Annotated in this window: 44 protein-coding genes (1 of these 44 only partly in view); 28 read left to right on the plus strand and 16 right to left on the minus strand. The window is 72.6% G+C overall.

The genetic code is table 11. From position 1 onward, the window contains the following. Window positions 1-27: 27 nt before the first annotated feature. Entirely contained in the window at window positions 28-3,984 is a 3,957-nt protein-coding gene (locus B1H50_RS01180) for a DNA-directed RNA polymerase subunit beta' (protein WP_080461956.1), read from the minus strand. Window positions 3,985-4,003: 19 nt separating this feature from the next. Continuing rightward, complete coding sequence (gene rpoB, locus B1H50_RS01185) at window positions 4,004-7,525, minus strand: DNA-directed RNA polymerase subunit beta (protein ID WP_080461957.1); 3,522 nt, start codon at window positions 7,523-7,525, stop codon at window positions 4,004-4,006. Between the two features lie 413 nt (window positions 7,526-7,938). On the opposite strand from rpoB, the gene aroA reads away from it, so the two are divergent. From aroA to B1H50_RS01200, 3 genes are all read left to right on the plus strand, one after another. Further along, window positions 7,939-9,390: a 3-phosphoshikimate 1-carboxyvinyltransferase gene (gene aroA / locus B1H50_RS01190; protein ID WP_080461958.1), complete on the plus strand. Its 1,452-nt coding sequence runs from the start codon at window positions 7,939-7,941 to the stop codon at window positions 9,388-9,390. After that, on the plus strand, window positions 9,390-10,517 hold the full coding sequence (gene rsgA, locus B1H50_RS01195) for a ribosome small subunit-dependent GTPase A (RefSeq protein WP_080462074.1): 1,128 nt from the start codon (window positions 9,390-9,392) through the stop codon (window positions 10,515-10,517). Before aroA ends, rsgA begins: the two co-directional genes overlap by 1 nt. Before the next feature lie 197 nt (window positions 10,518-10,714). Then, window positions 10,715-11,467 carry a helix-turn-helix transcriptional regulator gene (locus tag B1H50_RS01200; protein ID WP_080461959.1) on the plus strand — a complete coding sequence of 251 codons (753 nt, stop codon included), beginning with the start codon at window positions 10,715-10,717 and terminating at the stop codon, window positions 11,465-11,467. 86 nt (window positions 11,468-11,553) lie between these two features. On the opposite strand, the gene B1H50_RS01205 is transcribed toward B1H50_RS01200, so the two are convergent. Genes B1H50_RS01205 through B1H50_RS01215 form a run of 3 tightly spaced genes read right to left on the minus strand, consistent with a single transcriptional unit; the run spans window position 11,554 to window position 15,654 of the window. Then, window positions 11,554-13,029 carry a multicopper oxidase domain-containing protein gene (locus tag B1H50_RS01205; protein WP_080461960.1) on the minus strand — a complete coding sequence of 492 codons (1,476 nt, stop codon included), beginning with the start codon at window positions 13,027-13,029 and terminating at the stop codon, window positions 11,554-11,556. Beyond that, window positions 13,013-14,488 carry a hypothetical protein gene (locus B1H50_RS01210; RefSeq protein ID WP_229657877.1) on the minus strand — a complete coding sequence of 492 codons (1,476 nt, stop codon included), beginning with the start codon at window positions 14,486-14,488 and terminating at the stop codon, window positions 13,013-13,015. The genes B1H50_RS01205 and B1H50_RS01210 overlap by 17 nt, the downstream gene beginning before the upstream one ends. After that, window positions 14,485-15,654 carry a hypothetical protein gene (locus B1H50_RS01215; protein ID WP_373284810.1) on the minus strand — a complete coding sequence of 390 codons (1,170 nt, stop codon included), beginning with the start codon at window positions 15,652-15,654 and terminating at the stop codon, window positions 14,485-14,487. Before B1H50_RS01215 ends, B1H50_RS01210 begins: the two co-directional genes overlap by 4 nt. A gap of 150 nt (window positions 15,655-15,804) precedes the next feature. Between B1H50_RS01215 and B1H50_RS01220 the strand changes: the two genes are divergently transcribed. The 3 genes from B1H50_RS01220 (at window position 15,805) to B1H50_RS01230 (ending at window position 17,748) form a co-directional block, all read left to right on the plus strand. Next, window positions 15,805-16,107, plus strand: a complete 303-nt coding sequence (locus tag B1H50_RS01220) for a DUF2249 domain-containing protein (RefSeq protein WP_080461961.1) — start codon at window positions 15,805-15,807, stop codon at window positions 16,105-16,107. Window positions 16,108-16,198: 91 nt separating this feature from the next. After that, complete coding sequence (gene moaA / locus B1H50_RS01225; protein WP_080461962.1) at window positions 16,199-17,422, plus strand: GTP 3',8-cyclase MoaA; 1,224 nt, start codon at window positions 16,199-16,201, stop codon at window positions 17,420-17,422. A gap of 56 nt (window positions 17,423-17,478) precedes the next feature. Further along, window positions 17,479-17,748 carry a MoaD/ThiS family protein gene (locus B1H50_RS01230; RefSeq protein ID WP_080461963.1) on the plus strand — a complete coding sequence of 90 codons (270 nt, stop codon included), beginning with the start codon at window positions 17,479-17,481 and terminating at the stop codon, window positions 17,746-17,748. Between the two features lie 48 nt (window positions 17,749-17,796). Here the strand turns inward: B1H50_RS01230 and B1H50_RS01235 are convergent, their stop codons facing one another. Then, window positions 17,797-18,279, minus strand: coding sequence for a molybdenum cofactor biosynthesis protein MoaE (locus B1H50_RS01235; protein WP_080461964.1), 483 nt, complete (start codon window positions 18,277-18,279; stop codon window positions 17,797-17,799). Window positions 18,280-18,356: 77 nt separating this feature from the next. Between B1H50_RS01235 and B1H50_RS01240 the strand changes: the two genes are divergently transcribed. The 3 genes from B1H50_RS01240 to mobA are packed head-to-tail and all read left to right on the plus strand — an operon-like array spanning window position 18,357 to window position 20,845. Continuing rightward, window positions 18,357-19,700 carry a molybdopterin molybdotransferase MoeA gene (locus B1H50_RS01240; RefSeq protein ID WP_080461965.1) on the plus strand — a complete coding sequence of 448 codons (1,344 nt, stop codon included), beginning with the start codon at window positions 18,357-18,359 and terminating at the stop codon, window positions 19,698-19,700. A 36-nt stretch (window positions 19,701-19,736) separates the two neighbouring features. Next, window positions 19,737-20,225 carry a cyclic pyranopterin monophosphate synthase MoaC gene (gene moaC, locus B1H50_RS01245; RefSeq protein ID WP_080461966.1) on the plus strand — a complete coding sequence of 163 codons (489 nt, stop codon included), beginning with the start codon at window positions 19,737-19,739 and terminating at the stop codon, window positions 20,223-20,225. Further along, entirely contained in the window at window positions 20,222-20,845 is a 624-nt protein-coding gene (gene mobA / locus B1H50_RS01250; protein WP_080461967.1) for a molybdenum cofactor guanylyltransferase, read from the plus strand. Before moaC ends, mobA begins: the two co-directional genes overlap by 4 nt. Window positions 20,846-20,895: 50 nt before the next feature. Here the strand turns inward: mobA and B1H50_RS01255 are convergent, their stop codons facing one another. Beyond that, window positions 20,896-21,489: a MogA/MoaB family molybdenum cofactor biosynthesis protein gene (locus B1H50_RS01255; RefSeq protein ID WP_080461968.1), complete on the minus strand. Its 594-nt coding sequence runs from the start codon at window positions 21,487-21,489 to the stop codon at window positions 20,896-20,898. A 296-nt stretch (window positions 21,490-21,785) separates the two neighbouring features. On the opposite strand from B1H50_RS01255, the gene B1H50_RS01260 reads away from it, so the two are divergent. From B1H50_RS01260 to B1H50_RS01290, 7 genes are all read left to right on the plus strand, one after another. Continuing rightward, window positions 21,786-23,111 (plus strand): MFS transporter, encoded by a 1,326-nt coding sequence (locus B1H50_RS01260; RefSeq protein ID WP_080461969.1) that lies wholly within the window; start codon window positions 21,786-21,788, stop codon window positions 23,109-23,111. A gap of 157 nt (window positions 23,112-23,268) precedes the next feature. After that, entirely contained in the window at window positions 23,269-27,009 is a 3,741-nt protein-coding gene (locus tag B1H50_RS01265) for a nitrate reductase subunit alpha (protein ID WP_080462077.1), read from the plus strand. After that, complete coding sequence (gene narH / locus B1H50_RS01270) at window positions 27,009-28,694, plus strand: nitrate reductase subunit beta (RefSeq protein WP_080461970.1); 1,686 nt, start codon at window positions 27,009-27,011, stop codon at window positions 28,692-28,694. The genes B1H50_RS01265 and narH overlap by 1 nt, the downstream gene beginning before the upstream one ends. Then, window positions 28,691-29,470 carry a nitrate reductase molybdenum cofactor assembly chaperone gene (gene narJ, locus B1H50_RS01275; protein ID WP_080461971.1) on the plus strand — a complete coding sequence of 260 codons (780 nt, stop codon included), beginning with the start codon at window positions 28,691-28,693 and terminating at the stop codon, window positions 29,468-29,470. The genes narH and narJ overlap by 4 nt, the downstream gene beginning before the upstream one ends. A 2-nt stretch (window positions 29,471-29,472) precedes the next feature. Beyond that, complete coding sequence (gene narI / locus B1H50_RS01280) at window positions 29,473-30,264, plus strand: respiratory nitrate reductase subunit gamma (RefSeq protein ID WP_080461972.1); 792 nt, start codon at window positions 29,473-29,475, stop codon at window positions 30,262-30,264. Window positions 30,265-30,280: 16 nt separating this feature from the next. Continuing rightward, window positions 30,281-31,108: a molybdate ABC transporter substrate-binding protein gene (gene modA, locus B1H50_RS01285; protein ID WP_080461973.1), complete on the plus strand. Its 828-nt coding sequence runs from the start codon at window positions 30,281-30,283 to the stop codon at window positions 31,106-31,108. Next, on the plus strand, window positions 31,105-33,132 hold the full coding sequence (locus B1H50_RS01290; protein WP_080461974.1) for an ATP-binding cassette domain-containing protein: 2,028 nt from the start codon (window positions 31,105-31,107) through the stop codon (window positions 33,130-33,132). Before modA ends, B1H50_RS01290 begins: the two co-directional genes overlap by 4 nt. Before the next feature lie 165 nt (window positions 33,133-33,297). On the opposite strand, the gene B1H50_RS01295 is transcribed toward B1H50_RS01290, so the two are convergent. Both B1H50_RS01295 and B1H50_RS01300 read right to left on the minus strand, forming a co-directional pair. Beyond that, window positions 33,298-34,395 carry a FecCD family ABC transporter permease gene (locus B1H50_RS01295; RefSeq protein ID WP_080461975.1) on the minus strand — a complete coding sequence of 366 codons (1,098 nt, stop codon included), beginning with the start codon at window positions 34,393-34,395 and terminating at the stop codon, window positions 33,298-33,300. Beyond that, window positions 34,392-35,441, minus strand: a complete 1,050-nt coding sequence (locus B1H50_RS01300) for a FecCD family ABC transporter permease (protein ID WP_080461976.1) — start codon at window positions 35,439-35,441, stop codon at window positions 34,392-34,394. The genes B1H50_RS01295 and B1H50_RS01300 overlap by 4 nt, the downstream gene beginning before the upstream one ends. Before the next feature lie 22 nt (window positions 35,442-35,463). On the opposite strand from B1H50_RS01300, the gene B1H50_RS01305 reads away from it, so the two are divergent. The 3 genes from B1H50_RS01305 (at window position 35,464) to B1H50_RS01315 (ending at window position 38,535) form a co-directional block, all read left to right on the plus strand. Next, the gene (locus B1H50_RS01305) at window positions 35,464-36,522 is read left to right on the plus strand and encodes an ABC transporter substrate-binding protein (protein WP_080461977.1); all 1,059 of its coding nucleotides are present in this window, start codon (window positions 35,464-35,466) and stop codon (window positions 36,520-36,522) included. A gap of 62 nt (window positions 36,523-36,584) precedes the next feature. Next, window positions 36,585-37,364: an ABC transporter ATP-binding protein gene (locus B1H50_RS01310; RefSeq protein ID WP_095532451.1), complete on the plus strand. Its 780-nt coding sequence runs from the start codon at window positions 36,585-36,587 to the stop codon at window positions 37,362-37,364. 109 nt (window positions 37,365-37,473) lie between these two features. After that, window positions 37,474-38,535, plus strand: coding sequence for a zinc-binding dehydrogenase (locus B1H50_RS01315; RefSeq protein WP_080461979.1), 1,062 nt, complete (start codon window positions 37,474-37,476; stop codon window positions 38,533-38,535). Window positions 38,536-38,598: 63 nt separating this feature from the next. Here B1H50_RS01315 and B1H50_RS01320 read toward each other — a convergent pair whose 3' ends face one another. Continuing rightward, window positions 38,599-39,141 (minus strand): NAD(P)H-dependent oxidoreductase, encoded by a 543-nt coding sequence (locus B1H50_RS01320; protein ID WP_080461980.1) that lies wholly within the window; start codon window positions 39,139-39,141, stop codon window positions 38,599-38,601. Window positions 39,142-39,450: 309 nt separating this feature from the next. On the opposite strand from B1H50_RS01320, the gene hisN reads away from it, so the two are divergent. From hisN to B1H50_RS01340, 4 genes are all read left to right on the plus strand, one after another. Continuing rightward, window positions 39,451-40,263, plus strand: coding sequence for a histidinol-phosphatase (hisN, locus tag B1H50_RS01325; RefSeq protein ID WP_080461981.1), 813 nt, complete (start codon window positions 39,451-39,453; stop codon window positions 40,261-40,263). Between the two features lie 166 nt (window positions 40,264-40,429). Further along, window positions 40,430-41,269 (plus strand): undecaprenyl-diphosphate phosphatase, encoded by an 840-nt coding sequence (locus B1H50_RS01330; protein ID WP_080461982.1) that lies wholly within the window; start codon window positions 40,430-40,432, stop codon window positions 41,267-41,269. Between the two features lie 81 nt (window positions 41,270-41,350). Further along, a complete protein-coding gene (locus B1H50_RS01335; protein WP_080461983.1) occupies window positions 41,351-42,706 on the plus strand; it encodes an exonuclease SbcCD subunit D in 1,356 nt (451 codons plus the stop codon). Next, window positions 42,706-46,041, plus strand: coding sequence for an AAA family ATPase (locus B1H50_RS01340; RefSeq protein ID WP_080461984.1), 3,336 nt, complete (start codon window positions 42,706-42,708; stop codon window positions 46,039-46,041). The genes B1H50_RS01335 and B1H50_RS01340 overlap by 1 nt, the downstream gene beginning before the upstream one ends. Before the next feature lie 52 nt (window positions 46,042-46,093). Here B1H50_RS01340 and B1H50_RS01345 read toward each other — a convergent pair whose 3' ends face one another. Genes B1H50_RS01345 through B1H50_RS01355 form a run of 3 tightly spaced genes read right to left on the minus strand, consistent with a single transcriptional unit; the run spans window position 46,094 to window position 48,747 of the window. Then, on the minus strand, window positions 46,094-46,561 hold the full coding sequence (locus tag B1H50_RS01345; protein ID WP_080461985.1) for a DUF6912 family protein: 468 nt from the start codon (window positions 46,559-46,561) through the stop codon (window positions 46,094-46,096). Between the two features lie 4 nt (window positions 46,562-46,565). After that, window positions 46,566-47,975 carry an AAA family ATPase gene (locus B1H50_RS01350; RefSeq protein WP_080461986.1) on the minus strand — a complete coding sequence of 470 codons (1,410 nt, stop codon included), beginning with the start codon at window positions 47,973-47,975 and terminating at the stop codon, window positions 46,566-46,568. Between the two features lies 1 nt (window position 47,976). Beyond that, window positions 47,977-48,747: a hypothetical protein gene (locus B1H50_RS01355; RefSeq protein ID WP_080461987.1), complete on the minus strand. Its 771-nt coding sequence runs from the start codon at window positions 48,745-48,747 to the stop codon at window positions 47,977-47,979. 114 nt (window positions 48,748-48,861) lie between these two features. Here B1H50_RS01355 and B1H50_RS01360 point away from each other — a divergent pair, with 114 nt between their 5' ends. Then, window positions 48,862-49,083 (plus strand): helix-turn-helix domain-containing protein, encoded by a 222-nt coding sequence (locus tag B1H50_RS01360; protein ID WP_080461988.1) that lies wholly within the window; start codon window positions 48,862-48,864, stop codon window positions 49,081-49,083. 6 nt (window positions 49,084-49,089) lie between these two features. Here B1H50_RS01360 and B1H50_RS01365 read toward each other — a convergent pair whose 3' ends face one another. Beyond that, entirely contained in the window at window positions 49,090-49,620 is a 531-nt protein-coding gene (locus B1H50_RS01365) for a Fis family transcriptional regulator (RefSeq protein WP_229657876.1), read from the minus strand. A gap of 148 nt (window positions 49,621-49,768) precedes the next feature. Here B1H50_RS01365 and B1H50_RS01370 point away from each other — a divergent pair, with 148 nt between their 5' ends. Both B1H50_RS01370 and B1H50_RS09855 read left to right on the plus strand, forming a co-directional pair. Next, on the plus strand, window positions 49,769-50,644 hold the full coding sequence (locus B1H50_RS01370; RefSeq protein ID WP_080461990.1) for a LysM peptidoglycan-binding domain-containing protein: 876 nt from the start codon (window positions 49,769-49,771) through the stop codon (window positions 50,642-50,644). 94 nt (window positions 50,645-50,738) lie between these two features. Further along, the gene (locus B1H50_RS09855) at window positions 50,739-51,263 is read left to right on the plus strand and encodes an Rv3235 family protein (protein WP_229657875.1); all 525 of its coding nucleotides are present in this window, start codon (window positions 50,739-50,741) and stop codon (window positions 51,261-51,263) included. An 87-nt stretch (window positions 51,264-51,350) separates the two neighbouring features. Here the strand turns inward: B1H50_RS09855 and secA are convergent, their stop codons facing one another. Beyond that, on the minus strand, window positions 51,351-54,182 hold the full coding sequence (secA, locus tag B1H50_RS01380; protein ID WP_080461991.1) for a preprotein translocase subunit SecA: 2,832 nt from the start codon (window positions 54,180-54,182) through the stop codon (window positions 51,351-51,353). Window positions 54,183-54,469: 287 nt separating this feature from the next. Between secA and B1H50_RS01385 the strand changes: the two genes are divergently transcribed. Both B1H50_RS01385 and hpf read left to right on the plus strand, forming a co-directional pair. After that, window positions 54,470-55,345 (plus strand): ComF family protein, encoded by an 876-nt coding sequence (locus B1H50_RS01385; RefSeq protein ID WP_143231743.1) that lies wholly within the window; start codon window positions 54,470-54,472, stop codon window positions 55,343-55,345. A gap of 260 nt (window positions 55,346-55,605) precedes the next feature. Beyond that, window positions 55,606-56,244: a ribosome hibernation-promoting factor, HPF/YfiA family gene (gene hpf / locus B1H50_RS01390; RefSeq protein ID WP_080461993.1), complete on the plus strand. Its 639-nt coding sequence runs from the start codon at window positions 55,606-55,608 to the stop codon at window positions 56,242-56,244. A gap of 68 nt (window positions 56,245-56,312) precedes the next feature. Here hpf and B1H50_RS01395 read toward each other — a convergent pair whose 3' ends face one another. Then, window positions 56,313-57,671, minus strand: the 3' portion of a protein-coding gene (locus B1H50_RS01395; protein WP_188640679.1) for a GerMN domain-containing protein. Its footprint extends 264 nt past the window's final position; 1,359 of the gene's 1,623 nt are visible here — the last part of the coding sequence; its start codon lies off the right edge, out of view; it ends in the stop codon at window positions 56,313-56,315.

Consider the following 57,671-nt stretch of genomic DNA (forward strand, 5'->3'; position numbering starts at 1 on the left):
AAAGAGCTCTCCGCGCCCTGGGGGCGGTCAGAACTCCACGTCCTGGCTGTTGAAACCCGTGCGGAAATCGTCGGAGAAATCCGCGCGGAAGTCGCCGCCGAAGGAGAAGTCGTCCAGCGCGATACTCTCCCCCACGCCGAACATGTCCTCGGAGAAGCCGGTGCGGGAGAAGACCTCCGCCCTCGTCTCCTCGGTGGGCTCCACCTCGATGTCCGAGTAGCGGGCCAGGCCCGTGCCGGCGGGGATGAGCTTGCCCAGGATGACGTTCTCCTTCAGCCCCACCAGCGGGTCGGACTTGCCGTTCATGGCGGCCTCGGTGAGCACGCGCGTGGTCTCCTGGAAGGAGGCGGCGCTCAGCCAGGAGTCCGTGGCCAGGGAGGCCTTGGTGATGCCCATGAGTTCGGTGCGCCCGGAGGCGGTCTTACCGCCCTCGGCCACGACGCGGCGGTTCTCCGAGCGGTAGGTCATGACGTCCACGAGGTCGCCCTGCAGGAGCGTGGTATCGCCCGGGTCGAGCACGGTCACGCGACGCAGCATCTGGCGCACGATGACCTCGATGTGCTTGGAGTGGATGTCCACGCCCTGGGAGCGGTAGACCTCCTGGACCTCGTCCACGAGGTGGCGCTGGGTGGCGCCGACGCTGCGCAGGCGCAGGATCTTCTTGGGGTCCACCGGGCCCTCGGTGAGAGCCTGGCCGGGCTCGAGGTGCTGGCCGTCGACCACCAGGAGGCGGCGGCGCGAGGAGACGGGGACCACGAGGTCCTCCTCGCCGTCGTCGCGCTTGATGATCAGGCGCTTGCCGTCGGCGTCCTGCTCGATGGCCAGCGTGCCCGCGGCCTCGGCCACGACGGCCTCGCCCTTGGGGGTGCGGGCCTCGAAGAGCTCCTGCACGCGGGGAAGGCCCTGCGTGATGTCCGCGGCGCCGGCGGCGCCACCGGTGTGGAAGGTGCGCATCGTCAGCTGCGTGCCGGGCTCGCCGATGGACTGGGCGGCGATGATGCCCACGGCCTCGCCGATGTCCACGCGCTTGCCGGTGGCCAGGGAGCGGCCGTAGCAGGCAGCGCAGGTGCCGACGGCGGAGTCGCAGGTCAGCACAGAACGGACCGTGACCTCTTCGATGCCGGCCTCGATCGCGGCGTTGGCCTCGGCGGTGCCGATGTCAGCACCGGCGGGAATGATGACATTGCCCTCGGCATCGACGACGTCCCGGGCCGCGGTGGTGCCGATGACCGTGGTGTCGAGGATCTCCGAGACGTCCTTGAAGCGCTCGCCGTCGGCGTCCTTCCAGGTGAAAAGGCGCTTGGCGAGGCCCTTGCGGGTGCCGCAGTCGTCCTCGCGCACGATGACGTCCTGGGACACGTCGACGAGGCGGCGGGTGAGGTAGCCGGAGTCGGCGGTCCGCAGAGCGGTGTCCGCCAGGCCCTTGCGGGCGCCGTGCGTGGCGATGAAGTACTCCAGGACGCTCAGGCCCTCGCGGTAGTTCGACTTGATGGGGCGGTCGATGAGGCGCTGCTTCGGGTCCGCCACCAGGCCGCGCATGCCGGCGAGCTGACGGATCTGGTCCCAGTTGCCTCGCGCCCCGGAGACCACCATCTGGTAGACGGTGTTGCGGTGCGGGAAGTTCTCGCGCATGGCCTCGGCGACCTCGGCCGTGGCCTTGGTCCAGATGTCGATGAGCGAGGAGTAGCGGTCCTCCTCGGTCAGCGCGCCGAGGTCGAACTGCTCCTCGATCTGGGCGGCCTCGGCCTCGTGGCGGGCCAGGATCTCCGCCTTGGCCTGCGGGGAGACGACGTCGGCGAAGGCGACCGTGATGCCGGACCAGGTGGACCAGTAGAAGCCGTTCGACTTGAGCATGTCGAGGGAGGCGGCCACGTCCACGCGCGGGAAGGACTCGGCCAGGGTGTTGACGATATTGCCCAGGGCCTTCTTGTCCACTGTGTAGTTCACGTAGGGGAAGGCCTCGGGCAGCGCCGTGTTGAACAGGGCCCGGCCCAACGAGGTGCGCAGGGTGATCGGGTCGCCCTCGCTCCAGCCCTCGGGGGCCTGCCACCCCTCGGGGGCGACGATCCCCTCGGTGAAGCGGATATCGCAGGTGGCGTTGACATCGAGCTTGCCGAAATCGTGCGCCATGACCGCCTCCGCGAAGGAGGAGAAGGCCGGGACGATCTCCTCGCCGTCGGCGTCCTTGGCGACCTCGACGGCCGGGTCGGGCTCCTGGGTGAGGTAGTAGGTGCCGATGATCATGTCCTGGCTGGGCATGGTCACGGGGCGCCCGTCGGAGGGCTTGAGGATGTTGTTGGACGAGAGCATGAGGATGCGGGCCTCTGCGGAGGCCTCGGCGCCCAGCGGCAGGTGGACCGCCATCTGGTCGCCGTCGAAGTCCGCGTTGAAGGCGCCGCACACGAGGGGGTGCAGCTGGATGGCCTTGCCCTCGATGAGCTGGGGCTCGAAGGCCTGGATGCCCAGGCGGTGGAGGGTGGGGGCGCGGTTGAGCAGCACGGGGTGCTCGCGGATGACCTCGGCCAGGACGTCCCAGACCTTCGGGTTGGCGCGCTCCACCATCCGCTTGGCGGCCTTGACGTTCTGGGCCTCCTTGAGCTCGACGAGCCGCTTCATGACGAAGGGCTTGAACAGCTCCAGGGCCATCTGGCTGGGCAGGCCGCACTGGTGGAGCTTGAGCTGGGGGCCCACCACGATGACGGAGCGGCCCGAGTAGTCCACGCGCTTGCCCAGGAGGTTCTGGCGGAAGCGGCCCTGCTTGCCCTTGAGCATGTCGGACAGGGACTTCAGCGGGCGATTGCCCACGCCGGAGACGGGACGGCCGCGGCGGCCGTTGTCGAAGAGGGCGTCGACGGCATCCTGGAGCATGCGCTTCTCGTTGTTGACGATGATCGTCGGGGCGCCCAAGTCCATGAGCCGCTTGAGGCGGTTGTTGCGGTTGATGACGCGGCGGTAGAGGTCATTGAGGTCCGAGGTGGCGAAGCGGCCACCGTCGAGCTGCACCATGGGGCGCAGGTCCGGCGGGATGACCGGGATGTTGTCCAGGACCATCGACTCCGGCTTGGTGCCGGTCATGCGGAAGGCGTTGATGACCTTGAGGCGCTTGATGGCGCGGGTCTTGCGCTGCCCGGCACCGGAGGCGACCACCTCGGACAGGGCCTCGGCCTCCGCCTCCAGGTCGAAGCCGCGCAGGCGATCCTGAATGGCCTGGGCGCCCATGGCCCCCTTGAAGTAGATGCCGTAGTCCGCCTGCATGTCGCGGTAGAGGACCTCATCGCCCTCGAGGTCCCCGACCTTGAGGCCCACGAAGCGATCCCAGACCTTGTCCATGTGCTCCAGCGTCCGCTGGTTCTTGCGGCGCATGGCGCCCATCTCGCGCTCGGCGGCCTTGCGGAGCTTGTCGCGCTGGGAGGCCTCGGCACCCTCCGCCTCGGCGGCGGCCAAATCCTCTTCCAGGCGGCGCTGGCGGGCCTCGACATCGGCCTCGCCGACCTGCTCGACGTGCTTCTTCTTCACCTCGAACTCGGAGCGCAGGGAGGGCAGGTCGTCGTGGCGGCCCTCCTCATCGACCTCGGTCACCATGTAGGCCGCGAAGTAGATGACCTTCTCCAGGTCCTTGGGGGCGAGGTTGAGCAGGTACCCCAGGCGCGAGGGAACGCCCTTGAAGTACCAGATGTGGGTGACGGGGGCGGCCAGCTTGATGTGGGCCATCCGCTCGCGGCGCACCTTAGAGCGGGTGACCTCCACACCGCAGCGCTCGCAGACGATGCCCTTGTAGCGCACGCGCTTGTACTTGCCGCAGGCGCACTCCCAGTCCCTGGTGGGGCCGAAGATCTGCTCGCCGAACAGGCCGTCCTTCTCCGGCTTGAGCGTGCGGTAGTTGATGGTCTCGGGCTTCTTGACCTCACCGTGCGACCAGGACTTGATGTCCTCCGCGGTGGCCAGTCCGAGCTGGATGCGATCGAAGACGTTGGCGTCGAGCACAGTTCCTACTTCCGATGGGTCAGATCTCGTCGATGGTGGAGGCCATGGCCCCGCCCGGGCGGCGGCCCAGGTCGAAGCCGAGCTCCTCGGAGGCGCGGCGGCCGTCGTCGTCGGCGTCGTCCAGGCCGATGACATTGCCCTCGGCGTCCAGTGCCTCGACGTTCAGGCACAGGGACTGCATCTCCTTCATGAGCACCTTGAAGGACTCGGGGATGCCGGGCTCGGGGATGTCCTCACCCTTGACGATGGCTTCGTAGACCTTGACCCGGCCCACGACGTCGTCGGACTTGACGGTGAGCAGCTCCTGGAGGGCGTGGGCGGCGCCGTACGCCTCCATGGCCCACACCTCCATCTCCCCGAAGCGCTGACCGCCGAACTGGGCCTTACCGCCCAGCGGCTGCTGCGTGATCATCGAGTACGGACCCGTGGAGCGGGCGTGGATCTTGTCATCCACGAGGTGGTGGAGCTTGAGGATGTACATGTAGCCGACCGAGACCGGGTACGGGAAGGCCTCGCCGGAGCGGCCGTCGAAGAGCCGGGCCTTGCCATTGGGGGCGACGAGCTGCTCGCCGTCGGCGCCCGGGATGGTGGAGTCCAGCAGACCCATGAGCTCGTCGTCGCGCACGCCGTCGAAGACCGGTGTGGCCACGGGGGTGCGCGGCCCGGCGGTCACGCCGTTATCCGGCAGGCGCAGGGCCCACTCCTCGCCCGCCTCGCGGGCCGCCGTGGCGTCCCATCCGCGGGAGGCCACCCAGCCCAGGTGGAGCTCGAGGACCTGGCCGATGTTCATGCGGCTGGGCACGCCCAGGGGGTTGAGGATGACATCGACGGGGGTGCCGTCGGCGAGGAAGGGCATGTCCTCCACGGGGAGGATCTTGGAGATGACGCCCTTGTTGCCGTGGCGGCCCGAGAGCTTGTCGCCGACGGTGATCTTGCGGCGCTGGGCGATGTAGACGCGCACCATGCGGTTGACGCCGGCGGGCAGCTCGGCGTCCTCGCTGGCGGCGTCGAACTCGCGCACGCCGGTGACGATGCCGTACTCGCCGTGGGGGACGCGCAGGGAGGTGTCGCGCACCTCGCGGGCCTTCTCACCGAAGATGGCGCGCAGGAGGCGCTCCTCGCTGGTCAGCTCGGTCTCCCCCTTGGGGGTGACCTTGCCGACGAGGATGTCACCGCTGCGGACCTCGGCACCGATGCGGATGATGCCGCGCTCGTCGAGGTTGGCCAGGGTCTCCTCGGAGACGTTGGGGATGTCCCGGGTGATCTCCTCGGCGCCCAGCTTGGTGTCCCGGGCGTCGACCTCGTGCTCCTCGATGTGGATGGAGGTCAGGATGTCCTCGGAGACGACCCGCTGGGACAGGATGATGGCGTCCTCGAAGTTGAGGCCCTCCCAGGTCATGAAGGCCACCAGGAGGTTCTGGCCCAGGGCGAGGTCGCCCTCGGCGGTGGCGGGGCCGTCGGCCAGGACGGTGCCCTCCTCCACGCGCTCGCCCTCGGAGGCCACGACGCGCTGGTTGTAGCAGTTGCCCTGGTTGGAGCGCAGGAACTTGGCGACCTTGTAGACCGTCTCGGTGCCGTCGTCGTTGGCCACGCGCACGAAGTCCGCGCAGACCTCGGTGACGACGCCCGCCTTGGAGGCCACGAGGACATCCCCGGCGTCGACGGCGGTGCGGCGCTCCATGCCCGTGCCCACGAGGGGGGCGTCGGGGCGGATGAGCGGCACGGCCTGGCGCTGCATGTTGGCGCCCATGAGGGCGCGGTTGGCGTCGTCGTGCTCCAGGAAGGGGATGAGCGAGGTGCCCACGGATACCATCTGGCGCGCGGAGATGTCCATGAGGTCCACCTGGTCCGCGGGAACCAGGGCGGGCTCGCCGCCGGTGACGCGGCACAGGACGTGGTCCTCGGCGAAGCGCCCCTCCGCCGTGAGCTCCACATTGGCCTGGGCGATGACGTGGCGGTCCTCGTCGTCGGCGGTCAGGTAGTGGGTCTCGTCGGTGACCAGGCCGTCCTTGACCACTCGGTACGGGGTCTCGATGAAGCCGAAGGGGTTGATGCGGGCGAAGGTCGCCAGTGAGCCGATGAGGCCGATGTTCGGGCCCTCGGGGGACTCGATGGGGCACATGCGCCCGTAGTGCGAGGCGTGGACGTCGCGGACCTCCATGGAGGCGCGCTCGCGGGACAGGCCCCCGGGGCCGAGGGCGGACAGGCGGCGCTTGTGCGTCATGCCGGCCAGGGGGTTGTTCTGGTCCATGAACTGGCTCAGCTGGGAGGTCCCGAAGAACTCCTTGATCGCGGCCGTCACGGGCCGGATATTGATGAGAGTGTTCGGCGTGATGGCCTCGACGTCCTGGGTGGTCATGCGCTCGCGCACCTGGCGCTCCATGCGGCTCATGCCGGTGCGCACCTGCGCCTGGATGAGCTCTCCGACGGCGCGGATGCGGCGGTTGCCGAGGTGGTCGATGTCGTCGTACTCCACCGGCATGTCCACGATCTCGCCACCGCGCAGACCCTCGATCGTCTCGGCGCCGGCGTGCAGGGCGAGCAGGTACTTGATCGCAGCGGTGATGTCCTCGATGCGCAGCACCGAGTCGGTCAGCTCCGCGTCCAGGCCCAGCTTCTTGTTGATCTTGTAGCGGCCGACCTTGGCCAAGTCGTAGCGCTTGGGGTTGAAGTAGAAGTTCTCGATGAGGGTGCGGCCGGCCTCGACGCTCGGCGGCTCGCCGGGGCGGATCTTCTTGTAGATGTCGAGCAGGGCCTCGTCCTGGGTGATGATCTTGCGGTCCTCGTCCAGGGCGACGGTCAACGCGGGGTAGTCGGCGAACTCCTTGCGGATCTCCGCCTCGTCCATGCCCAGGGCGAGCAGGAAGACGGTGATGTCCTGCTTGCGCTTGCGGTCGATGCGCACGGCGACGCGGTCCGACTTGTCGATCTCGAACTCCAGCCAGGCGCCGCGCGAGGGGATGAACTTGACGTTGTAGACGTACTTGTCAGTGGTCTTCTCGGTGGTGCGCTCGAAGTAGACCCCCGGGGAGCGCACGAGCTGGGAGACGACGACGCGCTCGGAGCCGTTGACGATGAAGGTGCCCTTGTCCGTCATGAGGGGGAAGTCGCCCATGAAGACGGTCTGGGACTTGATCTCGCCGGTGGAGAAGTTCTCGAAGTCGGCCACCACGTACAGGGGGGCGGAGTAGGTCAGGTCCTTCTCCTGGCACTCCTCAGCGGTGTACTTGGGTTCCTCGAAGCGGTGATCGTGGAACGACAGCGCCATGGTCTCGCCGAAGTCCTCGATCGGGGAGATCTCGTCGAAGATCTCCTCCAGGCCCGAGGTCTCGGGCAGGGAGCCGGGGCGGGCGGCGTTGGCGGCGTTGACGCGGGCGCGCCACTTCTCGTTGCCGACGAGCCAGTCGAAGGACTCGGTCTGCAGGGCGAGGAGGTTGGGAGCCTGCAAGGGCTCGGGGATCTTCGCGAAGTTGATGCGCCGTGACGCGGTGCGCGCGGCGATGTCAGCGGCAGTGGGTGCAGAGGTGCGCGAGGCAGCCAAGTGGGGATCCTTCCCTCAGTCCGGGGATCACTCTCGCGTCCGACGGCGTGGCCGGCACCGACTCTCCCCCAGAACGACGCTGATCATGGGCTGATCATGGCAGGGCTCGTGGCAGGCCCTGGCCGCGCCGTCCGAGGGGGCCATCGAGGACAGCACGCATACTGGACGCAAAGCGCTAGCGTACACGGCGGGTTTTTCGCCTTCCACATCGAGACAGGACTCGATCTTGCGATTCCCGCCACAGTCGCGCATACTGCCCCACCGCGAAGGGGGATTCCCCACCCGCTGGCGAGGATCGAGGCGGATGGTGGGTGGCTGAGCGGGCGAGTGCGGCATTGGGGGCGGTGACCCGAGCGGCGGGCGGCCCATCCGCCTCACCGACATCCCCATGGAGTCGCCGTAGAGTCTGCCCCGTGCATGACGAGCCGACCAACGCCCCCGCCTGGGCCGCGCCGCGCGCCATGGGGCCGCTCAACGCCGTCGTGGAGCTGCCGGGCTCGAAGTCGCTGACCGCGCGGGCGCTCGTGCTGGCAGCCACCGCGGCCGGGCCCAGCACGCTGGCCGGCGTCCTGCGCGCTCGCGACACCGATCTCATGATCGCCGCCCTGACCACGCTCGGCGCGCGCTTCGAGGAGGACAGCTCCCCCACGCGCCTGCGCGTCACCCCGGCGCCGATCCCGTTCCCCGTCAGCCGGTCCGCGCGCCCGACATCCGAGGCGACCGCCAGCGCCCCCGCGCGCATCGACTGCGGCCTGGCGGGCACCGTCATGCGCTTCATCGCGCCGCTGGCCGCGCTCGCCGACGCCCCCGTCCTCCTCGACGGCGACAAGGCCGCCCGATCCCGCCCGCTCAGACCACTGCTCGACACCGTCTCCGCCCTCGGAGCGCGAGTCGACTACCTGGCCGCGCCCGGCTTCCTTCCCGTCCTCATCACCCCGGGGGCCCCGGACAACGCGGTGGTGGGAGCGGGGACCGGGCCCCGGGACCTCGCCATCGACTCGACCGCCTCCTCCCAGTTCCTCTCCGCGCTCCTGCTCGCCGCCCCCCTGCTGCCCGGCGGCGCGCGGATCACCCCGACGGGGCACGTGCCCTCCCTGCCGCATGCGGCCATGACCGTGGCCTCGCTGCGGGAGCGGGGAGTACGAGTCGAAGAGCCCGCCGCAGGCATTCCCGAGGGCGAGCGCACCTGGGCGGTGGCGCCCGGTCGGCCCGCGGGCGCCAGGATCACCATCGAGCCGGACCTGTCCAACGCCGGTCCCTTCCTCGCCGCCGCTCTCGTGGCGGGCGGGAGCGTGAGCGTGCCCCACTGGCCGGCCCGCACCACCCAGGCCGGCGACGCCTGGCGGAGTCTCCTGCCCCGGCTCGGCGGGACCACCCGGCTCATCCGGGACTCGAACGGCGCCCCCGCCCTCGAGGCCGCCGGCACCGGGGAACTGGCGGGTATCGACGCCGATCTCTCCGCCGTCGGTGAGCTCGCGCCCACCGTCGCGGCCCTGGCCGTCCTCGCCTCCGCCCAGGGCCGCGCCTCACGGCTGAGGGGCATCGCGCACCTGCGCGGGCATGAGACGGACCGACTCACCGCGATCGTCGCCGAGGCCCGCAGGCTCGGCGCCCCGGCCCGCGAGACCGCGGACGGCATCGAGGTCGGCGCCATGACCGCCGGAGCCCGGCTGCGCCCGGCCCTGCTCCACTCCTACGCGGACCACCGCATGGCGACCTTCGCTGCGATCATCGGGCTGGTCGTCCCCGGGGTGCGGCTCGACGACGTCGCCTGCACCTCCAAGACCCTCCCGGGCTTCATCGGGCTGTGGGAGCGGATGCTCGCCGGCGCCCCACCGGCCGCCCCCGGGCGGGAGGCGCGCTGATGGCCCGCCGCGACATCGGCACCGACGACCCCCGCGTCCACGTGCGCCCGGGACGGGGATCACGGCCGCGCACCAAGCAGCGCCCGGCCCATGCCGACGCCGCCGAGGGCATGGTCACCCGCATCGACCGGGGCCATTACCGCATCCGCCTGGCCGACCCCTCCCCCACACTCGACGCCGCGGGCGATATCACCGCTATGAAGGCCCGCGAGCTCGGGCGGGGGAAAATCGTCGTCGGGGACCGAGTGGCCGTCGTCGGGGATCTCAGCGGCCGCGACGGCACCCTCGCCCGTCTGGTGCGCATCGAGGAGCGCCGCACGCTCCTGCGCCGCAGCGCCGACGACGGCGACGCCGTCGGCACCGAGCGTCCCATCGTCGCCAACGCGGACATACTCGTCATCGTCACCGCGGCGGCCGACCCCGAGCCGCGCCCCCGTATGATCGACCGCTACCTCGTGGCGGCCTACGACGCCGGTATGGAGCCCCTTCTCGTCCTGACGAAATCCGATCTCGCCGACGCCTCGGCACTGCTCGCCCTCTACGAGCCCCTCGGCGTGCGCTCCCTACCCACCAGCCTCGATGCGGCCTCGCGCGCCGAGGCCTCCTGCGCCGGAGAGGGCGTGGACGCCGTGCGCGAGGCCATCGAAGGGCGGACCGCCGTGTTCGTCGGCCACTCGGGTGTCGGCAAATCGACTCTCATCAACGCCCTCGTGCCCGGAGCGCACCGCGCCACCGGGCGCGTCAACGAGGTCACCGGCCGGGGCCGGCACACATCCACGAACCTGCAGGCCCTCGAGCTGCCCGGCAGCGGCTGGGTCATCGACACCCCCGGGGTGCGCTCCTTCGGCGTCTCGCATGTCTCCAGCGCCGACGTCCTGCGCGGCTTCCCCGACCTGGCCGCCGTGGCCGAGGACTGCCCCCGCGGCTGCACCCACGAGACCGGCGCCATCGACTGCGCCATCGACGACTGGGCCGCCGGGGAGGCCGACGACGGCCGGGCCCCGACGCATGGGGCGCATCAGTACGGGGCCGGACCGGGGACGCGCCCGGCCAGGGTCGACTCCTTCCGCCGTCTCCTGGTCCCCTCCCGCCTGGCCGGGGACCCCGCCAGGCCGGTGTCGAGATGAGCGCTGAGGCGAGCACGACGATCTCCTCACCCGCCGACGAGCCCTCCCGGCGATCGACGCCCATCCGCCCCTGGCCCCGTACCGAGCCATGACTCGCGAGGCCCGCTCCAAAGCCGAATGATGAAGCCCCGTGACAGCGGCACTTCCGGGACCTTGGAGACTGTGTTCCGACCTGCGGCAAGTCATAGGCTTCCCCCATGCCCGACTCGCCAGCGGCACCAGCCGCTCCTGATCCCACGGCTGAGCTCCTGCCCCGTCCCACTTGGTCGGATCTGTCTGCCCGAGCCGACCTCACCGTGGCGCGCCGCCGGGTCCTCGAGCTCGTCGAGGCCTCCACCGCCCCCCTGACCGCCGCCGAACTGGCCGACCGACTCGAGCTCCACCACAACACGGTCCGCGAGCACCTCGACGCGCTCGTGGAGGCGGGCTTCGTGACGGCCTCGACGCGTCCCACGGGCAGGAGGGGCCGGCCCGCGCTGCTGTACACGGCGGTCTCCCCCGACCCGATGATCGTCATCGACTCCTACCTCACCCTCCTCGATGCCATCGTCGAAACCTTCGGAACCGGTCCGGAGGCCCAGAGCATCGCCCTGCGCGTCGGGCGCCGCTGGGCCGAGATGAGCCCCGCGCCGGCCGGCAACGAGTCCCTGCCGCCGGGCGCCAGCGTCTCGGACCGGCTCGCCGCGCTCCTCCCCGACCTCGCCCTCATGGGCTTCGCCCCGCAGATCGAGGGCGAGAAGGTCGTCCTCAAGGCCTGCCCGCTCGTCACCCGGTCCCGCGCGCCCCACCCGCTGGTCTGCGTGATGCACGAGGGATTCCTCAACGCCGTCGCCCGGCGGCAGGGCCTGCTGCCGGCGCTGCCCGAGGAGGAGCCCGACCACGGGGACCGCCCCCTGCTCGCCGTCTACCCCCTGCTCGACGACGGCTGCCACGCCCGTTTCGAGGACTGATCCCCCGGGGCTCCCCGAGACCGCCCCCGCGCAAGACCCGTGGAGGAGGGACCGGCCGCCCACCGGGAGCCTGCCCGGGCCGTCGTCTAGTCGCTCGTCTTGAGGATCGCCTTGGCGCCCTTATCCATATCCGCGAAGGCGTGCGTCACCACCGCGTAGCTACCGGCCGCCGGCACCACGGCCTCCACGAAGCCGCCCTGCGCCGGCTGGAGGCCGAGTGCCTGCGAGCCGCCCCTCCAGGAGCGGCCGACGCCGTCGGGGCCGCCCAGCTGGTAGGCCCCCTCGAAGAACACCGTGTCGAACTGGAGGCCCACCACGTGGAAGGAGGTGGGCAGGGAGGGGCCCGCGTCCATCACCCAGAAGCGCACCCGCTCCCCCGCCCGGGCCTGGAGAGGCTGGAGGGCGTACTGGAAGGCGACCCCGTTGAAGCACATGAGATCCGGGGTCTTGGCCGACACCTTCGCGGCGTCGGCCTGCCCGCCCTCGGGCCCCAAGTAGATCTCGGATTGGATGAGGACATACTCGCGGTCCACGGCATCGAGCCCGTCGGGATCGATGATGACGACGCCGTGCATACCGGAGGCCAGGTGGACGCTCATAGGCGCCGTCGAGCAGTGGTACAGCCAGATGCCGGCGTGCTCGGCGGTGAAGGAGTAGACGAGCGACTCCCCGGGATTGATGGAGCGCATGACCGCGTCCGGGGAGACGATCCCGGCGTGGAAGTCGATGGAATGGCTCATGGAGCCGTTGTTGACCAGCGTGATCTCGAATGCGTCCCCCACCTTGCCGCGCAGAACGGGGCCGGGGGCCGTGCCGTTGAAGGTCCAGCGGGTCTGGGTGACGCCCGCGCCCACGTAGGCACCGGGCACCTCGGTGACGGTGAAGGTGTGCTGGTGAACGGTCCCTGCGGGCGCGGGAGCGAGGACGGCGTCGAAGGGGGTGAAGCCGTCGGGCAGGGGCGCCTCGAGGTTCGGGGTGGCGCTCGGGCCATCTGACGCCGAGCCGTGCGCGCCGTGGCCGGTGGCCGCCTGGCTCGACTGGGCCGTGCCCGTCGCCTGCCCGTCGGCGGTGATGCGCAGGACCATGCCCTGGGCGCGGTGCCCGGCGATGGAGCACCAGCCCTCGACGGGCCCGGTGATGACACCGGCGTCGACCCGTGCGCTGGCGCCCGCCGCAACGCGCCCGGTGGTGGCGCCGCCGGCCAGGACGAGGTCATGGACCTGGTCGCCGGTGTTCTCCAGAGTGATGACGAGCCGGTTCCCGCCGGCAACGTCGATCGTGTCGGGCACAAAGCGCATTCCCTCGACGGTGACCGTGACCTCGGTGGTGCGTGCGGAACCGGTGGCGCCGCCCTGGGAGGCACCGTCCCACGCGTGGATCGCCGTGCCGACGACGGCGGCCGCGCCAGCGGTGGCCACGCCGAGGAGCGCCCCGCGCCGGTCGAGGGCGCGAGCGGGAAGGGCGCCCGCGGCCTTGGAGGCGCCGGGGACACTCGGCGCACCGGGGGCACTGGTGGCTCCGGGAGCGCTGGGAGCGCTCGGCTTCTCAGGGACATCGGTCATGGTGCTCTCCGGTGGTGGGGGCGCCCGCGGACGCGGGTCGTGAGGGGATGGGATGGGCGCGGCTGGAGCGATGGGGGCCGCGGGCCGGATCACTGGTGCCATGGGGCCGCAGCTCGAGCGCGCATCGCGCCATGCCCACCGGCACAGCGGCCGCGAGCGCGCCCGCCAGCAGGGCCCCGGACAGGCGCATCGGCGTCGTCAGGACGGGGGCGAGGGCGATGAGCAGCCCGGCGTTGGCGGCGGTGACGCGGTAGGAGGCGGCGCGATCGAGGATGGCGTTGGTGGCGCGCGTGGCGGCGGGACCACCGCCGAGCATGACGGGCGTGAGATAGGACAGGGCCCCGATCAGCACCTGGAGGGCGAAGCCCGCGGCCAGGGGGAGGCGCAGGGCGTGGATCGCCTGGCGCACGGCGGCGGCCTGGGAGGCTGCACCGGCGCCTTGCGCACCGTCGGCCAGGGCCTCCACGATCCCACTGCCGAGCAGGACGACGCCGGCGATGAACCAGCAGATAGCGGCCGCAGTGGAGGCAGTGGCGTAGGAGTTCGGGGGCACGCGCCGGGCGGTGCGCAGCGCGGGGCCGAGGACGCTCGCGGCGCCCAGCAGGTAGATCGCCACCCCGAGCGCCCCGAGCGGCGCCCATGTGCCGCTGCCGGCGACGAGCGCGGTCCCCACCACGAGGACCGGCAGTCCCCGGACCGCCCGGCGCGGGGCGTCGGGCTCCATGCGGGTGCGCAGCATCGTGGGCCACAGGACGGTGAGGGTGCCCAGCACCGTGATGCCCACGAAGCCCAGGAGCATCGTCGTCGTATGGGCGATGTAGAGGGCGTCGACCAGGCGCGAGCCGACTGCTCCGACCGCACTGCCGCCTCCGCCGCGCTCCCCCGCCCAGCTGGTGAGCCAGCCGAGGAGGGCGCCCGTGGCCAGGGCGACGAGGGCGACGGCGTAGTGGAGGGCGAGCGCCCCCATCCGAGGCGCGACGGCGCGGCGGCGCTGGACGATGATCGCCGCCACGCCCAGCAGAGCCTGGGCGATGACCACTGCGGCACCGGCCAGGGCGAGCCGGTCCAGGCCCGCGGTGATACCGGTGAGCACGGCGATGGCGCCGAGGCCGTGGGCGACGAGCCGGGCGTCGAGGAGCGCGGCGCCGCCCCAGGCGGGCCGGTGGAGGAGGGTGTCGGCGAAGTGGGCCGACCAGGTGGTGATCGCCGAGCCGATGCCGCCCAGCAGCAGGATGTGCAGGGGCAGCCACGCCCCCCAGGTGGCCAGCGGGCCGGCGAGGACGCCCACCGTCACCGCGACCGCCGCGGCGAGCCAGGCCAGGACGACGCCATTGCGGCGCGTCTGGGCGGCGCGTCGGCCCGCGCGCCTTCCCCCGGCTCCGCCCGCACGCCCGGGGCGGGAGGACGGCCTGCCGGGAGCACGGCCGGAGGGGCCGGGCATGGGGATCGACGGCATCATGGGCGGCTCCCGATCCTGCCCGAGGAGACCGCCCGGGTGACGGCGATGAGCATGAAGGCGAGGATCCCGATGATCCCCACCACGCCGCCGACCTGCCATGGCCCCAGGGCCCCGACCGCGAGCGCGCCCACCCGCAGCGCCAGGCCGCCATGGAGGAGGGCGAACGGCAACCACATGAGGGGGTGGTGGAGCAGTTTCCGGTGGACGACGGCGGGGATGATCGTGGAAGCGTGGGCCAGGATCATGGAGAAGGCGAAGCCCAGGCAGAGGCAGTGGATGATGATCTCGTAGGCGTTGCCCTCCAGGTCCCGGATGGTCCAGACCGCTCCGGCGACCGCGACCCAGAGGTAGCCGGCGAGCATGGAGGCGGCGGAGAAGCGGACGGCGCCGGCGGCCCGGCCCCGGGAGCGGATCGTACGGCGCGCCACGTCGTGGTAGACCATGGTCACGGCCAGCCCGAGCAGCGCGGGGCCGATGATGATCGCGGCCCAGTCCCCGGCGGGGTGGAGGCAGGCTCCCAGCAGGGCGGTGGCGGACAGCGCCGCCACGACCGTCTCGACGACGCCGTCGAGGAAGGCGACGCGGGCGAGCTCGAGACGCTCGCCGACGATCGTGAGCGTGGGGAGGAGGAGCCACAGGGGGACGCAGTCCTCGATGGGGGCGCCTGCGGCCCACAGCAGGATCCCGAGGATGAGGGCGATGGCGCCCAGGGCCTCGACGTCACCGGCCACTGAGGGGGCGCGGCGGTGGACGGCGATGTAGATGGCGCCCAGGGCGAGTGCCCCGGCAAGCATGATCAGGCGGCCGGCAGTCTGCGGCGCGCCGGCTGGGCCAAGGAGCGATCCGAGGGCCAGCCCGGCCGGGGCCAGGAAGGCCCAGGATGTCCTGGCGGCAACGGCCCGCTCCAGGGAGATGACCGTGCCGAGGAAGCCCACGAGCATGAGAGGGCCGTGGAGGGAGGCGAGGGATCCCGGGGCGAGCCCCGCGTCGGTGACCGGCGCGGGGAGGCTGAGCCTGAGGAGGGCGGCGTCGAGGCCGGTGAGCAGACAGGCGCCGGCCATGGCCAGGGCGAGGAGGCGGGGAGCGAGCCCGGGGGTCCGGGCACTCTCCGCCCCGTCCGCCCTCTCGGGGCGGCTCCGCTCGCCCCGGCCCAGGATTTTAATCACAGGTCCTACCGTATTAAAATCGTGAGGAGGCGAGCAATGCCCGCAGCAGCGGTCCTGCTCACCCGGTGGCCGTCAGGCCGCCGATCACAGCCATTCGGCCGCCGCATGGCCCCTCGGGCCCATCGGCCCACGCGTCCCAAGGAGTACCACATGAGCGAGAACCCGAGCCTCCTGCCGATCGAGGAGAAGAAGTCCGGCGGTTGCGAATGCGGTTGCGGATGCGGCGACGAGCGCCTCTCCCTCGACGCCCGCGCGATCCCCCATCGCCTGCGCCACGCCGCCGTCCTGGGAGCGGCGTCGAGCCTGGCGGTCGGCGAGTCCTTCGACCTCCTCGCCCCGCACGTGCCCACCCCGCTGCTGGCCCAGATCGACCAGCTCGACGGCTCCTTCGCCCATGAGCTGCTCGAGGCCGAGGACGGCTACGCGCGCGTCGAGATCCGCCGCACCGCCTGAGCCCCGCGGCACCCCCTCAGGTGGGGGTCGCGGCGGGGCCGTCCCGTCGTGGTCCCCGTACGGGGGGGGGCGCCCCGTATTCTTTGGTTCCATGATCCCTGCCCCTGCTCTCGCCCCGGGCATCGGCACCGGCAGGACGCCCCTGCCGGTGCCACGGCGCCGCGCGCCCGAGGGACCGGGCGCGGTGGGCCCGGAAGCAGACGCCGGAGCCGGCGCAGGACCAGTCGCGGGCGGGCCCGGGGTCGCAGCGATCTCCCGGCCGAGCCCTCCGCCGAGCCGACTGACCGACCGCTACGGGCGCGTAGTGCGGGACCTGCGCCTGTCGATCACCGATCGCTGCAACCTGCGCTGCTCCTACTGCATGCCCGCGCAGGGCCTGGACTGGCTCGCCTCCCCCCTCCTGCTCACGGCCGACGAGATCGGCCGCCTCGCCCGCATCGCCGTCACGCGACTGGGGGTGGAGCGAATCCGCATCACCGGCGGGGAGCCGCTCATGCGCCGGGACCTTGAGGAGATCATCAGCGCCATCGCCGCCCTGCGCACCCCCGACGGCGCGGTCCCGGACATCGGGTTGACCACCAACGGGCTCGGGCTGGACAAGCGCGCCGCAGCCCTGCGCGACGCGGGCCTGGCCCGCGTCAACGTCTCGATCGATGCCCTGGACCGCGAGACCTACGCGGCGCTCACCCGTCGCGACCGGCTCGACGACGCCCTGGCCGGGGCCACCGCCGCGCAGGCCGCGGGCCTGGCGCCCATCAAGATCAACGCCGTCGCCCTGCCGGGCACGTTCGACGCGCAGGCGCCCCGTCTGCTCGCCGAGTGCCTGCGGCGCGGGTGGCAGTTGCGCTTCATCGAGCACATGCCCCTGGGTCCGAGCGCGTCCTGGAGCGCCGACGACGTCGTCGGCGCCGAGCGGATCCTCGCCGTGCTGGCCGATGCGGGATTCGCGCTGGAGGAGGCCGGGCGCCCGGACCGCCGCCCCGCCGCGCTGTGGCGCGTGGCCCCCGGTGAGCACGACGGCGCCGCCCATCCCGCCGGGAGCATGGGCATCATCGCCTCGGTGAGCGCCCCATTCTGCGCCGACTGCGACCGCTCCCGCATCACCGCGGACGGCCGCCTCATGACCTGCCTGTTCTCCACCACCGAGACCGATCTGCGCGCCCCCCTGCGCTCAGGCGCGACAGACGAGGACATCATGCGCCTGTGGGCGGCCGCCGCCTGGCGCAAGCCCCTCGCCCACGGGTCGGACGATCCCGGCGCGCTGCCCTCGGGCTTCGAGAGGCCGGGCCGGACGATGTCCGCCATCGGCGGATGAGGCCCGGACCGCCCGGCGCCCCAGGCGCCCCGCCCCAGCCACACGGAAGGACCACCATGACAGCATCCGCGCACGCCGTGATCGAGCTGCGCTACTTCGCCGCCGCCGCCCAGGCCGCGGGCCGCGCCGAGGAGCGACTGGAGGCCGCGGGCCCACTCACGCTCGCGGGCCTACGCGAGCAGCTGGCGGGGCGCGGCGTCGAGATGGCGAGGATCATCAGCATCTCGACCTTCCTCGTCAACGGCCTGTCCACGCCCGCGGACTCCCTGGCCCCGCTGGCGGACGGCGACCGGGTGGACGTCCTGCCGCCCTTCGCCGGGGGCTGAGCCCGGGCCCGCCCGGCCCTGGCCCCCGCCCGAGGCCGGGCGCGCCAGTCAGGCGCAGTTGCTCCACTCGGTGGTGCCGTCGGAGAAGCGCTGGTTCTTCCACACGGGCAGGCGGCGCTTGACCTCCTCGACGGCGTCGCTCACAGCGGCGAAGGCCTCGGCGCGATGGTCGGCGCTGGCGGCCACCCCCAGCGCGGTGTCCCCGATCGCGAGCTCGCCCGTGCGGTGGGCGATCGCCAGCGCGCGCAGGCCGGGGCGCGCCGCGATATCCGCGGCGATCCGCTCGATGACCTCCCCCGCGCTCGGATGGGCGCAGTAGGCGATGGACTCCACGGAGCGGCCGTCGTCGTGATCGCGGACCATTCCGTCGAAGACGACGACGGCCCCGGCCGCGCGATCGGCGACGGCGCGCGCCAACTCGGCGGCGCTCACGGGGTCCTCGGTCATCTCGGCGCGCACAATCCGCGCGCCCCCCTGGCCCGTGGCACCGGTAGCCTCGTGCGCAGCGCCGTAGTCCGCCTCGCGCGCCATCCCGCCCTCCTCGACTGCATGATGGACGCGCCAGACCCTACACCGCCCGCCCCGCCGAAGTGCCCCGAGGAGGAGCCATGCCCAGCCCCGCGATGATCACGCCCGAGCGCTACGTCGACGAGGCCCTGGCCGCCCTGCGCCCGCTCGGCGCTGTCCCCACACGTCTGGAGGACGCGCATGGGCTGGTCCTGGCCGAGGATGTCACCGCCGCATTGCCGGTACCGCCCTGGACGAACTCGGCGATGGACGGATACGCCCTGCGGGCGGAGGACGCCGTCGGCGCCGCCGAGCGGGCGCCCGTCATCCTGCCGGTGGCGGGCGATATCCCGGCGGGCAGCCCTCCGGCGCCACTGCCCCCGGGGACCGCGATGCGCATCATGACCGGCGCGATGCTGCCCGAGGGCGCCGACGCCGTCGTGAGGGTGGAGGACACCGACCAGTCCCCGGGCCCGCGCCCGCTGCCCCGGGAGGTCGCGATCCATGCCGCCCCTGCCGTCGGCCTCCATGTGAGGAGGGCCGGCGAGGGCTGCGCCGCCGGGGACCCGGTCATGGGCGCGGGGACCCTCCTGGGCGCCACCGCGATCTCCGCGCTCGCCTCGGTGGGCCGCGACGAGGTGCTCGCCCGCCCGCGTCCGCGCGTGGCGATCGTGTCCACCGGCGCCGAGCTCGTCGAGCCGGGGCAGGGGCTCGCACCGGGAACGATCCCGGACTCGAACTCCCTGCTGCTGGCCGGCCTCATCCGCGAGCACGGCGCCGCCCTCGCGGGCGCGCGCCGCAGCGCCGATTCCGCCGAGGACCTGGCCCGAGCCCTCCTCGAGGCGGCCGGGGGCGCGGACCTCGTGGTGACCTCGGGCGGCGTGTCCGCCGGGGCCTTCGACCCGCTCACCATGCTCGCCGCCGGCACCGGGGCGCGGATGCGGCTCAGTCTCTCCAAGGTCGCCATGCAGCCCGGAAAGCCTCAGGGGCACGGCGCCGTCCTCGCCGACGACGGGCGCGAGGTGCCGCTGCTGTGCCTGCCGGGCAACCCGGTCAGCGCGCTCGTGTCCTTCGCTCTCATCGTCGCCCCCGCGCTCGCCCTCCTCGCCGGCCGCCCGGGGGCCCCCGCCACTGCGGCGGCCCCCACCTCCCACGCGAGGGCCGCCGTCGCGTGGACGGGCCCGGTGGGACGGCGCCAGTACGTCCCGGTGCGAGTCGTCGGCGCACCGGACCCTCTGCCCGAGTCGCTGCCGGCGCCCCCCGATGGGACGGGGCCGATCCTGCCCTGGGTGGAGCCCATCCATCGGCTCGGCTCGGGCTCGCATCTCGTGTCCTCGCTCGGCACCGCCGTGGCCCTCGCCGTCGTCGACGAGGACTCCGCCGGGGCGCGGGGAGGCGACGTCGTCGGCCTCATCCCCCTGCCCTCCTCCGCCCGCCCCTGCTGAACCACTGCTGAACTATTGCTGAAAGAGGAGCCCAAGATGGCTGATCCCGCCCCCATCCGACTGACCCACCTCGACTCTTCGGGCGCCGCCCGCATGGTCGATGTCACTGGGAAGGCCCCCACCGCGCGATCGGCCAGCGCCGCGGCCACCGTGCGCTGCTCGCCGGCGATCGTGGAGGCGCTGCGCGCGGGGACCGTCCCCAAGGGCGACGTGCTGGCCGCGGCGCGCATCGCCGGCATCGCCGCCGCCAAGCGCGTCCCCGAGCTGCTGCCGCTGGCGCATGTCATCGGCGTGCACGGGGCGAGCGTGGACCTGAGGATCGTCGACGACGGCGTGGAGATCCGCGCCACCGTGCGCACCGCGGACCGCACCGGGGTGGAGATGGAGGCGCTCACCGCCGCCGCCGTGGCCGGCCTGGCAGTGGTGGACATGGTCAAGGGCGTCGACCGCGACGTCATGCTCACCGACGCCCGCGTCACCGCGAAGTCCGGCGGTCGCAGCGGGGACTGGACCCGCCCGGAATGATGGCCGCGCTCGACGCCGTCATCCTCGCCGGCGGGACCGCCCGCCGCCTGGGCGGGGTCTCGAAGCCGGATGTGCTCCTGGCCGGTCGGCGCCTGCTCGACCACGTCCTGGAGGGGATCGGCGCCCTGCGCGCCGGCGGGGGGATTCCCGCGGGGCGGACCGTCGTCGTCGCCCCCGAGGGGGTGGCGCTGCCCGCGGGGGCGCTGCGGGCCCTGGAGGACCCGCCGCTGGGCGGGCCGGTGGCGGGGATCGCCGCCGGCCTCGATACCCTGGCCGCGGGCGGCGGGACAGCCGCGATCGCGCCGGTGACCGCCGTGCTCACCTGCGACGCTCCCGGGGCCCCGGCCGCCCTGCCCGCGCTCCTGAGGGCGCTTCGGGCAGCGGAGTCCGACGCGGGAGTCGACGGTGCCTGCGCCCGGGCCGGAGATCGCGCGCAGTACCTGCTCGGCGCCTACCGGACCCCCGCACTGCGCGGGGCGGTGGCGCCGGGGGGCCGACCGCTGCGCGATGTCGCCGTGCGCCGGGCGCTGGGGGCGCTGCGCGTGCGGGAGGTGACCGGCACGGCCGACGCCGCCGCGGACCTCGACACCTGGGAGCAGGTGCGCGCCTGGCGGGGATGACCCGGGACCGGAGGTCCCTCCCGGTCCCAGCGGTTCCCGCTGGGACCGGCTCAGTGGTCCCCGCCGCCGAGCTGCTCCAGCACATGCGGGATGAGCGGCCCGACGACGGTGATCGAGTCCTTGACCCCGCCCTTGGAGCCAGGGGCGTTGACGACGAGGGCGCCGTCGGCGCCGCGCGAGGTGACCCCCACGTATCCCCGTGACAGGCCTGCGAGCGGCGTCTTGGTCAGGCCGTGGGAGCGGATCTGGGCCTCGACGCCCTCCAATCGCGCGACCAGGAGCGGGGCGGTGCCCTCGGGGGTCAGGTCCCTGGGGGTGACGCCGGTGCCGCCGGTGGTCAGGATAACGCGGGCGCCGTCGGCGATGGCCTCCTCGATGGCGGCGCGGACCTCCCGGGCGCCGTCGGGGATGAGGCGGACGGCCTCGACGACGACGCCGTGCTCCGCCAGGAGGCGCTGCGCGAGGGGGCCGGACTCGTCCGGGCGCGAGCCGGACGCGCAGCGGTCGGAGACGGTGATGACCGCCCCGCGCACGGTGCCGGTCATGGGGGCGAGGCGCTTCTGAGCGATGGGCTCGTCGGCCGACGCGGGGTCGGGGCGCACAGTGGCGCTGGTGGCGGGAGCTGGGGGCGTCGGAGTGCTCATGGCCCCACGGTAACGGCGCCGGGACCGGTCTCGGTCCCGTTCTCGACCGGTCTCGCGAGGAGGGGCGAGGCGATTAAGTGACTCATACGTGACCTTAAGGGGAGAGGCGCCGCTTCGAAGGGCATGCCCCTTCTGCCGCCCCGCCAGCACCTTTCCCTTTACACCGGGCCGTTCCAGCGTATTTCGGGCATCATGTCCGGGCACCCTTCGCGGGGCCGCTCGCCATGCGCATTCGCCGTGAACGATCACGATGCGCGCCCGGCGACGACGACGCCGTCCACCTCCCAGGAGACATCTTGCCCACGCTCGACACCACCGGCCGAACGCTCACCGGATGGAACCCCGAGGAGCCCGAGAACTGGTCCTCGTCCATCGCCTGGCGCACTCTGGCCATCACCACCTTCTCCCTCATGCTCGGCTTCACGGTCTGGTTCCTGCCGAGCGCCATCGCCCCGCGCCTCAACGAGATCGGCTTCGCGCTGAGCAAGAGCCAGCTCTACTGGCTGACCTCGATGCCCGGCCTGTCCTGCGGCCTACTGCGACTGGTCTACATGTTCCTGCCGGCCACCATCGGCACGCGCAAGATGATCGGCATCTCCTCCCTGCTCTACCTGCTGCCGATGCTCGGCTGGTTCTTCGCCGTCCAGAACCCCTCCACCTCCTACGGGGTCCTCCTCGGCCTGGCCTTCGCCTGCGGCATCGGCGCCGCCACGTTCTCCGGCTACATGCCCTCCACCGGCTTCTTCTTCCCCAAGCGCCTGTCCGGCACCGCCCTGGGCCTCCAGGGAGGTCTGGGCAACATCGGCGCGGGCATCATCCAGCTCGCCGCGCCCTTCCTCATGTCCACCTCCCTGTTCGGCCTGACCTGGGTGGAGCGCCATTCCGAGGGCGCCCCCATAGTCGTCAACGCGACCGTCTTCTTCCTGCCCTGGTCCGTCCTGGCCGCCCTCCTCGCCTTCGCCTGCCTCAAGGATGTGCCGGTCAAGGCGAACATCAAGGAGCAACTGGACATCTTCGGCAATGTCGACACCTGGCTCATGACGATCCTGTACATCATGACCTTCGGCATCTTCTCCGGATTCGCCGCCCAGACGGCCCTCATCATCAACAACAACTACGGCGCCGCCTCCGCCCTGGCCGACGCCGGCCTCACCGGCCTGCCCAAGGGCGCCAGCTACGCCTTCCTGGGCACCTTCATCGGCTCGCTGCTGCGCTTCGCCTGGGGCCCCCTGTGCGACCGCTTCGGCGGAGCCATCTGGACCTTCGTCTCCGCGATCGGCATGGCGGCGACCCTCGGGTTCTGCGGCTGGCAGCTGACCATGATCGACTCCGCCGGGGACTTCAAGGTCTTCATGGCCGGTCTGCTGGGCATGTTCTTCTTCGCGGGCGTCGGCAATGCCGCCACCTTCAAGCAGATGCCCATGATCATGCCCAAGCGCCAGGCCGGCGGCGCCATCGGCTTCACCGCCGCCGTCGCCTCCCTGGGTCCCTTCCTCGTCGGCGTGGCGCTGGCCGCCATGCCGGCCTCGACCTTCTTCCTCGCCTGCGCCGCCTACTGCGCGCTGTGCGCCGTCATCTGCTGGATCCGCTACGCGCGCCCGAACGCCAAGCGCCCGGGCTGATCCCGACCGGCTCCGGCACCCGGAGCCATCCGCGGTGACGGGGCCGCATCGGGCGGCCGCGCCGCCCCTCCCGCCCATCACTCCACCCACTCTCACTGAAGGACCCCAGATGACCAGTCCAGCGGACCCGAGGCACCTCGCCCAGCCGAGCGCCCCGATGATCTCCGAGGATGCGGCAGCGGTGGCCGAGCCCGGCGCGTCCCTGTACAGCCTCGGCTCCTACCTGCGCCGGGGCAAGGCCTCCAACGACGCGCGCAGGCTGTTCCTCGAGGGGGGCCGAGAGGCCGATGCCTTCTACCGCCACCGGTGGAGCCACGACAAGATGGTCCACTCCACCCACGGCGTGAACTGCACAGGCTCGTGCGCCTGGGAGGTCTACGTGACCGACGGCGTCATCACCTGGGAGAAGCAGATCACCAACTACCCGGCCACCCCGGCGGGCATGCCCGACTACGAGCCCCGCGGCTGCCCGCGCGGCGCCGCCTTCTCCTGGTACACCTACTCCCCCACCCGCATCCGCTACCCCTACGTGCGCTCCGTCCTGCTCGACGCCTTCCGCGCCGCCAAGGAGCGCAACGCCGGCGACGCCGTCGCCGCCTGGGCGGAGATCACCGACACCCCCGAGATCGCGCGGGCCTACAAGTCGGCCCGGGGCAAGGGCGGCATGGTCAGGGTCGGCTGGGATGATGCCATGGAGATCATGGCGGCCGCCTACGTCCACACGATCCGCACCTGGGGCCCGGATCGCTGCGCCGGCTTCTCCGTCATCCCCGCCATGTCCATGATCTCCTACGGGGCGGGAGCCCGCTTCCACGAGCTCATCGGCGCCACGATGCTGTCCTTCTACGACTGGTACGCGGACCTGCCGCCCGCCTCCCCCCAAGTCTTCGGGGACCAGACGGACGTGCCCGAGGCCGGCGACTGGTACAACTCCGACTTCCTCATCATGTGGGGCTCCAACATCCCCCTCACCCGCACGCCCGACGCGCACTTCATGACCGAGGCCCGCTACCACGGCACGAAGATCGTGGCGGTCTCCCCCGACTACACCGACAACACGAAGTTCGCCGACCAGTGGCTGCGCGTGGCCCCCGGCACCGACGGCGCCGCCGCCATGGCGATGGGGCACGTCATCCTCAAGGAGTTCCACGTAGGGGCGCGCACCCCCTACTTCCTGGACTACATGAGGAGGTGCACCGATGCCCCCTTCCTCGTCGAGCTCCTGCGCGCCCCCGACGGCACCGGCATGATCCCCGGGCGCTTCCTCACCGCCGACCGGGTGCCGGGCGTGGCCGAGGGCATGCCGAAGAACGAGTTCCGCCCCCTGGTGTGGGACCGCGCCGGCGGCCCGGCCGATCCGCGCGGCACCCTGGCCGACCGCTTCACCGATGAGGGGCTCGGCCACTGGAACCTGCGCATGGACGGCGTCGACCCGGTCATGAGCATCGAGGAGCTGGAGGACGCCGGCCTACGGGTGGAGCCCACTGAGCTGCTCCTGCCCCGCTTCGACCTGCCCGCCTCGGCCACCCCCTCCGGCACCGTGGGCGGCGGCATCATCCACCGGGGCGTGCCCGCCACCCGCCTGGCCGACGGCACACTGGTGACCACCGTCTACGACATCCTCCTGGCCAACTACGCCGTCGAGCGACCGGGGCTACCGGGGGCGTGGCCCGCCGACTACCAGGACGCCACCGTCCCGGGCACGCCCGCCTGGGCCACCGAGCAGTGCGGCGTCTCCGGACCCGCCCTCATCCGGGCGGCGCGCGACTTCGCCACCAACGCCGCCCAGACCCGCGGACGCTCCCAGATCATCATGGGGGCGGGCATCAACCACTACTACCACGCCGACGAGATCTACCGCACGATCCTCGCGCTGACCTCCATGTGCGGTACCCAGGGCGTCAACGGCGGCGGATGGGCGCACTACGTGGGCCAGGAGAAGGTCCGCCCCATCGGGGGATGGCAGCAGTGGGCCTTCGCCCTGGACTGGGCGCGCCCCCCGCGCCACATGATCTCCACCGGCTTCTGGTACCTGACCACCAGCCAGTGGCGCTACGACACCACCCGGGCCGAGCGCGTCGCCTCGCCGCTGGGCCCGGGCACCCTGGCCGGCAAGACCACCACCGACGTCATGGTCGAGGCCATGAAGCGCGGCTGGGTGCCGTCCTACCCCACGTTCAACCGCTCCCCGCTGCTGCTGGGCCAGCAGGCCGAGGAGGCGGGCATGAGCGCGGCCGACTACGTGGTCTCGCAGCTGACCAGCGGAGAGCTGCGCTTCGCCTGCGAGGACCCCGACGCCCCGGAGAACTTCCCGAGGATCCTGGCCAACTGGCGCACCAACCTGCTCGGCTCGTCGGCCAAGGGCACCGAGTTCTTCCTGCGGCACATGATCGGCGCCGACAACGACGTCAATGCCCAGGAGACCCCCGAGGCGCTGCGCCCGGCCTCCGTCACCTGGCGCGAGGCCCCCAAGGGCAAGCTCGACCTCATGTGGACCGCGGACTTCCGCAACACCTCCACGACCCTGCACTCCGACATCGTCCTGCCCGCGGCCACATGGTACGAGAAGTACGACCTGTCCACCACGGACATGCACCCCTTCATCCACTCCTTCAATATGGCGATCGACCCGCCGTGGGAGGCCCGCAGCGATTTCGACATCTACCAGCAGCTCGCGCGCCTGGTCTCGCAGTGGGCGCCGGCCTACCTGGGCACGCAGACCGACATCGTCGCCGCGCCCATCAACCACGACACCCCCGAGGCCCTCACCATGGCGCACGGGGATATCTCGGGCCTGCCGGACGGCTGGGTACCGGGGGTGACCATGCCCAAGCTCGTGCCCGTGGAGCGCGACTACACCCAGATCCTCAACAAGTTCAATGCCCTGGGCCCGCTGGCGGACACGGTCGGCATCCCGGCCAAGGGCATCATGCTCATCCCGGACAAGGAGATGGGCGAGCTCGCCGCCGCCCACGGCACCGGCGCGGGCGCGGCGCAGGGCCGCCCCCTCGTCGACACCCCCATCCGCGCCGGCGATGGCGTCATGCACATGTCGGGGGCCACCAACGGGCGCCTGGCCACCCAGGGCTGGGCGACCCTGTCCAAGCGCACCGGCACCGAGCTCATCGAGCTGAGCCAGGAGGAGGCCGGCAAGCAGGTCACCTTCCAGCAGACCCAGGACGCGCCCGTCGGCGTCATCACGACCCCGGAGTGGTCCGGTTCCGAGCACGGGGGCAGGCGGTACACGGCCTTCTGCGTCAACGTGGAGCACGACAAGCCGTGGCACACGGTCACCGGCCGCATGCACTACTACCTCGATCACGACTGGATCATCGACATGGGCGAGTCCCTCCCCCAGTACCGACCCCCACTGGACTTCACCGCCCTGTACGGGGAGAAGCCCGTGGGCCACGTGGGGCCCACGGAGGAGGGCGCCGTCGAGGTGGCGGTGCGCTACATCACCGCCCACAACAAGTGGGCGATCCACTCCCAGTACTACGACAACCTCCACATGCTCACGCTGGGCCGGGGCGGCCAGCAGGTGTGGATGAGCCCCGCCGACGCCGAGAAGATCGGGGTGCGGGACAACGAGTGGGTGGAGGCCTACAACCGCAACGGCATCGTGGCGGCCCGGGCGAACGTCTCGCACCGCGTGCCCGAGGGCATGGTCCTCATGCACCACGCGCAGGAGCGCACGATGAACACCCCGCTCACCGAGCGCTCCGGGCGGCGCGGGGGGACGCACAACTCGCTCACCCGCATCGTCCTCAAGCCCAGCCACTTCACCGGCGGCTACGGCCAGTTCACCTACGCGTTCAATTACATCGGCCCCACGGGCAACAACCGCGACGAGGTCACTCTGATCCGCCGTCGGACCAATCAGGAGGTGACGTTCTGATGAAGGTCATGGCGCAGATCGCCATGGTGATGAACCTGGACAAGTGCATCGGCTGCCACACCTGCTCGGTGACCTGCAAGCAAGCCTGGACGAACCGCGAGGGCACCGAGTACATGTGGTTCAACAACGTGGAGACGCGTCCGGGCGTCGGCTACCCGCGCTCCTGGGAGGACCAGGAGCGGTGGAAGGGCGGGTGGGTGCGCACCCCCGGCGGGCGGCTCAAGCCCCGCTCCGGCGGGCGCCTGCGCAAGCTCGCCACGATCTTCGCCAACCCGGATATGCCGGTGGTCGAGGACTACTACGAGCCGTGGACCTACGAGTACGACAAGCTCCTGTCGGCCCCCAAGGACTCCCCCGCGCTGCCGGTGGCCCGCGCCAAGTCCCAGCTGACCGGCGAGTACATGCCGACGATCTCCTGGGGCCCCAACTGGGATGACAACCTGGGCGGCTCGACCGAGACCATGGCCGAGGACCCGGTGCTCGCGCGCATGAACGAGCGCGTCTCCACCGAGATCGACCGCACATTCATGTTCTACCTGCCGCGCATCTGCGAGCACTGCCTCAACCCCACCTGCGTGTCGGCCTGCCCGAGCGGGGCCATGTACAAGCGCGCCGAGGACGGCATCGTGCTCGTGGACCAGGACGCCTGCCGCGGCTGGCGCATGTGCGTGAGCGCCTGCCCCTACAAGAAGGTCTACTTCAACCACGCCACCGGCAAGGCCGAGAAGTGCACCCTGTGCTACCCGCGCCTGGAGATCGGCATGCCGACCGTGTGCTCCGAGACCTGCGTGGGGCGCCTGCGCTACCTGGGCGTCCTCCTCTACGACGCCGACCGCGTCTCCCAGGCGGCCGCCGTCGAGGACCCCCGCGACCTCTACATGGCCCAGCGCGACATCCTGCTGGACCCCCACGACCCGGCGGTCATCCGGGGCGCCCGTGCCGAGGGCGTCCCGGAGACCTGGATCACCGCGGCGCAGCAGTCGCCGGTGTGGGACCTCATCTCCGCCTACGAGGTGGCCCTGCCGATCCACCCCGAGTACCGCACCCTGCCGATGGTCTGGTACATCCCACCGCTCTCGCCGATCGTCGACGAGGCCGTGGCCGCGGGCCTGGACGGGGAGAACCACAGAGTGCTGCTGACCGCCGTGTCCGAGATGCGCATCCCGCTGGAGTACCTGGCGGGCCTGTTCACGGCGGGCGACACCGACGTCGTCGAGAGGGTCCTGCGGCGCCTGGCCGCCATGCGCTCCTACATGCGCGATATTCGCGTGGGGCAGGAGCCCGATGAGGAGATCGCCGCCGCCGTCGGCATGACCGGCGATGCCCTGAGGAGCATGTACGAGCTGCTGGGAGTCGCCAACTACGACGACCGCTACGTCATCCCCACCGCCAAGCCGGAGATCCCCCGCGGCATGGCGGCCATGGGCGAGGACGTGCGCATGCTGCTGGGCGACGGCGCGCCGTCAGCCTGCCACTCCGATGCCTCGGGCCTCCACGGGCAGGCGGGATACGGTCCCGTGACCCTGCCCCTGCCGACCATCCGCCGCTCCCCCGTGCCCGCGGCGGGGCCGGATGCCCTGGGCGCGGCGCACCGCCCCGGCATGCCCGTCCTCGGCATGCCCCTGGAGGACGACGACACCCGCCCGGTCCCGGTGGTCGAGCGTCTCGGGAAGGCGCCTCGATGAGCGCTCCCGGCGCCCTGTTCGTGCGCCCGCCCCTGGCGCTGGAGCCCCTGGAAGCGGTGGAAATGACCGCCTCCCAGCGGGCCGCGGCGCATATGTGCGCCTCACTCCTCCTGGATTACCCCCGCGAGGGGGAGCTGGGCAGGCGCCTGGACGCCGTTGAGGAAGCGCTGGCGGGCGTGCCCGATCCCGTACGGGAGCGCCTGGCCGGCTTCGTGGCGGATGCCCGCCGGCGAGGCGAGCGCGCCCTGGCCGAGCACTACGTGGACATCTTCGACCGGCGCCGACGCTGCTGCCTGTACCTCACCTACTACGCGGTGGGCGACACGCGCCAGCGCGGGGCCGCCCTCGTGGCCTTCAAGCAGGCCCTGGCCGCCTCCGGCTACGAGATGGTCGGCGATGAGCTCCCCGACTACCTCCCGGTGGTCCTGGAGTTCTCCGCGCGCAGCGTCGAGAGCGGCGACGAGATCGCCGGCGCCCTGCTCGCCTCGCATCGCGAGGGCATCGAGGTGCTGCGCAGCGCCCTGACGGATATCGGCTCCCCCTACGCCGACCTCATCGAGGCGGTCTGCATGACCCTGGCGCCACTGGACGAGCCCACCGCGGAGAGGATCCGCCGGCTCGTGGCGGCCGGCCCGCCCACGGAGACCGTGGGCGTCACTGAGGTCCTGCCCTTCCCCTCAGCGCCCCCCTCAGTCCCCATCTCGATGCCCGTCGCGGGTCCCTTCCAGCAGTTCCAGAGCGAGGCCGTCCTCGGCGTCGCCCCCGTCCAGGAGTGAGCATGAGCACCTTCGAGCACTACGTCCTGTGGGTCGGCCTGCCCTACGCCGCCTTCCTCCTCCTGGCCGTCGGCCTGTGGTGGCGGTGGCGCACGGACCAGTACGGCTGGACCTCCCGCTCCTCGCAGTGGAATGAGAACCGGATCCTGCGCTGGTCCTCCCCCCTCTTCCACTTCGGGGTGCTCTTCGTGGCACTCGGGCACTTCATGGGTCTCGTGATCCCCAAGTCCCTCACCGAGGCCATGGGCATCCCGGAGCGCGCCTACCACCTCATGGCGGTCATCCCCGGCACCATCGCCGGCCTGATGACGATCGTCGGGCTGGGGGGCCTGCTCTACCGGCGCATCGTGGTCAAGTCCGTGCGCCTGGCGACCACGCGCAACGACATGGTCATGTACGTCATGCTGCTCATCCCGATCCTCCTGGGGGCGTGCGCCACCATCACCACCCAGCTCCTGGGAGGCGAGCACGGCTACGACTACCGTGAGACGATCAGCCCCTGGTTCCGCTCGATCTTCCTGCTGAGCCCCGAACCGGCCCTCATGGCGGACGTCCCGATGGTCTTCAAGCTGCACATCGTCGCCGGCCTGCTGCTCTTCGCGATCTGGCCCTTCACGCGGCTCGTCCACGCGGTCTCGGCTCCCGTGGGATACATGTCCCGACCCTACGTCGTCTACCGCTCCCGCGCACCGCGCACCGCGGCCGTCGCCCCCAGGCGCGGCTGGGACCCGGTGCGCACGCAGGGCACCGGGAATCAGGGCCCCGACGACGTCGCCGCCTCCGAAGGGGCGTAAGAGGGATACTGCGCCCATGCGCCTCCGCGATCTCCTCCCGAGCCGCGCCGTCCTCATCGCGCTCCTCCTCGCGCCCGCCTGCGCGCCCGCAGCGTGCTCCGGGACCCCATCCTCCACGGCCTCCGCACCCATGGCGGCGACGGGGGCCCCGGCGGGCGCCACCACTGCGGTGGCCGGTCAGCTCACCGTCTTCGCCGCGGCCTCCCTCAAGGAGGCCTTCGAGGAGATCGGGGCCGCGCTCACCGAGGACAATCCCGGTCTGACGATCACCTACGACTTCCAGGGCTCCCAGGATCTCGTCTCCGCTCTCGCCAACGGCGCGGCGGCCGACGTCCTGGCCACCGCTGACGAGAGGTCGATCGCCTCGGCAACCGAGCAGTCCCTCGTAACGCGCCCATCCGAGTTCGCCACCAACCGGCTCACCCTCATCGTCCCGCCGGGCAACCCCGGGGGCATCACCGGCCTGGACTCCTCACTGGCCGGCAAGGACCTCGTCATCTGCGCCGACGCCGTCCCCTGCGGCAATGCCACGGACAGGCTCGAGGAGGCCCTGGGCGTCGCCCTTTCCCCCTCCTCCGAGGAGCAGAAGGTGACCGACGTGCGCGCCAAGGTGGAGTCGGGCGAGGCCGACGCCGGCATCGTCTACAGAACCGACGCTGCGGCCTCCGCAGACGCGTCGGATGAGGTCACGATCCCCGACGGCGGCGTCGTCAACCACTACCCGTTGGCGGTGACCTCATCAGCCGCCAACCCTGCCGCCGCCCAGGCATTCGTCGACTTCGCGCGCGGCAGCGAGGGCCAGGCGATCCTCGCGGCGCACGGCTTCGGCGCCCCCGACCAGTGACGCTCGCCCGGACGGCACTGTGGCCGCTGCCGCGCCGCTCCCGGGCCGCCCGGGCCCCGCTGCCCCTGACGGTGGCGCTCCTCGGGCTGGCCGGGGCGGCGCTCATCATCCTGCCGTTGGCGGGCATGGGGACGCGGGTCGCCTGGGGCCGTTTGCCGGAGCTGCTGTCCTCCCCCTCCGCCACGGCGGCGCTGGGGCTGTCGCTGCGCACCTGCCTCGCCTCCACCACCATCTGCGTGCTGCTCGGGGCGCCGCTGGCGCTGCTGCTGTCCCGGCAGTGGCGCGGAGTGCGCCTGGCGCGGGTTCTCGCCGTCCTGCCGATGACGATGCCGCCGGTCGTGGCGGGGATCGCGCTGCTGGCGACCCTCGGCAAGAAGGGCGTGCTGGGAGGGGTCCTGGATGCCTGGGGGATGCGCATCGCCTTCTCGACGACGGCGGTGGTCATCGCGCAGGTCTTCGTCGCCATGCCCTTCCTGGTGGTGACGCTCGAGGCGGCGCTGCGCTCGCGCGATGAGCGGGCGGAGATGATCGCCCGCACGCTCGGCGCCGGGCCGTGGAGGCTGCTGGTCCGCATCACCCTGCCGATGGTCGGGCCTGCACTGGCGCGGGGGACGGCGCTGGCACTGGGACGCGGCCTCGGCGAGTTCGGGGCCACCATCGCCTTCGCGGGCTCGAAGGAGGGGGTCACGCGCACGATGCCCCTGGCGATCTACCTCCAGCGGGAGGAGGACACGGCCACCGCGCTGGCACTCGCCGTCGTCCTCATCGCCGCCGCCGCCCTGGTCGTGGGGGCGACGACGGTGCCGTGGGGGACGCTGCTCCAGCGGTGGCTCCTCCCCGCGGGCCGGTCCCCCGCACCTTCGGGCACCGAGCATCCGTCGGCGCTCCCACCAGTCCCGATGCCCGCGTCACAGGACGAGCCCGCCCTTCCCCACACTCAGCGGAACGCACGCCGCCTGCCGCTCACAATCTCCTTCACTTCCGCCGAGCGCGACGTGTCGGTCTGCCTGGAGATCGGGGCCGGGCGCAGGCTGGCCCTCATCGGCCCCAATGGATCCGGGAAGTCCACGGCCTGCCTCGTGGCAGCGGGGCTCCTCGACGCCACCGGCGGCGAGGTCCGGCTCGGGGAACGCGTGCTCGACGGAACCGGCTTCGTGCCCGCGGGCCAGCGCGGTATCGCCCTGCTCTCCCAGGAGCCGGGGATCTTCGCGCATATGTCCGTGCTGGAGAACGTCGCCTTCGGACCGCGCTGCCAGGGCCTGGGGCGCCGAGCCGCACGGGAGCGGGCCCGGGCCGAGCTGGTGGCCGTCGGCGCCGAGCACCTCGCCGGACGATCCGGAGGCGCGCTCTCCGGCGGGCAGGCCGCGCGAGTGGCCCTGGCGCGGGCGCTGGCGACCTCCCCTCGCGCGCTCATCCTCGATGAGCCCATGGCGGCCCTCGATGCGGGGGCCCGTCAGGAGATGCGGTCTCTCGTGACCCGGCGGGCGAGCGAGGAGGGCCTGACGGTCCTGCTCGTCACCCATGACGTGCTCGACATCGCCTCCTTGGCCGACGACGTCGTCGTCCTGGAGGCGGGGCGAGTGGTCGAGCGCGGGGAGGCGGCGCGAGTGCTATCGGCTCCGGGCAGTGACTTCACCGCGCGCCTGACCGGCATGTCCATCCTCATGGGCACCGCAGCGGGCAGTCGGGAGGACCCCCGCGTCGATCTGGGGGCCGGAATGGTCATCCATGGGCGCCCGGACCAGGAGGTCAGGGAGGGCGAGCCCGCGGCCGCGCTCATCCCCCCGGAGGCCGTGGCCCTCTATGAGGAGGCCCCCTCGGGCTCGCCGCGCAACGCGCTGCCCGCCGTCGTGCGCACGGTCGAGCGCTCGGGAGCCCTGGTGTCGGTGGGCCTGGAGAGCGGAGGGCACCGCCTGGCCGCCTCGGTAACGGCAGCCGCCGTCGCCCAACTCGGCATCGCCCCCGACCGCGAGCTCATCGCCATCATCAAGGCCGTCGAGGTCCGGGTCGTCCCGCGCGGCTGATCCGCCCGCCCGTTGCGGACGAAGTGGCGAGGTTCGAGGATTCCTCCTCATGGCACTGCGCCGCTTCAGACGATGGCGCGGATCAGGGGGATCGGCATTCGCGCGCGATCCGCCCCCGGCGGCGAATCGCCCGAGCGGTCCTCGAACCCCGCCGCCCTCCATGGGTCACGGCTCCTCCTTGCGCAGACCCACGAACCACAGCAGATACAGGCCCCCGCAAGCGGCACTGACCAGGCCCACCGGGATCTGGAACGGCGCGAGGAGGCGGGCGGCGAGGACATCAGCCAGCGCGAGCAGCAGCGCGCCCATCGCGGCTGAGGCCGCCAGGGCGGTGCCGGCCGAGTGCGAGGCGCGGCGCGCCAGTTGGGGAGCCGCGAGCGCCAGGAAGGCGATGGGCCCGCTCACCGCCACGCAAACGGCCGCCAGGACCACTCCGTAGCCCAGGAGGATGCCCCGGGCCCGCGCAGCACTCAGCCCCAGGGCGGTGGCGGCGTCGTCGCCGAGCTCGAGGATCCCGGCGGGTCGGCCGAGCCACGCGATGAGCGGCAGGAGAAGAGCGGCCGCGGCCAGGAGCGGGCTCACCTGCGCCCAGGTGATCGCGTTGAGGGAGCCGAATTGCCAGGCCTTGGCGGCCTCGGCGCTCTCGATCGTGGCGCGGGTGAGCAGGTAGTCGTTGCTCGCGGCGAGCATCTGGGACAGGGCGATTCCGACCAGGATGAGGGCATCGCCGCTCGCGCCGCGCCGCAGGGCCGCGAGCACGACGAGCACGGCCGTGACGAGGCCTCCCAGAATCGTTCCCAGGGCGATCATCGGCAGGGATGACGCCGTGGACAGGAGGATCACCACCAGTCCCCCGGTGGTGGCGCCCTTGGTGAAGCCGACGATGTCGGGGCTGCCCAGGGGGTTGCGGGACAGCGATTGGAAGACGGCGCCGGCCACCGCGAGCAGTGCCCCGATGAGCAGGGCGGCGAGGGCCCGCGGAAGGCGCTGGTCGAGCACGATGAACCTGTCCAGATCACTGCCGGAGCCGGCGAGGACCGCCAGCGCGTCGGCGGCGGAGAGCCGGTAGGCACCGGTGAGAAGGGCACCGGTGCTCACGATCAGCGCTGCCAGGAGGAGGATGAGGGTGATTGCCAGGGCGCGCCGGTGGAGCAGGATCGAGCGCCCCCGTCCCAGGGGGACGGCGAACTGCGCCCTCGGGGTTCCCAGGCATGCGGAGGGGCGAGCCGCGCCGGCCGCCTCAGCTCCGTCCCGCCGACTCACGCGCGCCGCCTCGGGCGGGCGAGCACGAGGCCGATGAGGACGGGACCCCCGAGGAAGGCGGTCACCACGCCCGCCTCCAGCTCATCGGGCCAGATGAGGCGCCGCCCGACGACGTCGGCGAGCAGCAGCAGCGCGGGCCCGGCGATGAGGGAGGCCGCGAGGATGCGCCGCTGATCTGCGCCCAGGAGGAGGCGCAGCGCATGGGGGACCATGAGGCCGACGAAGGAGATCGGGCCGATGGCCGCCGTGGTCGCCCCGCACAGGAGTGTGATGGTGACGAGCGCCAGGGCCCGCACCGCGCCGACGCGCGCCCCGAGCGCGCTGGCCTGCTCCTGCCCCAGGGCGAGCGCGTTGAGGGCGTGGCCCAAGGCCATCGCCAGGAGCAGGCCGACCAGGAGGAAGGGCGCGACCCAGGCCAGGACCTCCGCGCCGCGCCCCTCCAGGGACCCCACCACCCAGAAGCGGTAGGAGTCGAAGGCCTGCGTGTCGCGCATGGTGATGGTCCCCGTGATCGCGCCCAGGGAGGCTCCCAGGGCGACCCCGGCGAGGACGAGGCGCGTCGGCCCGGCGCGGCCGGAGCGGCCCGCCATGAGGTGGACGAGCCCGGCGGCGGCCGCGGCCCCGGCGAAGGCGAACCAGAGGTATTCCGTCACGCCGGTGAGCCCCAGCAGGCAGATCGACAGGACGACGGCGAGCGCCGCTCCCGCGTTGACGCCCAGGATGCCGGGCTCGGCGAGGGGGTTGCGGGTGAGGGCCTGCATGACGACGCCGGCCGCGGCGAGTCCGGCGCCGGCCCCGATGGCCAGGAGGGTGCGCGGCATGCGCAGCTGCCAGACGATGATGGAGGGGACGCTGCGATCACGGGCGAGCAGGCCATGCACCGTCTCACCCGCTCCGAGCGGTCGCGAGCCGATGGCCAGGCTCAGCACCACGAGGAGGGCGAGGATCACGGCCCCCACCGCGGCCAGGAGCAGGAGGCGCGCCGCGGGGGCATTGCCGGGCCCGGGGGCGCGCCCGTTCCTCGCGCTCGTATGGGCAAATCGCATGCAATGAGGTTAGCCTACCCACATGGCTCATCTCCACAGTCGACGCACCGTGCTCTCCGCCGCCGCCCTCGCCTCAGCGCTGCCCATCCTCGTCGCCTGCTCCTCGTCCGGCGACAACGCCTCCTCCGCCTCGGGCGGAGCCGCCACCGGCGAGTCCTCGGCCGCCCCCGGCGCCCCGACCCCCACATCCTCCATCCCCACCACGATCCCCGAGGGCATGGGATCGGGGCAGGGCGACGGCATCTTCCCCCGGACGGTCGGCCATTTCCAGGGCTCGACGACGATCCAGGCGCCCCCCAGCAAGGTCGTCATCATCTCCACCGGCCAGCTCGACGCCGCTCTCACGCTCGGGGTCGTACCGGTGGGCGCGGCCGCCGGCGACGGGGCGAAGGCCGTCCCCGACTACCTGGCCAGGGCCTTCCCGGAGCAGGCCGGCGCACTGGGGGCGATCACCGAGGTCGGCTCGCGGAAGGAGCCGAACGTGGAGGCGATCTCCGATCTCGCCCCGGACCTCATCCTCGTCAACAACACGGGCAAGGATCCGGCGGCCCTCTACACGACCCTGTCCAACATCGCGCCCACCGTCGTCACGCAGGGCACGGGCCAGTACTGGAAGCAGGACTTCCTCCTCCTCGCGGACGCCCTGGGGAAGGTCGACGCGGCCCGCACCTGGCTGGACATCTTCCACTCCGACGCCGCCGCGGCCGGGAAGCCGATCGACGGCGCCGGCACCGTCTCCCTGCTGCGCAAGAACGGCGACCGCACGCGGATCTTCGGGGCGATCTCCTTCGCCGGATCCGTCCTGGCGGATATGGGCGTGGCCCGCCCGCAGACCCAGTCCTTCACCGAGGACACCTCCCACGACATCTCCGCAGAGCAGCTCGACCAGGCCGATGCCTCCTGGATCCTCTACGGCGTGCAGGGCGATGCCTCCGCCCTGACCTCGGCGGCACTGTGGCCCACGCTCGGGGCCGTCACCGCCGGCCGGGCGATCCAGGTGGAGGACGACCCCTTCTACCTCAACGCCGGGCCCACGGCCGCCCGCTTCGTCCTGACGACTGTCTCGACGACGGTCAAGTGAGGCGGGGCCTCCACCGCCATCGGGCGCCCGCCCCCGATTTCACGCCCGATGGCGCACCGGGCCTGGCCGCCGAGGCGGTCACGCTCTCCTACCAGCCCCTCCATCCGGTGGTCGAGGACCTCTCGGTGAGCATCGCCCCCGGGGAGGTGACGATGATCGTGGGTCCCAACGCCTGCGGGAAGTCGACGCTCCTGCGCGCGCTGAGCCGTGTCCTGACTCCCGACAGCGGTGGCGTCGTCCTCGATGGCAGGCCGGTCGCCCGGATGCGCCCCAAGGCCTTCGCCCGGCGGGTGGGTCTCCTCGCCCAGTCGTCGCTCGCCCCCGAGGGGATCACCGTCCACGAGCTCGTGGCCCGGGGGCGCTACCCCCACCAGTCGGTTCTGCGCCAGTGGTCGCCCGAGGACGACGAGGCCGTCAGCGAGGCCATGGAGCGCGCCGATGTGACGGGGCTGGCGGGCCGCCGCGTCTCCTCGCTGTCCGGCGGACAGCGCCAACGGGCGTGGATCGCCATGGCGCTGGCCCAGCGCACGGACATCCTGCTGCTCGATGAGCCCACGACCTTCCTCGACCTGGCCCACCAGGTGGAGGTCCTCGAGCTGTGCCGCGAGCTCAACGCCTCCCTCGGCACGACGATCGTGGCGGTACTGCACGACCTCAACCAGGCCTGCCGTTACGCCGATCGCGTGATCGCCATGCGCTCGGGGCGGATTCTCGCCCATGGGGCGCCGTCGGAGGTCATCACGGAGGAGGTCGTCGAGGAGGCATTCGGGCTGCCCGTGCGGGTCATGAGCGACCCGCTGACGGGCACGCCCATGGTGCTGCCCCTGCCCCGCCGGCCCTGACGCCCGCCCGGCGGCGGGCCATTCCTGGCACTGAGAGGGCCTGGCTGCGAGTGCGGCGGCTTCCGTAGGCTCTGACGAATCGACCGATTCTTATCAGAGAGGCCCCGCCATGAGCACCACCCCACCGACAGCCCCCGCCCTGCCCGCCACCATGCGCGCAGTCGTCATGAACGCACCCGGCGACGTCGCCGTGGAGACCATCGAGACACCGCGCGTGGCGGGGCCCGGCGACGTCGTCATCAAGCTCGCCGCCGCCTGCGTGTGCGGCTCCGACCTGTGGCCCTACCGGGGCGCCCAGCCCGTCGACCACCAGTACATGGGCCACGAGTACGTCGGCACCATCGTGGAGAAGGGCGAGGATGTCCGCACCCTGGAGCTCGGGGACTTCGTCATCGGCTCCTTCATGCTCTCCGACGGCACCTGCGAGATCTGCCGGGCCGGTTACCCCTCGCGCTGCGCCAACGCCGGGCACTACACCGGCAGCCAGGCCGAGTACATGCGCGTCGAGCTCGCCGACGGCTCCCTGGTGAAGGTCCCCGGCGGCGAGCCGGACGACCCCGAGCGCCTCGCCGACTACCTCGCAGCCTCGGACGTCCTGGGCACCGGCTGGTACGCCGCCGTCGCCGCGAACGCCGGTCCGGGCAAGACGATCGCCGTCGTGGGCGACGGCGCCGTGGGGCTCTCGGCGGTCCTGGCCGCCAAGGCGCTGGGGGCCGAGCGGGTCATCGCCTTCTCCCGCCACGAGGACCGCGCGGCACTGGCCCGCGAGTTCGGGGCCGACGTCGTCATCGCCGAACGCGGCGAGGAGGGCGCGGCGAAGGTCAAGGAGCTGACGAACGGCTACGGTGCGCACGGCGTGTGCGAGGCCGTGGGCTCCCAGGAGTCCATGGACCAGGCGCTGGCCTCATGCCGTCCCGGCGGCTACATCGGCTTCGTCGGCGTCTCGCACGACCAGACGATCGACGGCTTCAACCTGTTCTTCCGCGAGGTCCACCTCGAGGGCGGGCCCGCCCCCGTGCGCCGCTTCCTGCCCGACCTCATCAAGCGCATCGACGCCGGGGAGATCCACCCCGGCCGCGTCTTCACCAAGCGCCTGCCGCTGGACGAGGCCGCCGAGGCCTACAGGGCCATGGATGAGCGCCGCGAGATCAAGGTTCTCCTGGAGGTCTGAGCCCGTGGCCCCCGTTCCCGGCGGCGCCGCGCACCCCGGGAACGAGGGCTGCGCCGCCCCGGCCTACTCCAGGCGCCCGAGGATGGGGCGGTTCGTGGAGGTCAGGACGCTGCGGTACTCGGCGCAGCGCGCCATGAGATCCGTCTCCATCATGCCCAGACAGCCCATGACGATGAAGGGGACGAGGTAGGTCATGGAGCAGGTGGCGGCCGAGGCCTGGAAGGGGCGCAGGAGCTCGGTGAGCGAGTAGCCCACCATGCGCTGTCGGCCGTATTCCGCGGCGCCCGCGGTGGTGGCGATCATGAGCTCCTTGCCGAGCAGGGCGACGCCGTCGGGCCCGTGGGCCCACCCGAAGGTCAGGACGTCGTCGAGCCATTGCTGGACCAGCGGCGGGGCGGAGAACCAGTGCAGGGGGAACTGGATGACGATGCGGTCCGCGCCATCCATGGCGGCCTGCTCCGCCGCGACGTTGATGACGCCATCGGGATAGAGGTCGTACATCCGGCGCACGGTCACACCCGACACGCCCTCCGCCTCCGCGGCCAGGGCGCGATTCACCACGGAGGAGGTCATGTCAGGGTGGAAGACGAGAACCAGGGTGTTCACGACTGCTCCTTCAGTTGTCCATGAGACCGGGCCGGACCAGGGGCCGGGTCATCCTGGTTCGAGCCTATCGGGAGCCCACCCCGCATGAGAGCCCGGCGTGATACAAGGTGAGCAGGCCCACCCCGACTCGCCGCCACGGCTCATCGCCTCCCGGCGCTCTCCGACGGCGCCGCGCAGCCCGTTGGGCCCATCGGCGGAGAGGCAGCAGCGGTATGGGGGCGCGGGCGGAGCCGCGCTGGGCCGACGCAGTGGCGCCTCAGCAGGGCCGGTCTTCCCACCCGAGCGTCCCACGGGCGCTACCGTGGTGCCATGAGCGCCCCCATCTCGCCCGAGCGCCGCTGGCGCGACGACCTGCACCTGGCCCACACCATCGCGGATCAGGCGGACGCCCTCACGCTGCCCCGTTTCGAGGCCCAGGACTTCAACGTCGAGACCAAGCCCGACCTGACCCCCGTCACCGAGGTCGATCGCACCGCCGAGAAGCTGGTGCGCGACTACCTCGCGCGCGCCCGCGGACGCGACTCGGTCCTCGGCGAGGAGCTGCCGCCCACCGGCCACGCCCCCCGGCAGTGGGTCATCGATCCGATCGACGGCACGAAGAACTTCGTGCGGGGCGTGCCGGTGTGGGCCACGCTCATCGGGCTCGTCGAGGACGGGCAGGTCGTCGTCGGGCTGGTGAGCGCGCCGGCACTGGGCAAGCGCTGGTGGGCGGTGACCGGCGGCGGCACCTGGACCGGGCGGTCCCTATCCTCCGCCAAGCGCCTGGGAGTCTCCAGCGTCGGCTCGCTCGGGGACGCCTCGCTGTCCTACTCCTCCCTGTCCGGATGGGCCGAGCGCCATCGCCTGCGCGGGATGCTCTCGCTCATGCAGTCCTGCTGGCGCACGCGCGCCTACGGCGATTTCTGGTCCTACATGCTCTTGGCCGAGGGGGCCGTGGATCTGGCGGCCGAACCGGAGCTGGAGCTCTACGACATGGCGGCCCTCGTGCCCATCGTCACCGAGGCGGGCGGCGCCTTTACCTCGCTCGACGGTGAAGCGGGGCCCTGGGGAGGCAGCGCTGTCGCCTCCAACGGGCGCCTTCACAAGGCGATCATGAAGCACCTCGGCTCCGAGACCGACTGATATCCGCACCGATCGGTGCCGTTTCCACCGAGAGGTGCGCCCTGCCCGCACCAGTGGGCGGGAACCGCACCAGTCAGTGCGGATGGCGCCGAGGGCTCGACGCCGGTAGCCTTCCCGAAGCATCACGGAGGCACCGGCCCCGTCATCGTTCCTTGATCGGAGTCCCATGAACTGGCTGCACGCCGTCCTGCTCGGCATCGTCGAGGGCATCACCGAGTTCCTTCCGGTGTCCTCGACCGGGCACCTCAACATCGTCGAGAAGCTACTGGGCTACGACATCGACTCGGTGGGCATGACGGCCTTCACCGCGGTCATCCAGGTCGGCGCGATCCTGGCCGCCGTCGTCTACTTCTGGCGCGACATCGTGCGGATCGTGACCGCCTGGTGCAGGGGATTGGTGAACGAGGAGGCCCGCCGCGACCCCGACTGCACGCTGGGCTGGGGCGTCATCCTCGGCTCCATCCCGGTGGCGGTCATCGGGCTGCTCTTCAAGGACTTCATCGAGGTCACGGCGCGATCCCTGTGGATCATCGCGGCCGCCCTCGTCATCTGGTCGGCGGTCATGTGGATGGCCGACACCCGCACGGACCTTGATAAGGGCATGCGGGATGTGTCCATCAAGGACGCCCTCATCATCGGAGTCTTCCAGGCGCTCGCCCCGGTCTTCCCCGGCATCTCCCGCTCGGGTGCGACCATCTCCGCGGGACTCTTCCTGCGCTTCGACCGGGTGACGGCCACGCGCCTGTCCTTCTTCCTGGGCATCCCCGCCCTGCTCGCGGCCGGCGCGCTCGAGGCCGTGACGGCCTTCGACCACATCTCGGACCCGAGCATCGGCTGGAGCGCGACGATCATCGCCACGGTCGTCTCCGGCATCGTGGCCTACGCAACCATCGCCTGGCTGCTCAAGTTCGTCTCCTCCAACAAGTTCACGGGCTTCCTCGTCTACCGCGTGGCGCTCGGCGGCGTCATCGCGGCCCTCGCGGCCACGGGCGCCGTCGCGGCCTGATCGCTCCGGCGACGGCGCCAAGGGGTATCCGGCCCCTTAACGCCTCTCATTCGCGTCAGCGCCCCGTGAGACAGTGTGCCCATGCGGATCCTGCACACCTCCGACTGGCACCTGGGGCGGACCTTCCACGGACGCGCGCTCGACGACGCCCACGCGGCCTTCGCCGACCACCTCGTCGGGCTCGTGCGCACCGAGCGCGTCGACGCCGTCCTCGTGGCCGGGGACGTCTACGACCGGGCGGTGCCGCCCACGGACTCGGTGCGCCTGCTCGACGAGACGCTGCGGCGCCTGAGTGAGCGCACCCGCGTCGTCCTGACCCCCGGCAACCACGACTCCGCCCGCCGCCTGGGCTTCGCCGCGGAGCTCATGGGCGAGGGCCTCGTCATCCGGGCGCGCACCGACGCCGTCCACCACGCCGTCGTGCTACCCGACGCCGACGGCGGCCCGGGCGCGCTCGTCTATGCCCTGCCCTACCTCGACCCGGACGCCGCCCGGGCCACCCTGCCGCGTCTGCTCGCCGAGCAGCTCGGTGAGCGCAGTGAGGACGACGGCCCGGCTGCGGGTGACGGCGAGCCGCAGCCGCCCAGACTGGCGCGCTCCCACGAGGCCGTCGTCAGCGGCGCCCTGCGGCTCGTCGCCGCGGACCTTGCGGCACGCAGGGCCGCCTCGCCGGTGCGCACGCCCGCCCTCGTCATGGCGCACGCCTTCGTCGCGCCCGCGCGCACGAGCGAGGACGGCTCGCTGTCCCCCGCTAAGGACGCCCCGGCGACGACACAGTCCGAGCGGGACATCAGGGTCGGAGGCGTGGACCTCGTCCCCTCCCAGGTCTTTGTCACGCTTGGCGGCTCGCCCCTGGCAGCGCAGGCGGGCGGCCTCGACTACGTCGCCCTGGGCCACCTCCACCGCCCCCAGGCCGTCCACCTGCCCGAGGCCCTGCACGCGCAGGCCCGGCCCGTCGACACCGTCCTGCCGGTGCTGCGCTACTGCGGCTCACCGCTGCCCTTCTCCTTCTCCGAGGCGCCCTGCGCCAAGTCCTCGGTGCTCATCGACGTCGGCGCCTGCGGCGTCAGCAGCACCGAGCTCGTCCCTGCCCCCGCGCCCCACCGGATCGAGACCGTGCGCGCCACGATGGCCGAGCTGCTCTCACCGCGCTACGACGAGCTCACCGACGCCTGGCTGCGCGTCGAGCTCACCGGGGAACTGCCCCACGGCGCTCTCGCCCGTCTCAAGCAGCGCTTCACCCACATGCTCTCCTTCAGCCGGATCGCCCCCACCGCCCGTCCGCATGAACGGGTCGTTATCACACGTCAGGCCGACCCCGTGAAGGTCAGCGAGCAGTTCCTCGCCGAGGTCGGGGGCAGGGAGCCCAGCCCGGCCGAGTCCGCCGTCCTCAGCGAGGCCTACGAGGCCGTCCGCGCCGCCGAGAGGAGCCTGTGATGCGTATTCACCGCCTGACGATGACGGCCGTCGGTCCCTACGCGGGCACCGAGACGATCGACTTCGACCGCTTCGCCGACTCGGGCCGCTTCCTCCTCACCGGCCCGACCGGCTCGGGCAAGACGACGATCATCGACGCGATCGTCTTCGCCCTGTACGGCGAGGTCGCCGACGCCTCGGACTCCTCTAAGGACCGCATCCGCTCGCGCTACGCGTCCCCCGAGCAGCCGACCGTCGTCGAGATGGTGTTCTCCACCGGTGCCGGAGTGTTCAAGGTGCGGCGCACGCCCGAGTACGAGCGGCCCAAGAAGCGTGGGGCCGGCAGGACGACGCAGAAGGCGAGCGCCCACCTGTGGCGGCTGACCTCCCTGGACGAGCAGGCCGTCGAGGAGCCGGGCGAGGAGCCCGTCGTCGGCCCGCGCGAGGTCGGCCCGGAAATCACACGGGTCGTCGGGCTCACCCGCGAGCAGCTCACCCAGACCGTCGTCCTGCCCCAGGGCAAGTTCGCCCGCTTCCTGCGCGCCTCCTCCCAGGAGCGTCATGTGCTGCTGCGTGACGTGTTCGGCACGGGTCTCTACGACCGGATCCAGGACGAGCTCGCTAACCGCTCGCGTGACGCCCGCCGCCGCACCGAGGAGGCCCGCACGGCACTGACCGGGGCGCTCACGCGCCTCATCACCCTTCTGGGCCAGGGGCTGGGGGCGGGTGGCGCAGCGCCGGGTGGCAGCCCCGGGGACGCCGGTTGCGTACGCCCGCACGCGCTGTCCGGGGCCGACGCCGAGGCCGCGTCGGGCACGGCGGAGCAGCTGGAGGCCGCCCTCATCCAGCCTGTTGTCGACGACGAGGCCCTCACCCGCACCATCGACAGTGCGCTGGCTCGCTCCCACGGCCACGTGCGGGCCCGCGAGGACGCCCTGGCACGCGCCGCCGAGCAGCGCGACACCGCCGCCCGCAGCCTCCGGGACACTCGGGACCTCGCCGCCCTCATCGACCGGCGCACGAGGCTCCTGGCCGAGCAGGACCGCCTGGCGCTCTCGGCCGAGGCTGATGACGCCGACGCCGAGCGCCTCACCCTGGCTGAGAGGGCCGCACGCGTCTCCTCCCCCGCTGCTGTGGCGCAGCGCCACGCCCGCACCGCCCTTGGGGCGCTCGATGCGCTGGAGCCGGCACTGAGCGCATGCGCCCAGGCGGCGTCGGACCACACGTCCACCCCCGCGGATCCAGCGGAATCAGGGGCGTCCGGTGCGCCTGGGCCCCCGGGCACACCGCTGCCCCTCACCGCTGTGCGCGGCGCACGCGCCCTGGAGGCGCTAAGGCCTGTGCTTGTGCAGTCCGCCGACCCCACGGCCTCCACCGCTGCGGACGGCCACGACGTCGGGGACCTCGCACCCGCAGACCTCGACGCCCTCACCACCGCGTCCAGGGCCAGCGCCAAGGACCTGGAGGCGGCAGCCGACCGCGAGAGGCTCGACGCCGGAGCCCTGCAGGCCCTCGTCGAGTCCGAAGCCTCCCTGCCCTCCCGTCGTGACGCCCTCGCCCGAACGCGCACGGATCACGCCGCCGAGATCGTTGCGATCACGCAGGAGCGCGACGCCCTGGCTGAGCGACCCGCCCACCACGCTCAGCTTCAGGCGTCGCTCGCCGCCGCCCGCGCCGCCGAGTCGCTCGTCCCGACGCTTGTGGCCTCACGCGACGCCGCCCGCGCCCGGCATGAGGCCGCCCTGCGCGTCGCCCGGCTCACCGAGCAGGTTCTCGCCGCCCAGGAGGCGACCGACGCCGCACGGCGCGCGGCCGAGCAGGCGGCGGACACGCTCCACACCCGACGTCGTGCCTGGATCGCCCTGACTGCCGGCAGTCTCTCCGCCGACTTGCGCACCGGTGAGCCCTGCCCCGTGTGCGGCTCGACCGAGCACCCCCGTCCCGCCCCGGTCGAGGATGGCACCGTCACCCGCGCCGACGTCGAGTCCGCCGACGCTGCCGAGAAGCAGGCCGCCGCGCTACTGGCCGAGCGGGCCGGGGACCTCGACTCCCTCAAGCGGCAGCGCGCCGACGCCGAGGAGCAGGCCGGCGGGCTCGATGTGCGCGCCGCAGCCGACGCCCTCACGACCACCGAGGCCGCGCTCTCGCAGCACCAGGCGCTGGCCGCAGGCGTCGAGGCCCTCTCCGCCGAGCTCGAGGGCTTCGCCCAGCAGACCTCCGCGCTCACGGAGGCCCTGGCCGCGCGCCAGGCCGCCGCCACCACCCAGGCGCAGCACCTGGCGGACACCGAGCGCCAGCTGGACGCCGAGGCCGAGCGCCTGACGCAGGCGCGCGGAGCTGAAGCCTCCGTCAGCGCCCGCGCGAGCGCGATGACGGCTCGCGCTGACGCTCTCGCTTCGGCCGCCCGCGCCGTGCACGGTGCCGTCGATGCCGTACACGCGACCGTGCAGGCACACGCCGACCTGCGCACCGCCCTGGCCGACGCCGGCTTCGGTTCGCTCGAGGCGGTCCACCAGGCCTCCCTGGCCCCAGCCGAACTCGACGCGCTGCGTGCGCGTGTCACCGCCGTCGCCGCCGACCGCGAGCGCGTGAGGCAGGGACTCGCCGAGGAGGCGGTCGCCTCCCTCACAGGTCAGGAGCAGACCGACGTCGAGGCCGCAACCGCCGCCCACGCCGACGCGGACGCCGCCCACACGCAGGCGGTGCGCGCCGTCGAGCAGGCACGTGCCGCCCACGCGGCCCTCGATGAGGCCGCCCGGGCCGTGCGCGAGGCCGCCCGGACCCTCAGCCGCACGAGCGCGGACCAGCAGGCCCTGCTGCGCGTCGCCGAGCTCGCCGGCGGGACGAACGACCGGGCGACGCCGCTGGCGACCTGGGTCCTCGTCGAACGGTTCGCCGAGGTCCTCACCTTCGCCAACCAGCGCCTGGAGGAGATGTCCGACGGACGCTTCAGCCTGGCCAGCACCACCGAGGAGGCAGGCTCCGCGCGGCGCAAGGACCGCGGCCTGGGCCTGGCCGTTATCGACCACGACGCCGGGGACGACCCGCGCGACCCCCGGACCCTGTCCGGTGGTGAGACCTTCTACGTCTCCCTCTCCCTCGCCCTGGCACTGGCCGACGTCGTCACCGCCGAGGCCGGCGGCACCACCCTGGAGACGTTGTTCATCGACGAGGGCTTCGGCACGCTCGACCCGCAGGCGCTCGACAACGTCATGGGTGAGCTCTCCCGGCTCCAGGCCGGCGGGCGCACCGTCGGCATCGTCTCGCACGTTGAGGAGCTCCGGCGCCAGGTCCCCGACCGGGTGGAGGTGCGCCGTGCTGGCGTCGGCTCCACGCTCACCCTGCGCGCCCGATGAGTGCGGGCCCGCGCACCGCCGGCCACGGGCCGGGCGGCGCGCCTGAGGGCGCTCAGCCGAGCTCGGCGGCCAGCGCCCGCCTCTCCGAGACGTCGAACCACAGCAGGTCCGCCTGCGCCGCCCGCTCGAAGGCCTCCTCGTCACCCGTGCGGGCGGCGGCGACGTCGGCCCGTGCCTCCGGCTCGTCCACGAGCAGCGCAGCGACGTCGTCCCACGCCACCGGTGCGAGCAGCTCGACCGTGCCGGGCAGGACCTCGTCACCGACCTCGAGCTCGCGCACCACCGAGGCGTCCACGTCCGCGGCGATGACCACGCGGCGGTCCGCCAGGCCGCTCGCGCCCGGCTCGGAGAGCAGCAGGACGGAGGCGTCGGCGGCGCACAGGCTCGCCGAGACCTCCAGGCCCTCCTCGTCCTCATCGGGCAGGGCGGCGGCCAGGGAATCCGTCGCGGCATGGGCCCGGCGGGCGGTGATGGGATCAGCGGCGAGGTCGGCGGCCGTGGCGGGCAGGTAGATGCGCATGGGCCTAGTGTGCCCGTCGGCGGCCGTGGCGGCCGTCCCCGGCGGCTCGCGTGTTCCCGCGCCGAGAGCGGGAGCGGGCGGGCCGCGAGCAGCCGGCGGATGGATCGAGGGCGTCCACCAGCCCGGCCAGGGCCCGCCCCAGCGCCGATCCGGGGCACAGGTCGAGAACGGCGCGGGCCTCCAGGACGCAGCGGTCGGCCGCCTGGGGATCCTCGGGCAGCAGGATCGGATCGGCGACGCCGCCGAACCTGCCCAGGGACTCCCGCACCGCCCGTGCCGGTGAGGGCCCGGCCGCGGAGGCCCGCACCCGGTTGACGACGACGCGCGGCGCTCGCCCTGCCCCCGGGGCCTCCTCGCAGTCGGTGAGCAGCTGGAGGAGGCGGCGCACCCCGATCGGATCCCCCGCGCCCACGAGCAGGACCTCGTCGGCCTGGCGCAGCAGTTCGGAGGCCATGGCCCCACGGCCGGGCTCGAGGGAGTACTCGTCGACGGCGTCGTCGATCGGGCCGCCCGCCAGGTCCACCACCGTCCAGGCGGCCGCGCGGCGCGCCCGCCCCCAGACGGCCTCCATCGCCACCGGCGGCAGCTCTCGCCAGCGCCCCGGCCTGCCGAGCCCGGACAGGAGCCCGACACCCGCGCCGATCGGCACGACGAGCCGGGCGAGCTCCGCATCGTCCAGGCGCCCATGGGCTGCCAGGCGCGCGGCCGTGGCCAGTGAGGAGGAGTCCTCAGGAACACCGAGGAGCTCCACGAGGCTCGGGGCCTCGATATCGGCGTCGACCAGCAGCGCACCGCCGGAGGGGGCCAGACCGTGGGCGAGGCTGGCAGCGATCGTGCTGCGGCCGGGGGCACCGTGGGGCCCCCACACCGCCACGATCCTCCCCCGCCGACCAGCTGCCGGCGCCCCTGGTGGAGGCGGTGCCGCCTCCACCGCCTCTTCGGACCGCGCCATCGGCTCGCCCGGGACAGGCGCACTGCCGATGGTCGCCCGGGCCCCCTGCGGAGCCGAGCCGGTCGTCATGGCAGCGGTGCCCCAGCCCCCGGCGGGAGGCGGGGGCACCGCCCGGCGGGCCAGCGCCTGGAGGGCGCCGCGCACCTCAGCGGGCCGGGCTGCGGCGCTCAGAACGATCCAGCCGGGCATGGACCACTGGGCCTCCTCACCATCGGGAACGAGGAGCACGCCGACGGCACCGCAGCGGGTGATCCGGTCGATGATGGCGCGATCGACGTCGTCGAAGGCCGTCTCGAGGACGACGAGCGAGGCGAGCCCGGCCATGGCCGCGCCCACGAGGTCGGTGAGGTCCGCGCACCGGCGCACCACCCGCAGCCCTGATCCCTGGTCGTCGATGGCCCGCAGCGTCTCCGCGTCCGAGCCGGCCAGACCCAGGAGGACCCCGCTCGCTGGCGCCGCCATGTCAGGAGCCCTGCCCGGTGGGCACGAGCACGAGCGGCCGCCCCGATCCGACGGCGGTGAGGACGTCGGCCACGGATCCCTCGGGCACGAGCACCTCCACCGTTGTGGTCCCGGTGGACACGAGACTGGTGCGCTCCTGGTTGACGGCGCGGATGACGAGGCCCTGGGCCACGACCCGCGCCCGACCGGCGCCCTCCTGAGACTCCTGGGAGGAGTCACCCGCCGGCCCGGTGCCGACCGAGGGCTGGGCCGTCACCGCACTCGCCACGGGGGCTGCCGCTCCGGCGGATCGCGGGGCCTGGCCGTCTGGCAGCTGCCACAGGTCAACGCCGTCGCCGGCGCCTGTGCCCTTGGGCAGTCCGAGGGATGCCTCGATGACGATGGAGCGCTGGGAGGCGGCCGAGGCGGGGGCGACGGCGGCCGTGGGCAGCAATTCGCCCTTGCCCAGGGAACGGGTCGCGATCGCGTCGCCGGGCAGGCTCCCCGCCGGGATGTAGGCGCCCGAGCCGGGGCGGGAGTCGACGAGGGCGAGCACGCCGTCGGCGGTGAGGTCCGTGCCGGGGGCGACGTCGCGGGTGAGGATGTAGACCTCCTGGGTGCCCGCGGCGGAGTCGACCGCCCATGCGCCCAGGGCGACGGCGCCGCCGATGAGGGCGAGTCCGCCCGCCAGGCGCGGGTCCCGCCAGCCCGGGCGCCGCCACCTGGCGGGGGCCGGGGATGAGGGGGAGAGGTGCGCGGGAAGCGGGGCCTGGGAGCGCTGGGCGGCTGGCACGAGATCCTCCTTGATGATTCGCAGCCGATCCTGACGATCGTTGATGACTTTTCGTTATCCACAGGGATGCCCGAGGGGTAGCGCGCCCAGGGTGCGCGGTGAGACCATCGTGCCATGCCCAGACGCTTCTTGACCATCGCCGATGTGGCCGACCAGCTCCAGCTCTCGGCGCAGGGCGTGCGCGCACTCATCCAGTCCGGCGATCTGCCCGCCATCCAGGTGGGCGCCCGGCACCTGTGGCGGATCGAGGAGGCGGCGCTGGACGAATACATCGACCGCCAGCTCGACGCGACCAGGGAGATGATCGCCTCCGGCCGGGTGACGAGCGGGTCCTGAGCGCCCCTACCTGCTCCGGACCAGGTCGATGGCGTCGAAGGCGATGCTGATCCTGGTCGGCCGCTCCGCAGCGGCCTCCAGGAGATCGACATGGTCGGCACCCACGCGCACGATCCGCCCCACGACGTCGCCCGCGGGCATGAGCAGGCGGGTCCGCGAGCCCCTGCGCCCCAGCTCCCGGAGCACGGTGGCCAGGGTCGCGCGCGAGGGGCGCCGCGGTTGCGGGGCCGCCGCCACGAGCCCGACCACCACCGCGATCGAGGGGAGCGGAGCAACGGCCTGGAGGCCATCGGGCTCATCGATGAGCACGATCCCATCCCCCATCTGGGTCAGAACGCCGTCGACGTCGTTGCCGCCACGGGTGCGCAGCCGGACCTGCTGGCCGACGCGGCCTCGGAGCCGATCGACGAGGCGGATGAGCGCGGCGTCGGCGGCGGCGCTCTCGACGCTCTGAGCGGCGACCTGCGCCCGCCGCTCGGCGTCGAAGCGATTCTCCAGGTCGTCCAGCATCCGGCTCCAGCCCGCGCCTGCGTCCATGGGCGTAGCCCACCACGGCTCAAGCGGCGGGACAAGACCGGCGAGACAGCAGATCGGATCGACGAGACCCCACATCACCCCCTTGACGCATATCAAACAATCATGCATCCTTAAACATCATCAAACACGATCATGAAGGGATGAGGGCATGACTGTCGCACACCGCCTCCTTCTCATGGCCGCCGTGAGCGCCGCTGTCACCCTCGCTCTCGCCCTGGCCAGCGCGGACGCCGTGGGCGTCCTGGTGCGCGCCGATCCCTCCCGGTGGGGCCGCGCCGAGCTCAGCGCCGCCCTGGTGGCGGCTCTGGGCGGCCTCGGATCGCTCGGAGCCTCCTGGCATCTGATCTCCGCGGCGGTCGCGATCGCCGCGACCCGGACTCCCAGGGGCGGACTCGCCCGCACTGCCGTGGAGCGCTGGGGCGCGCCGCTGGTCCGCAGGATCGCTGTCGGCGCGCTGCTGGCCGGCGCGGCCGCGCCGGCGGCGGCAGCACAACCGCCCGGCCCGGATGCGCCGTATCTGGGCTGGCGGCCCACGAGCAGCCAGACCGGGCCCACGGCGACCCCGGCGTCCTCGGACTCGCCCGCAACGGACCCCTCGGCGCCATCGGCCGCGCCCGATCCGGGAGCGGGCTCGACGCCCGAGTCGTCGTCGGCGCCGCTCGCCCCGGAGCCACCCGGAGGGGGCGCCGCCACCGGCGACCCGGAGCCACCCAGCGGGGGCGGCGGGCAGGGGGCCGGGAGTCCACGGCCCCGGCAGGACGCCGCCGGTTCCACGCGGGACGCGGGCAGCGCCCCTTCGCCCGGAACCGGGGAGGAGGCCGCGCTCGTCGTCGAGCCCGGCCAGAGCCTGTGGTCGATCAGCGCCGCGAGGCTCGGCCCCCGGGCATCCGCGGCGGATATCGCCCGAGCCTGGCCCCGCCTCTACCGGGCCAATGAGGGGACCATCGGCTCCGAGCCCGGCCTCATCCGCCCCGGCCAGAGGCTCACCGTGCCCGAGGACCTCGCTCCCCCGGAGCGGGACTGATCACGCCGCCCGCTCCCCCACTTGCCCTCCCCGCTCCCCCGCGAAGCCCTGACACGCGTATCCATCCATCACCGACGATGAAACGGAGCCCGTCATGAGCGCCCTCCTCGAAGCCCCCGCCCCGTCCCTCGATTTGCGCCAGACCCAGGCCCTGACCTCCATGCTCGCTCCCGCGAGGGCGGCGCGCCGCATCGTCAACGGTGCGGAGAGGCCGTCTCTCCCCTCGCCGACCCACTCATCGAGCAGCGCCTCAGCGCCCTCCCGGTCGGCGAGTGGGGATCGCACGGACGCGAGCGCCGATGCCGCCCGCGCGGCCCGTGTCCTCATCACCGCGGCCGTCGAAGTGCTCCTCGGCCTGCGGGCGCCGAACCAGCTCGATCGCTGGACAGAGCCGGATCTCATGGACGCCCTCATGCGGCGCGCGGGGCTCGCCCAGCGCCGTTCGGGCGCGGCCCGCAGGCGCGGGCCCATCGTCCGCTCCGTCCACACTCAGCCCACCGCCAACGGGGACTGCGAGGCCGCAGTGCTCCTCGACTGCGGGGACCGGGTCCGGGCGGCGGCCGCCCGCCTCGTCCCGCGCCGGGAGAAGTGGGTGCTGGCGAGCCTGGAGGTGATCTGAGTCCCGCGCCCCCAAGAAGTCGGGGGCACGGGCCTCAACCCTGCTATCGCACTGCCACGGAGCTCGCCGCCGGGGCAGTGGCACGCGTCAGTGGCGCTTGCGCTTCTTCTTGGCTGCGCGGCGCTCGGCGCGGTTGGCCCCCTGGGGGGCATCATCGTCGCTCGCGGAGGGGACGGCCTCGGCCACGGGGCTCCCGCCGCCCATGGCGGGGGCGGCCCCGCCGTCCTCAGCGGGTCCGGAGTAGGAGACCCGCTGATTCATGGCCTCCTGCCCCATGTCCCCCATCACGGTGCCGCGCGGGCGGCCCGCGGCGGCGGTGGCGTCAGCGGCGGCCACCATGCGGGCGGCATCGGCGGTGCCATCGGCCTCGGCGCGCTCGGCGGCAGCCTTGAAGCGGGCGGCGTTGGCGAAGACCTGCTCGACGGTCTCCTCCCGGATGCCCTCCATCATCGCCTTGAACATGTGGGCGCCCTCATTGGCGTACTCGACGAGCGGGTCCCTCTGGGCCATGGCGCGCAGGCCGATGCCCTCCTTGAGGTAGTCCATCTCGTAGAGGTGCTCGCGCCAGCGCTTGTCGACGACGGCGAGCAGGACCCGGCGCTCCAGGGCGCGCATGGGCTCGTTGCCGAGCTGGGCGCGGGCCAGGGCGTTGCCCTCCATCTGGGCCTCGGCGTCCTCGTAGGCGACGGCGGCGTCCTCGGTGAGCTCGGTGGCCAGGCGCTCGGGGGTGAGGCGGTCGATGCCGCCCACGGCCTCCTCGAGCTCCTCGGCGGTCAGGCCCACCGGGTAGAGGTGACCCAGGTCGTTCCACAGGGCGTCCAGGTCCCACTCGTCGGGGCGCCCCTCGGCGGTGTGGGCGCCCACGATGGTCTCCACCGCCTGGGAGCGGAAGTTGGCCATCTGCGGCTCGAGGTCCTCGCCGTCGAGCACGCGGCGGCGCTCGTCGTAGACCTTCTCGCGCTGCTCAGTCATGACGTCGTCGTACTTGAGGACGTTCTTGCGGATCTCGTAGTTGCGGGACTCCACCTGGCGCTGCGCCGAGGCGATGGCGCGCGAGACCATCTTGGACTCCAGGGGGACGTCGTCGGGGTAGGCGCCCGAGGCCATGATGCGCTGGGCCGCGCCGGAGGCGAACATGCGCATGAGGTCGTCCTCCATGGACAGGTAGAAGCGGGACTCGCCGGGATCTCCCTGGCGGCCGGATCGGCCCCGCAGCTGGTTGTCGATGCGGCGGGACTCGTGGCGCTCAGTGCCCAGGACGTAGAGGCCGCCGAGCTCGACGACCTCGTCATGCTCCGCCGAGCAGGCCTCCTTGGCGGCCGCCAGGGCGGCGGGCCAGGCCCTCTCGTACTCCTCGGAGTCCTCCTCCGGGTCGAGGCCGGCCTCCTTGAGGGCGGCCACGGCGATGTGCTCGGCGTTGCCGCCCAGCATGATGTCGGTACCGCGACCGGCCATGTTGGTGGCCACGGTGACGGCGCCCTTGCGCCCGGCGAGCGCCACGACGGCGGCCTCGCGGGCGTGCTGCTTGGCGTTGAGGACCTCGTGGGAGATGCCGCGCTCGGTGAGCATGGTGGAGAGCTGCTCGGACTTCTCCACGCTCGTGGTGCCCACGAGGACGGGCTGGCCCGCCTCGTGGCGCTCCTCGATGTCGTCGACGACGGCGATGAGCTTGGCCTTGACGTTGGTGTAGACGAGATCCGGCTGGTCGACGCGGATCATCGGCTTGTTCGTGGGGATCGGGACGACGCCGATCTTGTAGGTGCCGGCGAACTCGGCGGCCTCGGTCTCCGCGGTGCCGGTCATGCCGCAGCGCGAGCCCTCGGGGTAGAGGCGGAAGTAGTTCTGCAGGGTAATGGTGGCCAGGGTCTGGTTCTCGGCCTTGATCTCCACGCGCTCCTTGGCCTCGATGGCCTGGTGCATGCCCTCGTTGTAGCGGCGCCCGGGCAGGACGCGACCGGTGTGCTCGTCGACGATGAGGACCTCGCCGTCGCGCACGATGTAGTCCTTGTCCCGATGGAAGAGCTCCTTGGCGCGGATGGAGTTGTTGAGGAAGCCGATGAGGGGGGTGTTCTCGGACTCGTAGAGGTTGTCGATGCCCAGGTAGTCCTCGACGCGCTCGATGCCGCGGGCCAGGACGCCCACGGTGCGCTTCTTCTCGTCGACCTCGTAGTCCTTCCCCGCGTTCAGGCGCTCGGCGATGGTGGCGAACTCCTTGTACCACTTGTTGACGTCCCCGGTGGCCGGCCCGGAGATGATGAGCGGCGTGCGGGCCTCGTCGATGAGGATGGAGTCGACCTCATCGACGATGACGAAGGCGTGCCCGCGCTGGACGAGGTCCTCGGGGCGCTGGGCCATGTTGTCGCGCAGGTAGTCGAATCCGAACTCGTTGTTGGTGCCGTAGGTGATGTCGCAGGCGTACTGCTTTCGGCGCTCGGCGGGGGTCTGACCGGTCAGGATGCATCCGGTGGTCAGCCCGAGGAAGCGGTGGATGCGGCCCATGAGGTCGGACTGGTACTCGGCGAGGTAGTCGTTGACGGTGACGACGTGGACGCCCTTGCCGGTCAGCGCGCGCAGGTAGGAGGGCAGGGTGGCGACGAGGGTTTTGCCCTCACCGGTCTTCATCTCGGCGATGTTGCCCAGGTGCAGGGCCACGCCGCCCATGAGCTGGACGTGGTAGGGGCGCATGCCCAGCACTCGGTCAGCGGCCTCGGCGACGGTGGCAAAGGCCTCGGGCAGGAGCTCGTCGAGAGTCTCGCCCTCGTCGTAGCGCTTCTTGAGCTCGTCAGTGGCTTCGCGAAGCTCCTCATCGGTGAACTCGCTGTAGGCGTCGGCGAGGGCCTCCACCTGGGTCGCGAGGGCGTCGAGCCTCTTGAGGGTGCGTCCCTCGCCGATGCGAAGGATCCGGTCGACGATCGACACGCTGCTTACTCCCTTGGACGTGGATGGGCCGCCCAGCCCCGAGGCGCTGGATGAGTCCAGATGGGCCGGGGGCGCGGGCCTTGCACATGCTAGTGGACCCCCGCCCCGCTCCCCAAGGTGATCGGGGACTCCTCTCCAAACCGAGACCCGGCGCGGTCGGCCCGGCGGCCCCACGGGCCCTGCCGCCGGCGGCCCGCGGGGAACCACAGAGCGCACAGCGCCGCCCTCCCGGCGCGTCTCGTGGGAGCGCCCCATCCGCGGCGCGCCCGCACGTCGAGACTGGCGCCATGACACCACTGGCACGACCGGCATCACCGGCATCACCACCGCGCCCAGGGCCGTGGGCATGGCTCGCCGCCCTCCCCACGGCCCTGGGCCTCGCGCTGCCCGAGGCCTGCGCGGGTTGCGGCCGCTGGGAGACGGCGCTGTGCCCCGGCTGCGCCGCGCTCCTGGACGCGCCCCTGGCCGAGGTCACGAGCGCGGCGGCGGAACTGCGCGTCCACGCCGTCCTGGCCTACGCCGGCCCCGGCCGCGCCCTCATCCTGAATTGGAAGAACGGGGCCCGGGAGGACCTCGCACCGGTGATGGCCGCCGTCGGGGCCCGCGCGGGCGAGCGGTGGGCCGCGCTCTCCGGCTGGCCGGGTGACCGGCGCGACGCCGGGGCGCTCGATCCTCCGCGACTCATCGTGGTCCCCGCCCCCTCCGGGATCGCGCGCCGGGCACGCGGCAGGCTCGTGGCGGCATCCCTGGCCGACGCTATCGCGCGGGCGCCGGCGCCCCCTCCTGGCGGGGCGGGCGGCCCCGGCCCTCTCATCGTCAGCGCGGACATCCTGCGGCGGGAGAACGGCCGCGCCTTCCGCGGCGCGCACCAGGCCGGTCTGTCAGCCGCGCAGCGCCGCCGCAACCGCCAACCCCCTCCCCGGGTCCTGGCGGATGCCGGCGGCTGGGACGCGCTCATCGTCGACGACGTCGTGACCACGGGCTCCACGCTGCGCTCCTGCGCCGCAGCGCTGAGAGGCGCTGGCGCCCGGCCGCTCGGGGCCCTCGTCCTGGCGGCGACGCCGCCCCCGGCCCGCACTGCCGCGCGGCTTCCCGGCCCCGCCCCCGCGGGGCTGCCGGGCGGAGGCGAGCGGAGGAGGCGCGCAGCCGCGAAGAGGTTCTGATCCGCTCCGTCCGCCCGGGGCGATCGCGGGCATGGACTGCCTCAGGCGCGCACCCTCATGGTGTAAGTTATGTGTCACAAGGCACATGGGGTGCAAGGGTCCGCCGGCGGATCCGCTCCGCCGGCGAGGACGTCGCGGGGCACTCCCCGCGACGCGCAGGAGGTGAGACCACCGCTCCAGAGCCCGCCGCGAGGCGCGGCGGGTGCCCATCGCATCGGGTCCCGGTTCCCGGGCCGCCCAGGTTCCAGAAAGGTTCCACCATGGACATCACCGTCGTCGGCCGCAACGCTGAGATCAGTTCCCGCCTGCGCGACTACATCGAGGAGAAGGCCACCAAGGTCGAGCAGTTCGATCCCCGCGTCCAGCGCGTCGAGGTCGAGGTCACCCACGAGCGCAACCCGCGCCAGGCGGACACCGCCGAGCGCGTGGAGATCACCGTCATCTCCAAGGGCCCGGTCATCCGCGCCGAGGCCAGCTCCTCCGATCGATTCGCCGCCTTCGACATCGCCATGGGGAAGCTGACCGAGAGACTGCGCCGCGCCCGCGACCGCAAGAAGGACCACCACCGCACCGACACGGTTCCGGCCCCCAAGGACCTCCCCGTGGCGGAGGAGACGGCCGAGGTCGCCGATGAGGCCGAGAAGGTCGACGAGGCCCCGAGAGTGCCCACGGAGAAGGGGGTCGCCGTCGAGTCCCAGCTGGGCGACTCACCCGTCGTCGTGCGCCAGAAGCTCCACGACGCCACGCCGATGACCGTCGAGGAGGCCCTGGACCACATGGAGCTCGTCGGCCACCCGTTCTACGTGTTCATCGAGAAGTCCACCAGGCAGCCCTGCGCGGTCTACCACCGCCACGGCTGGACCTACGGCGTCATCCGCCTCGACGCCCAGGTGCTCTAGGAGCGCCGGGCCCGGGCCCGTCCTCCCCTCGGGAGGGCGGGCCCGGGGCATTCCCGGTCAGGGCACCGTCACACGATGGGGTAGCCGGCGTCCGTGACGGTGGTCGAGATGACGCGCCATGTCCCCGAGGCCCTGCCCCACAACTGGCCGTCGGAGTCCGAGAGCAGCATGGTCTGATCGAGGCGGTTGGCGGCGATTCCGGAGGCGGTGGGCGGGCCCGGGGACCGCGAGGCCTCCAAACCTCCCAAGGAGGCGATCACGAGGCTCGCAGTGCCCTGGCCGTCCTGGGACGGTTCGATGGTGATGAGCTCGGTGCCCGAGTACCAGGCGAGCTCATGGGCGCCCTGCCCCGTCAGGCCGGCCACAGGGTACGGATCGCCCAGGCGCGTGGGACGCCCCTCCCCGTCGCGGATGATCGCCGCGACATCCACTCGCTCGCCGGACTGGTTGGAGGGATCGGCGGCATCGCGATGGCGCACGGCGATCCGATCCGACTCCGCCGAGATATCCATGCTGATCACGCCGCGGCCATCGAGCCAGGCGGCGACCACCTCCGCCCGCACGCCCCGCGCGTCGACGACGATGAGCCTGCCCTGGCTGGCCGTCCATATCCAGCGGTGCCTGTCCTGGCGGGGAGGGAGGAGGTCGGCGGCGTCCGCGGGCGAGTCGCCGACGGACAGGATCGAGGCGGCCTGGGTCCCACCGGGCCCGACCCTCAGGATGCTGGGACCCGAGACGACGCACACGCCCCCATCGACTCCCAGGGAGGGGTGTCGGGCGCCCGTGGTGCCCAGCGTCGAGGGCTGCATGAGCACGGCGCGGGTCGTGCTCGTGCCGCGCACCACCGCGCCGCCGCTCATCCCCACGACCGCGCCCGGTTCCGCGGCGGCGTCGAGAGGGGTGACCTGCGCGGCGAGCCGCTGATCCCCGGCCATGACGATGACGGTGTCGATCCCGCTCACCTCCTTCATAGTGGCGGTGATCTGAGCGACGACGAGCGCCTGGACCTCGGAGTCCCAGGAGGAGGCATCCGCGTGCAGGCGCACGGTGGCCGCTCGGTCCACGACCTTGACGTCCTGGAGTCTCGTCCCGCTGGGGATCGCGGTGGTCGCCACGTCCTTCAACCAGGCGGCGGGCCCCATGAGGAGTGCCTCGAGGGCGGCCTCCTCCAAGCGCTTGCGCGACAGCCAGCGGGGGTCGGGGATGGGGCGGTCGTGCGCGGCGTTGAGGAACCTGATGCTCTGCTGGGTGAAGGCGGTGCGCAGCACGGAGCCCGGCACGACGGCGCCCGGCGGTGGCGAGGCGATCCGCCACTGCCTCCGCGCCGCGGTGACGAGCGTGAGCGTCTCGGAGTAGTCGAGACCCTGAGCACTCAGCACGCCGGTGGAGTCGAGGCTGCCCTCCAGCCTCCCGGAAATGGAGACCCC

Source organism: Actinomyces gaoshouyii (assembly GCF_002072175.1).
In the GTDB taxonomy this organism is placed as follows: domain Bacteria; phylum Actinomycetota; class Actinomycetes; order Actinomycetales; family Actinomycetaceae; genus Actinomyces; species Actinomyces gaoshouyii.

Bases quoted from the DNA above. Each gene is read 5' to 3' on its own strand.
- rsgA (WP_080462074.1), top strand. From the start codon at position 9,390: ATGGCCCGCCGCGACATCGGCACCGACGACCCCCGCGTCCACGTGCGC.
- B1H50_RS01200 (WP_080461959.1), top strand. From the start codon at position 10,715: ATGCCCGACTCGCCAGCGGCACCAGCCGCTCCTGATCCCACGGCTGAG.
- B1H50_RS01205 (WP_080461960.1), bottom strand. From the start codon at position 13,029: ATGACCGATGTCCCTGAGAAGCCGAGCGCTCCCAGCGCTCCCGGAGCC.
- B1H50_RS01210 (WP_229657877.1), bottom strand. From the start codon at position 14,488: ATGATGCCGTCGATCCCCATGCCCGGCCCCTCCGGCCGTGCTCCCGGC.
- B1H50_RS01220 (WP_080461961.1), top strand. From the start codon at position 15,805: ATGAGCGAGAACCCGAGCCTCCTGCCGATCGAGGAGAAGAAGTCCGGC.
- moaA (WP_080461962.1), top strand. From the start codon at position 16,199: ATGATCCCTGCCCCTGCTCTCGCCCCGGGCATCGGCACCGGCAGGACG.
- B1H50_RS01230 (WP_080461963.1), top strand. From the start codon at position 17,479: ATGACAGCATCCGCGCACGCCGTGATCGAGCTGCGCTACTTCGCCGCC.
- B1H50_RS01235 (WP_080461964.1), bottom strand. From the start codon at position 18,279: ATGGCGCGCGAGGCGGACTACGGCGCTGCGCACGAGGCTACCGGTGCC.
- B1H50_RS01240 (WP_080461965.1), top strand. From the start codon at position 18,357: ATGCCCAGCCCCGCGATGATCACGCCCGAGCGCTACGTCGACGAGGCC.
- moaC (WP_080461966.1), top strand. From the start codon at position 19,737: ATGGCTGATCCCGCCCCCATCCGACTGACCCACCTCGACTCTTCGGGC.
- mobA (WP_080461967.1), top strand. From the start codon at position 20,222: ATGATGGCCGCGCTCGACGCCGTCATCCTCGCCGGCGGGACCGCCCGC.
- B1H50_RS01255 (WP_080461968.1), bottom strand. From the start codon at position 21,489: ATGAGCACTCCGACGCCCCCAGCTCCCGCCACCAGCGCCACTGTGCGC.
- B1H50_RS01265 (WP_080462077.1), top strand. From the start codon at position 23,269: ATGATCTCCGAGGATGCGGCAGCGGTGGCCGAGCCCGGCGCGTCCCTG.
- narH (WP_080461970.1), top strand. From the start codon at position 27,009: ATGAAGGTCATGGCGCAGATCGCCATGGTGATGAACCTGGACAAGTGC.
- narJ (WP_080461971.1), top strand. From the start codon at position 28,691: ATGAGCGCTCCCGGCGCCCTGTTCGTGCGCCCGCCCCTGGCGCTGGAG.
- narI (WP_080461972.1), top strand. From the start codon at position 29,473: ATGAGCACCTTCGAGCACTACGTCCTGTGGGTCGGCCTGCCCTACGCC.
- modA (WP_080461973.1), top strand. From the start codon at position 30,281: ATGCGCCTCCGCGATCTCCTCCCGAGCCGCGCCGTCCTCATCGCGCTC.
- B1H50_RS01300 (WP_080461976.1), bottom strand. From the start codon at position 35,441: ATGCGATTTGCCCATACGAGCGCGAGGAACGGGCGCGCCCCCGGGCCC.
- B1H50_RS01305 (WP_080461977.1), top strand. From the start codon at position 35,464: ATGGCTCATCTCCACAGTCGACGCACCGTGCTCTCCGCCGCCGCCCTC.
- B1H50_RS01315 (WP_080461979.1), top strand. From the start codon at position 37,474: ATGAGCACCACCCCACCGACAGCCCCCGCCCTGCCCGCCACCATGCGC.
- hisN (WP_080461981.1), top strand. From the start codon at position 39,451: ATGAGCGCCCCCATCTCGCCCGAGCGCCGCTGGCGCGACGACCTGCAC.
- B1H50_RS01330 (WP_080461982.1), top strand. From the start codon at position 40,430: ATGAACTGGCTGCACGCCGTCCTGCTCGGCATCGTCGAGGGCATCACC.
- B1H50_RS01335 (WP_080461983.1), top strand. From the start codon at position 41,351: ATGCGGATCCTGCACACCTCCGACTGGCACCTGGGGCGGACCTTCCAC.
- B1H50_RS01340 (WP_080461984.1), top strand. From the start codon at position 42,706: ATGCGTATTCACCGCCTGACGATGACGGCCGTCGGTCCCTACGCGGGC.
- B1H50_RS01345 (WP_080461985.1), bottom strand. From the start codon at position 46,561: ATGCGCATCTACCTGCCCGCCACGGCCGCCGACCTCGCCGCTGATCCC.
- B1H50_RS01350 (WP_080461986.1), bottom strand. From the start codon at position 47,975: ATGGCGGCGCCAGCGAGCGGGGTCCTCCTGGGTCTGGCCGGCTCGGAC.
- B1H50_RS01360 (WP_080461988.1), top strand. From the start codon at position 48,862: ATGCCCAGACGCTTCTTGACCATCGCCGATGTGGCCGACCAGCTCCAG.
- B1H50_RS01365 (WP_229657876.1), bottom strand. From the start codon at position 49,620: ATGGACGCAGGCGCGGGCTGGAGCCGGATGCTGGACGACCTGGAGAAT.
- B1H50_RS01370 (WP_080461990.1), top strand. From the start codon at position 49,769: ATGACTGTCGCACACCGCCTCCTTCTCATGGCCGCCGTGAGCGCCGCT.
- B1H50_RS09855 (WP_229657875.1), top strand. From the start codon at position 50,739: ATGAGCGCCCTCCTCGAAGCCCCCGCCCCGTCCCTCGATTTGCGCCAG.
- B1H50_RS01385 (WP_143231743.1), top strand. From the start codon at position 54,470: ATGACACCACTGGCACGACCGGCATCACCGGCATCACCACCGCGCCCA.
- hpf (WP_080461993.1), top strand. From the start codon at position 55,606: ATGGACATCACCGTCGTCGGCCGCAACGCTGAGATCAGTTCCCGCCTG.